This window comes from Psychroserpens damuponensis, assembly GCF_000826655.1.
GTDB classification, from domain to species: Bacteria; Bacteroidota; Bacteroidia; order Flavobacteriales; family Flavobacteriaceae; genus Psychroserpens; species Psychroserpens damuponensis.
The window spans coordinates 1-57671 of record NZ_JXJO01000021.1 but is presented as its reverse complement, the minus strand read 5'-3'; the positions used below and the strand labels follow the sequence as shown (position 1 = coordinate 57671).

The following is a 57671-nucleotide window of genomic DNA, read 5'->3' as shown; positions in this document are numbered from 1 at the left end:
AGGTTTGGCGGTAACGTATTCTAGCTTTAACCTTCATAGTATCGTTCACTTTGAGTGTTAAATCTTCACGAATCCAATGAAGTTCTTCATTTGTTACAAAGAGTGCGCTTTTAAAAAGTCCAGGATGTTTTTTACCTTGACCTGTGTAAATAACGTTGTCTTCAACATCTGTATCAATAACAAAAAGGGGTTCTACCGTTCCACCAACAGCGAGACCTTTTCGCTGTCCCTTTGTAAAATAATGCGCACCTTGATGTTGCCCTACTATGTTTCCGTCGGAAACTTTATAGTCTATTTTTCTTGTTAAGTGATTTAATTCTTCGGCTTTAGTTTCAAATTTTAAACTTTCGGCTTTATAAAGATCACTATCATTAGGAATTTCTACAATCACACCTTCTTTAGGTTTCAATTTTTGTTGTAAAAACTCAGGCAATCTAACTTTACCAATAAAACAAAGTCCTTGAGAATCCTTTTTATCTGCAGTCACCAAATCTAACTTGGTTGCAATTTCTCTAACTTCTGGTTTGGTTAATTCTCCTATTGGGAACAGTGCTTTAGCCAATTGTGCTTGAGATAACTGACATAAAAAATAAGATTGATCTTTATTAGTATCAACACCTGCTTGCAAATGATAGGTTTCTTGAGAAGAGCCATCAATGACATTGACCACAGAAGATACTCCTTTTCTACAATAATGACCAGTTGCAACATAATCTGCTCCAAGGTCTAAGGCTATTTTCATAAAGACATCAAACTTAATTTCTCTATTGCAAAGCACATCTGGATTTGGTGTTCTTCCCTTTTGGTATTCGTCAAACATATAATCTACAATACGTTCTTTGTATTGCTCGCTTAAATCTACAGTTTGGAACGGAATTCCTAATTTATCTGCGACTAACATCGCATCATTACTATCGTCTAACCAAGGACACTCATCTGAAATAGTCACAGAGTCATCATGCCAATTTTTCATAAATAAGCCAATCACTTCATAGCCTTGCTCTTTTAACAAATAAGCGGCAACGCTAGAATCTACTCCACCTGACAGTCCTACAATTACTCTTTTCATTTAACAACCCTTATATTATGGTATTTTGAAACATTAAAAGTGATGTTTCATCCTGCAAAATTAAGAAATAAAAATAGCAACATGAGTTATGTTGCTATTATAATTTACTATCTATAAAATAGGTTTTAACTATTGTTTATTAGGATTCTTACTTCGTTTGGTATGATCTTTAGTCTCTACAATTTTACCATTTTTGTAATAGTTCCAAATACCGTGTTTTAGATCATTTTTGTAAGCGCCTTCGGCTTGTAAGTTTCCATCAGAGTCATAATATTTACTAACACCATGAAGCTCATCGTTTTGGTACATAAACGCTTTTAAAACATTTCCGTTTTTAGCATACCAAGTTGATTTACCATGAAGTTTGCCTTCTTTGTAATTGGAAGATTCTGCAGTTGTTCCGTCAGGATAAAATACTAATTTTTCACCTTCTAGCTGCCCATTTTCATTATAGAACTCTGTAGACATAATACCTTTAGATTTATTATGATAATAAACCCATTTACCAGTATAAAGCTTTCCATTCATGGTACCTTCACTTATCAATTTACCTTTAGAAGATAGAAACTTTACTTCAGCTTTATTCGTCTCTTCTTTAAATACTTTTGTAGCACTTAAAACGCTTGAACCTTGATTAAGCGTGTAAAATTTAAAGGTGCCAACTTCTTTTCCATGGTTAAATTGACCTTCATATCTCAACTGTTTAGTCTTAGCAAAGTACTTTCTCCAAACACCATGCCTATTGCCTTGACTATCAAACTGATTTACCGACTCTTGCGCATAAGAAGTCAAACCACTAACTGTTAAAATAAATATAAAAATATAATGTCTCATGATGTTTTGTTTAATCTTTTTCTAAATTTGTTGAACAAAATTAATTTTAGATCAATAATGATAAATAACAAAAACTCAAAAAAATGAAAATTATTTCAAAAACATTCAAATTCTTGCCGTTATTTTTATTAGCTATCCTTATTACCTCTTGTAATAACGATGATGATAATACAATAACTGCACCAACATCATTAAACATAGTTGAAACAGCAATCGCGACTCCTGATCTTTCTAGTTTGGTTGCCGCTTTACAAGCTGCCGATGGTGATTTAGTCAACGTATTAAATGGTAATGGTCCTTTTACAGTATTAGCACCTACCAATGAAGCATTCGCAACATTTTTAAGCGACAACGGTTTTGCTAGTCTAGATGCTGTACCTACAGATGTATTATCTCAAGTTTTATTAAATCATGTGATATCTACTGAATTATCGTCTACAGACTTAATAGGATCAGGAGCAGGATACACAAACACAAATGCTACAGGAGCAGGAGGAAATGCCATGAGTATTTATTTTAATACGAGCAATGGTGTACAATTCAACAATGTTTCTACGGTAACTACTGCAGATATTGAAGCTTCTAATGGTACTGTACACATAGTGGATGCTGTTATTGCGTTACCTAGCATTGTAGATCATGCCATTGCAAATCCAGGTTTTGGAAGTTTAGTAGCTGCATTAGGAGCAGCAGATGGTGACTTAGTGAATGTATTAAGTGGAACTGGACCATTCACCGTATTAGCGCCAGATGATGCAGCCTTTACAACATTTTTAGATGGAACACCTTTAGGTGATGTGCCTTCAGATGCATTATCTAATATCTTATTAAATCATGTTCTTGCAGGTACAGTAACCTCAACAGATTTAGTTGGCTTAGGAAACACGTACACAAGTACCTCTGCAACAGGACCAGGAGGTAATGCTATTAGTTTATACTCAAACGTTGATGATGGTGTACGTTTTAATGGTGTATCATCTGTAGCAACGGCAGATGTTGTAGGTACAAATGGAATCATACATGCAGTAGACGCTGTGATTGATGTGCCATCTGTTGTAACATTTGCAACTGCAGATCCTAACTTTTCTACTTTGGTAACCGCTTTAACTAGCTTAACACCTGCTACAGACTTTGTAGCGACATTATCAACATCAAACGGAACAAGTCCAGCACCTTTTACTGTATTTGCTCCAACAAACGATGCCTTTGATGCTTTGGATGCTATTCCTGCTGAAGATGTTTTAACTCAAGTATTATTGCACCACGTTTTAGGAGATGCCAATGTCACTTCTGGAGATTTAACAGATGGTGTGTCACCAACAATGTTAAACGGTCAAGCTATTACAATCAATTTACCTGGTACAGGAAGTAACATTGCAAATGTCACTGATGCTGCAGGAAATACAGATATTGGTATAATTGCGGTAGATGTTCAAGCAGGAAATGGCGTTATACATGTTTTAAACAAAGTAATGCTACCAGCAGCAGATTAAATTATTATAAGTTCATTAAAAATGTAATGAATAGCACATTATAGTTAGTGATAAACGTAAATTAAAAGCCTTTAAATGATAACATTTAAAGGCTTTTTTTATATTGTACGAAACATCAACTTTCCATTATTTTCTTCGGAAATGTATCCTTATAACAGCTATTGTGACTTTAAACAAACACCTATGTAATATTAAGGCATCTTATCTAGACGAGTTTTAAACATCAGCTACAGTATTAAATGTGTTACATTTCTGAAGTCATAAAAACCTAAAAAGCCTTTAGAATTCACTAAAGGCTTTTTTTAATATTGACGATTTAAATCTATTTCTTTTTCTTTTGCTGCGCTTGCTTTTGCTGTTCCGCTTGCTCCATCATATCAGCCATTTTCTTTTGAAACTTATTTTGTTTCTTAGGCTTTGTTTTATTCACTTGAATCTGAGCATGAATCTTATCTTCATCTAGAATAAAATTCTTGATCACCAACATAATTCCAATACTAATTAGGTTTGAAATAAAGTAATATAAACTCAATCCAGATGCATATTGGTTAAAGAAAACAAGCATTAAAATTGGTGAGAAGTAAATCATGTACTTCATCATTTTAGCCATATCTGGCATTCCTTCTTGTGTAGGTTGTGAAGCCATTTGTTGACCTGTTGTCATTTTCATATAGAAGAAAATAGCAATAGCCGCCAAAATAGGAAACAAACTAATGTGATCACCATACATTGGAATACTAAACCCATTTGGAAAATCATAAATAGAATCAAATGATGATAAATCGTCAGCCCAAAGGAAACTCTTTTGACGTAAAGCAAATGCTGTTGGGAAAAACATAAACAAGGCGTAAAATACAGGAAGCTGTATTAATCCTGGTAAACAACCAGCCAACGGACTAGCTCCTGCTTTATTTTGAAGTGCCATGGTTTCTTGTTGCGCCTTCATTTTATTGTCTTTATACTTTTCTCTAATCGCATCTAGTTCTGGTTTTAAAACCTTCATTTTTGCTTGAGATAAAAACTGCTTGTATTGTACAAATGACATCACTAATTTTATTAAGACAGTCATCACAATAATTGCAATACCATAAGGCAAGAAACCACTTAAGAAACCAAACAATGGAATAAATAAGTGCTTGTTAATCCATCCAAAAATTCCCCAACCAAATGGAATACTCTCTTCTAAACTGTGATCATATTGTTTTAAAACCTTACTATCTGTAGGTCCAAAATAAAGTTTGAAGTTATTTGTTGCTTCGCCATTTGTAAAATTTAAAGGCAACTTAGATGCAAACTGTTTGGTGTAAATGGTGTCTACATCTTCATCTTCTACCAAATCTACAGTAGAAATTCTTGCATTTTTTATTGGGTTCTCTGCGACTAATATTGTACTAAAAAAGTGTTGTCTGTATGATAACCAACGTGCATCTTCTAAAGTTTCTTCATCTTCTCCTCCTTGCGCTAACTTGTCTATTTTTTCACCATCATACATGTAAGTTAATCGTGTGTAACGATTTTCATAAGAAACACTTTCATCATGACGATACGTTTTTAATTGCCAATCTAAGTCAATAGCTTGAGAACTATTTACAACCGAATTTAAACCTTTAGAACTAATAGAAAAATCCATCATATAGTTATCTGGCTTCAACTCATAACGGTATTCTAAATATTGATTTTCAGACGCTTTAAATTTCATTGACACCACAGTATTGTCTCCATTTTTGGTTACTGTAGGTTGAAAATACTTGTCTTGAGTATTTAAAATTCTATTATCTGTTGTTGGTAATGTGATATTAAAAAACTCATTTCCATCTTCAATTAATGCGATAGGTACTGAATCATAATCCACAAATTTTTTCAAAATTACTTCAGAAAGAAACCCACCTTTATTACTAAATTTTAAATCTAGCACATCTGTAGATACTGTTGTAAAATCATCGGTTGCAGATGGTAATGTTGATGAATACGCAAAAGCGCCTAGTTTATTTTTTAACTCAGCTAATTTTAATGAATCTCCAGGATTTGGTGCTGTAAAGTCTTCGGTCGTAGTGACTTTGGCATCTTTAACCTGCTTAGTTTCAGCTTTTTTATTAGCTTCAATTTGTTCTTGCTTTTCTTGTTCTGCTAATTCTTCAGGAGAGGGTTGATTTTTCCACATCATGAAGATTAATATTCCGAAGATAAGAATGAATCCTATAATCGATTTTACGTCGAATTTTTTTTCTTCCATTGTTTAGTTTATGAGTTTCTCAGATTGGTTAGTGAGAATAATATGCTTTTAATCAAAAAGCTATCCAATATTATTTCTGTGCCATACTGACACTTTTGTTATTTATTTTATAGTCTAAGGCTGCCTTTACAAAGGATACAAATAATGGATGCGGATTAGAGACCGTACTCTTATATTCTGGATGATACTGCACACCAACAAACCAATTGTGAGCTGGGATTTCTACAATTTCAACCAAGCCTGTTTCTGGATTTAATCCTGTGGCTTTCATTCCAGCCTCTTCTATTTGTTGCTTATAAGCGTTATTAAATTCATAACGATGCCTATGTCGTTCTTTAATATCTACCGTGTTGTAAATATGTTGCGCTAAACTCCCCTCAATTAATTTACAATCCCAAGCTCCTAAACGCATAGTACCACCTTTATCAATAATGGTTTTTTGAGATTCCATAAGGTTTATTACTGGTTCTGGAGTTTGCTCATCCATTTCGGTAGAATTTGCATTTGCCAATCCTAATACGTTTCTAGAATATTCAATTACTGCCATTTGCATGCCTAAACAAATCCCTAAAAACGGAATATTTTGCTCACGAACATAACGTACTGCTTCAATTTTACCTTCAATACCTCGTTCACCAAAACCTGGAGCCACTAGAACACCGTGCAAATGTTTTAACTTTTCGGCAGCATTAGTTTCTGTCAAATATTCAGAATGAATAGACTCAATATTAACTTTTACCTCATTCTCTGCACCTGCATGAATAAACGCTTCTAAAATAGATTTATACGAATCTTGAAGCTCAACATATTTTCCAATTAAACCAATTGTTACCTCACCTTTTGGATTTTTATGACGTGATAAAAACTGATTCCAAATGCTTAAATCTGGCTGAGCACTTTTTAAGGCCAACTTTTTTAATACAACGGTATCTAAACCTTGTTCTAACATTAAATTAGGTACGTCATAAATCGTTGAAGCATCAATAGATTGAATCACAGCTTCTGGACGCACGTTACAAAACTTAGCGAGTTTATCTCTTAAATCTATTGGTAATTCATGCTCTGTACGACAAACTAAAATATCTGCCATGACACCACTTTCCATGAGTGTTTTAACACTATGTTGGGTTGGTTTCGTTTTTAATTCTCCTGCGGCAGATAAAAAAGGCACCAACGTTAAATGAATAACGATAGCATTATCTTCTCCTAAATCCCATTTTAATTGTCTTACCGCTTCAATATATGGCAAGGATTCTATATCTCCTACAGTTCCTCCAATTTCAGTAATAACAATATCATAATCACCAGAGTTTCCTAAAATTTGAACACGATGTTTGATTTCGTCAGTAATATGAGGAATCACTTGTACCGTTTTCCCTAAAAACTCACCACGACGCTCTTTCTCTATCACACTTTGATAAATACGACCTGTGGTTACGTTATTAGACTGACTTGTTGGCACATTTAAAAAACGTTCATAATGGCCAAGATCAAGATCTGTTTCGGCTCCATCATCTGTCACATAACATTCGCCATGTTCGTACGGATTTAAAGTTCCAGGATCTACGTTTATGTAAGGATCTAATTTTTGAATTGTGGTTCTGTAACCTTGTGCTTGTAAAAGCTTAGCTAAAGAGGCTGCGATGATACCTTTTCCTAAAGAAGAAGTAACACCTCCAGTTACAAAGATGTATTTTGTGGTAGTTGTCATGATGCGCTGTTAAACGCAGGCAAATTTACAAAATTTAAATAGTTATTATAGTAAACTTTTTAGGTTTGTTTTTAATACGGAAATGTGCCTGGTTTTAAATTAGTGATTTTCATTTTATCATATCAAAAACCAAAACAAAACCATGATAATGAGCGCTTTAAAAACAATAACTATGATCACAACTATAAATTAAACAGACTTAAATTCACGAAAACTCATAAATCGTAATTTATTAATCTTACAAAATTATCTATGGTTTAGGATACCGTTTTTTAATATCACGAATTAAATACTCTAAACCATTTAATTTTAACTCATATACTTGCGTCAACATATCTCCTAATTTTCCCGTCGGAAATCCTTTATTATGATACCAAACTATATAATATTCTGGTAAATCTATGAGAAAACGACCTTCATATTTACCGTAAGGCATTTTTGTATGTGCGAGTTTGATTAAGAAATTTTTATCTGGACCTACCATATTATCTAGAGCGGAAGTCTTTATATTTATCGAGTTCATTTTTAACAAATTTAGACCAAGTCACTTGTTCTACCTTGTTAATAGAATTATTTGTTTGTGTATCGTAAGTATTTTGCATTATCGCCAACTCTTTATTGGCTTGCTCATGAACGGCTCTTAAATCATGCTTAATGTGTTGTGACACCTTAATTTTAGAAATATTATATCGCAGTTTTCTCACATGTAGTTCGGTAATATCGAAATGCAATTGCTCATGTGCTAAAATATGATCATCACCTTTAGTTTTATTATACCATGATTTTTCTGGATAGAAATGCGCATAAGTTTCTGCACTAAAATCTACAAATTTCCCATCAGATTCACTTACCGAAAATGAAAACGTAATCCCAGAAGCTGTGACTGCAACAGCATCTGTATTTACATCTACTGCACCTTTAAAATCTGCCCAAGTAAGTTTCTTGCTTTCACTCCAAGACATAGTAACTTCATTGGTTGTGGCAAATTTCAGAAGGCATAATAAAACAATTAATAAACGCGATAACATGTATTGACATTATTTCCAGTTAAACGTGATATCCTTTTCGATATCTGGATGTAAACTGTAATGTACAGGACAGGTATTTGCCGTATGTTCTAGAATTTTACGTGTTTTGGCATTTGCTTCAAAAGGAAAATCTAAAACCACTTCAATTTTCGAAATTCGTCTAGGATCACTTGCCATTGTCTTGGTAACATGAGCAGTTGTACCTGTCATATCAACGTCTAAACCTTTTGCTTTAATTCCCATAACAGTAATCATGCAACTTGCTAATCCTGTAGCAACAGTATCTGTAGGTGAAAACGCTTCACCTTTACCATTATTGTCTACAGGTGCATCTGTAAGAAAAGAATTATTAGATTTTAAATGAACACTTTCTGTTCTTAAATCGCCTAAGTACGTTACTTTTGAAGTCATTTATTTAGCTTCTACTATGGTTAAATTATCAAATTTCACAACATAAACGGCTTCATTATAAAAGCCACCAAACATTTTTTTAGAATATCTAAATTTATTTTCTACGTACTCGGTTTCTATATCACTAGAAGACGCAGTATACAAATCGTCATTACTTGATAAACGCAATAAAAGATCTAGAGTTAAATCAAATCCTCTTACTGCATATTTATTTGGGCTTACATTATATTCTCGTCTATAAGCTCTAATAAATGCATTTTTTGACGAACCAATATCTGCTGTTTTATTAACTGACGGATAATGAAACTTTAAGTTAGATAAATGATAGTTTGAAATTTCTCTACCTTCAAAAGCTCTATTTTTATCTGTTGTGAACAAAAATATTTCCTTACCATCCATAATCAAACCATTAATCATACTAATTACGTTTGAAGCAAAGCCTTCGTTAGCTGTTTCTAAGAACACAATATTTTTTCCGTTTTTAAATATATTTTCTACTTCAGTTTGATATATAAAATAGGCTTCTTTACCTTTTTTATCTTTTCTAGAATAGATTTGTTTTGCGTCTGGAAACTCAGTTTTTAGCTTATCACTAATACGTTTGTGTTTTGAATCTGAAATGATAACCACATGTTTTGGTAGTGAGTCTGATTTCACAAACTTAATAATTGTATCTTCTAGCAACTCACTAGACGGTACACTTTGAAACACATTTTCATGTAATGTGGTAGGCATTGAAAAAGGAGAAATCACAGGAACGTTATCACGTTTTAATTCTGAAGCCACACGATCTAGATTTTTAGGAACTAATGGCCCAATAACAGCATCATAATTTGTAAAATCATTTGCGCTTAAAATATTAGAAACTTCAGCTGCTTGATTTCTGGTATCAAATACTTTTAAGTCTGTAGAAATTCCTAAGCGTTTTGCTGAGTCGATAGCCATTAATGCTCCAGCATGAAAATCTAATGATATGGATAACAACGCATCTTTTCTAATTTTCTTTTTAGCTTCTTGTACAGAATCTACATCAACTCGATGCAATCGATAAGGTAACATTAACGCGATCTTTTTCTGACTTAAGTTTTTAAGATTCGTAGTTAAATTGGTATTTGCTAAATCCTCAACATTTGTTACAATTTTAACATCTGAAGGCACTTTCAAAACCATACCTAATTTGAGTCCGGTTTCTTTTAATCCAGGGTTTAACGTTTCTAGTTGTTCTTGAGACACACCTAGTTTTCTATCAAGAGCCATATAACCTTCACTCTTTAAAACTGTATAGTAGCTGTAGTTTTCTTCAACAGTTTTTTCTTCATTATTACTAATATTTGGCACATTTACCACTTGTCCTGGTTGAAGTACATCTGCTAAATCTGGGTTCAACGCTTCTAATTGTGGTACTGTAATCCCAAATTTATAAGCGACTCTCCACTTTCCTTCTTTTGGTAAAACCGTATATTTTTTAATAGTATTATTAAGAGAAACTTTACTTACAATAGTTTTGTATTTTGGAATTTGAATTTTGTCACCTTTACGTAAATCTTCAGAATACAATCTTCTATTATGCTTTTTAATATCATCTATCTCAACACTATATTGTTTAGAGATACTATATAAAGTCTCTTTGCGTTTTACACGATGCTTTTTATATCCAATCACCTCTTTTACAGGCTCATTTACAGGCTCATTTTTTACACGTGTGGTTGGAATGATAAGAACTGTATCTGGTTTTACTGATGTTTTTGCATCTGGATTAAGTGCTAAAATATCAAAAGGTGTCACTAAATATAGCTTAGCAATGCTCTCTATTGTCTCACCGTCTTTGACTTTATGTGTTTTAAAATCTTGTGCAAATACAGAGAAACTGCAAAACAAAATAATAATGATTAGAATGACTTTTTTCATTTATAAACGTATTTCTTTATGTCCTTTTCCTTGGCTACCAAAAGGCAGGTCTAGGAAATTTAATTATCTGTATATTATATCGTTTTAGACTTCACAAGTGTAAACACTGCAAACTGTGAACTAATATCAGGATACCAATTTATTCCCACTCAATTGTAGCAGGTGGCTTTGAACTAATATCATAAACCACTCTATTAACGCCTTTTACTTTATTTATAATCTCGTTAGACGTTTTTTGTAAAAACTCGTATGGTAGATTAACCCAATCTGCGGTCATACCATCTGTACTTTCTACAGCTCTTAACGCTACACATTTTTCGTAGGTTCTTTCATCTCCCATTACACCTACACTATTTACAGGAAGCAACATAGCTCCTGCTTGCCACACTTGATCGTATAAATTCCAAGATTTTAAGTTATCAATAAACACAGCATCAACCTCTTGTAATATACGTACTTTTTCAGGAGTGATATCTCCTAAAATACGAATTGCTAAACCAGGTCCTGGAAATGGATGACGTCCTAAAATATCTTTATCCATTCCCATAGAAGCACCTACTCTACGAACCTCATCTTTAAATAAGGCTTTTAAAGGTTCTACAATTTTAAGTTTCATAAAATCAGGCAAACCACCAACATTATGATGACTTTTAATTGTAGCGCTTGGTCCTCCTGTTGCAGATACACTTTCAATCACATCAGGATAAATAGTACCTTGCGCTAACCATTTTACATCTTTAATATCATTGGCCTCATCATCAAAAACCTCAATAAATACGCGACCTATAGCTTTCCGTTTTTTCTCAGGATCGCTTTCATCTTTCAAGGCTTCCAAAAAGCGTGCCGAAGCATCTACTCCTTTTACATTTAAGCCCATACCTTCATATTGTAGAAGTACACTTGAATATTCATTTTTCCGAAGTAACCCATTATTTACAAAAATACAATAGAGGTTTTTCCCTATGGCTTTATGTAATAATATGGCTGCAACTGATGAATCTACACCTCCAGACAATCCTAAAACGACTTTATCGTCTCCTAATTGTGCTTTGAGATCTGCTACAGTTTCGTCAACAAACGAATCTGGCGTCCAGTCTTGGTCTAATTGAGCAATGTGTACTAAGAAATTTTCTAATATTTGTTTTCCATCTGTTGAGTGATACACTTCTGGATGAAATTGAATCGCATAGGTTGTTTCACCTTCAATTTTAAATGCTGCATTCTCAACATCATGTGTACTAGCTAGTAGCACTCCGTTTGTTGGTAATTGCTTAATTGTATCACTGTGGCTCATCCAAACTTGGCTACCTTTAGAAATACCTGTAAAGAAATCGTCGTCTTGTTTTACATAACTTAAATTAGCTCTACCGTATTCTCTAGTGTTAGATTCTGCCACCTTTCCTCCAGAAAAATGAGCCAAATACTGAGCGCCATAGCAGACGGCTAGCATTGGTTTTTTTCCTCTAATTTGAGTAAGGTCTGGATGTAAAACATCTTCTCCTCTAACCGAATTTGGGCTACCAGAAAGAATGACAGCTTTATAACTCTCAGAATCTACAGGGACTTTGTTGTATGGATGAATTTCGCAATAGATATTTAATTCTCTAACGCGTCGTGCAATAAGTTGTGTGTATTGCGAACCGAAATCTAAAATTAGGACTTTGTTGTGTTGCATGCACAAAAGTAATAAGGATTTAGGAATTACAATTTACCTTTTTCACTTTTTTGAATTAACTTTTTAACAGTTTATCATTTGATGTTAATTCTTGTAGATTTTTAAATAAAAGGGCTCTTAATTAACCATCAATCAAACTCTAAACGGTTAATACTAAAAACTCACCATTTAAAGGCTCTAAGTGTTCTAATAACTTTGGAACTAATGTTTCTCCATATTCTAAATAAAATTCAGAGAAATTCATATTACGTTCTTGTAAACTTTGACGCGGAAACAAATCATCTTGCAATGTTGTTACGCGTTCTAGATAATCACTTAGTTTTCGTTTTTGTGCTTTTAACAATCTACTTTCTAGATGTTCTAGTCCGTTGATTTGTTTCATTTCTTGCGCTTTTACTGCTCCAACAAAAGATTGATCGGTTTGTTCTGCGATTTTATACAAGTCGTTAAATTGTTGTTGTAAATGTTTTTTTTGGGTAGAAAAATCAATATTTACTTCTGAAATTTGTTTAGTCACTTTAGTGCGTAGATCATTTTGCTTTAAAAATAAATCTCTAACTGACACCTCAAGTTTTTCTAGTTTCTCTTGTTGCTTATCTGTTATCAACAACACTGAATTACGCAACAACAACATAGGAAACACTACCTTTTGAGCTTCAAAATTAGACTTGAGTTGTAACCAATAAGCCAACTCTCCTCCTCCTCCAATATAACAAAGGTTTGGCAAAATAACCTCTTGAAATAGAGGTCGCATAATTACATTTGGCGAAAACCGTTCTGGCGCCTCAGCGAGGTGTTTAAGTATTTCATTTTGGCTCCATGTTATAGTAGTGTTATTGACTTTATAAATGCCGTTGGTTTCAATAATACGTTCTCTAACATTTTTTGTAATGTAGAACAAATTGATTTCTCTTGGATTGACTTGAATTTTATAATTTCCGTCGAGATTATTCAGTTTTTCGTTTGCTTGAGTTACTTTTTCAAAAGAGGTTTGATGAACCAACTCCTCTTCTATATAAGGTACAAACAATCGTTTTAAATCTAAATCATTACCATCAACAATTACCAAACCATACTCTTTAAATAGCTCGTTAACCAAATAACGCATAGCTACAGTCAAATCTCGATGTTCTAAGTACGCATTTTTAAATAACTGCTTTATGTGTTGTGCATTTGTTGTTGTATTTAATTGACTAGCAAAAGCTTCAAAAACCTGATCTAGACCATCTAATTGCAATTCTCCCACAGCTCCAGAAGCCTCACGATTCCATTGTACTTTTTGTCCGCGGAAATTAAAATAATTGATCTCTTCAAAATCATGATCTTCGGTTGCCATCCAATAAATTGGCACAAAATCTTGCTTAGGATGTGCCGCTTTTAACTGTTTACACAAGTTTATTGTGGAGATAATTTTATAGAAAAAATAAAGCGGTCCTGTAAACAAATTTAATTGGTGACCTGTCGTAACTGTAAACGTATTTTCGTTGCTTAATGCACTAATATTTTTTTGAGTTGCTTCGGAAACATCCACTGAAGCGTACTGGTTTTTCAACGATTGTACTAACGCAGTTCTCGTTTCCGAAGAAAAAGAATCTTGCTTTTCGTTAATTTGAGCTTCAAAATTCTCGAGCTTAGGGAATCGATTATAAAACGATGTTAAATTTGATTTTTCATCTAAATAATCGCAAATTAAAGAAGAGAAATAGCTGGTTTCTCTAAACGGGATACAGTCTGTTGGCATAGTTACAATTCAATTCTTTGGTAAAGATAATGTACTTAACTTTTTTTGAGTCCTAAATTTTAGTTAATTGATGTTGACTTGCTATCTTTACTCAATATCACAACTCACTTAGATTTTTATTTATGAATAAGTCATACGCTTTTATCCTTGCCCTATTTTGTTCTGTCTCCATTTTTGCTCAAAACCTACAATCGCCTTCCAAATTTTTAGGATATGAACTAGGCACCAAATTTTCTAGACATCATCAAGTTATAGATTACTTTGAGCATGTTGCTCGTACATTTCCGCAGCAAGTAACATTAGAGCAATATGGCGAAACCAATGAAAGACGTCAATTAATGCTAGCCTATATTTCTAGTGAAGACAACATGAAAAAGCTAGAGCAAATACGAGAAAACAATCTTAAAAACACTGGTATTATTAAAGGAGATTCTAATACCAATGATATAGCCATAGTTTGGTTAAGTTATAATGTACATGGCAATGAAGCCTCAAGCACAGAAGCGTCTATGTTAACCCTTTATAAATTACTAACCGATAAACAAGACTACTTAAAAAATACGGTTGTGATTATTGATCCTTGTATAAATCCAGATGGAAGAGATCGCTATGTAAATTGGTATAATGAAACCGCGAGTGTACCTTATGATATTGACCAACAAGCTAGCGAGCATCATGAGCCGTGGCCAGGAGGACGACCAAACCATTATCTTTTTGACTTAAATAGAGATTGGGCTTGGGCAACGCAAGTAGAAACTCAAGCACGTTTAAAAGTGTATAATAAATGGATGCCTCATATTCATGTTGATTTTCATGAGCAAGGTATAAATGAACCATACTATTTTGCACCTGCTGCCGAACCTTTTCATGAAATTATTAGCGATTGGCAACGTAATTTTCAAACTCAAATAGGTAAAAACCACGCCAAATATTTTGATGCAGAAGGTTGGTTATATTTTACGCGTGAGCGTTTTGATTTATTGTATCCAAGCTATGGTGACACGTACCCAACATACATGGGAGCCATTGGCATGACTTACGAGCAAGGTGGTCATGGTCGTGCTGGATTGGGAATTTTAAATGACGAAGGTGATGAATTAACATTGATTGATAGATTAACTCATCATACTGTTTCTGGATTATCAACCATAGAAATTTCGTCTAAAAATGCTAAAAAATTAAATTCAGAGTTTACCAATTATTTTGATAATTCTAAACTCACTTATAAAAGCTATGTGTTACAAGGAAATCCAGATAAAATTGAGAGTTTAATACAGCTTCTAGACCAACATGAGATTACTTATGGTTTCGCTCAAGGCGGAAAAGTAACTGGCTACAACTATTCAACTTCTAAAGAAGGTCAACTCAATGCTACAAGTAAGGATTTGGTAGTGAGTACAAATCAGCCTAAAGGAAAAATGGTTAAGGTTTTATTTGAACCTCAAACTACATTAAGCGATTCTCTCACTTATGATATCACAGCTTGGTCTTTGCCTTATGCTTATGGATTAGATGCTATTGCTAGTAAAAAACAAGTATCAACTTCTGTTGTTGGCATAACACCTCAATTAAATAATAAAAACACCTCTGCTACTGGCTATGCTCTAGCCTGGAATTCATTACAAGATGCTCAATTTTTAAGTGATATTTTAAAACAAGACATCAAAGTACGCTTTACCGAAAAACCATTTACTACTCAAGGTAAATCTTACAATCGCGGATCGTTAATTATTGTTCGTGGTGATAATAAACATATTACAGATTTAGATGACAAAATAATAGCAACAGGCAACAAACACAAACGCGCTTTAAGTGCTATCACCACTGGTTTCTCAACCTCTGGACCTGATTTTGGATCTCCAGATATTAAATTAGTAAATCCGCCAAAAATTGCAATGCTCTCTGGAGATTATACATCGTCCCTAAGTTATGGAGAGTTATGGCACTTTTTTGAGCAGCAGCTTCACTATCCTGTAACGTCTATAAATACAGATGATGTATCACGTAGTAACCTTTCAAAATTTAATATATTGATTTTGCCAAATGGGTATTATGGAGGTTTACTAAATGATGATTTAACCAAGAAAATTAAAACTTGGGTTCAGGCTGGCGGAAAACTCATCGCCATAGATGGTGCTTTACATAGTTTTGTTGGCAAGGATGGTTTTGGATTGCAACGTCTTTCAACTAAAGATGTTTCCGAAGAAAAAAACCTAACCATTTCATATGCAGATAGAGAACGTGATAACACGAAAAATCTAATTACAGGAGCCATTTTTAAAACCGATGTAGATAACACGCATCCTATGGCATTTGGGTATGACAATACTTATTTTACTTTAAAACTAGGAAGTTCATCTTATAGTTTGTTAGAAAACGGATACAATGTGGCTTATTTTGGTGATAATCCTAAAAACGTATCTGGTTTTGCTGGGCAACACGCACTAAAAAAATTGAACAACTCTTTAATTTTTGGCGAGCAACGTTTAGGTAGCGGAAGCATTATTTATATGGTAGACAATGTCATGTTTAGAAGTTTTTGGGAGAATGGAAAACTGTTTTTTGTGAATTCTATATTTTTTGTAAATAACAATTTAGTGGAATTATAGTTTTTAATTTATTGTAATCTGTTTTAAGCGCTATCACAGCATGGATAATTTTATGCTTTATGACTAAGATAGCGATAATGTGATTATTAGAATTTCCGAAGAAAACCTGTATAAAAATATCCAGAATCACTTAAATAATCATGTCTTTTTTTTATAATTAGCTTCAACTAGCATCGTCTTAAAACCGCGACTATAAAGGTTTTGACAAAAAATTGACACTTTTTTTACAATTTAAATTACCCTACAATTCTTAATCAATTCTATATTTGATGTACGTCAATCGCAAATATATACTGATTATGAAAACAAATGCTAAAATGTGCTTCGGAAAATTAACTGTACTAACCCTGTTTGTCATTTGTTATACAAGTTGTAACAACACCAATAATGATACAGCACCTCAATCAAACATTGATACGGTTGCTTTATTAAATGCTAATTTAGAATGGCCTGCAATGAATGCTATTCCAGACTTATATTTTGGAGTCGATTCTCGAGGTGCTGCCATAAAAAAAGCAGACATTGATAAAGCGACGTCAATTTATGACTTTCTTAATGAAGGTGAGAAACAACAAATTGTACAGTTAAATTATACTGAAATAATCATTATAAAAAACGGACAACAAACAGATATTAGAGCGCATAGTAATAATGATCAACTTACTCCTGCACAAATTAATTTACTGAGAACTTCAGATCTTTTTACGCAATTCTCTATTAAAACACATTTTAAATCAAAAAATAAAGAGAATGGTAAATTAGAAGACCGATTTTTTAATCCGCATTTAACAATCGTTCCAGAAAAACAAGCGACTTATGTAAACGGCAAAGAAGCATTAATACGCTACTTTAAAGATCATAGTAAAACTCATTTGAATGTTATAAAAGGTGACACTTTTAATCCTGTGATGATATATTTTACAGTCACAAAAGCAGGATTAATCTCTAACGTGTACTTAGAACAAATGAAAACAGGATATCCTTCAATTGATGCAAAATTTACAGATCTTGTTAAGACTATTCCAGGACAATGGTCTCCAGCCGAAAATGCCAAAGGCGAACTCATTGATCAAGAATTGGTATTTACCTTTGGACCATTAGATGGATGTTAGGATACTATAATTTTTGATGCTAAAGTATTGTCTACTATGCTTCAGGAACAATTACCTCACCATAAAGATCAAAATCTTCGGCTTCGATGACTTTAATTGTAGCAAACTCACCCGTTTTTAAATACGTTGTAGAGGCATCAATTAACACTTCATTATCTACGTCTGGCGAATCAAATTCTGTACGACCAATAAAATAGTTACCTTCTTTACGATCTATAACGACCTTAAATTCTTGACCGATTTTTTGCTGATTCAATTCCCATGAAATTTGAGATTGAATTTCCATAATTTGGTTAGCACGATCCATTTTCACCTCTTCTGGCACATCATCTTCTAAATTAAATGCATGTGTGTTTTCTTCATGAGAATAAGTAAAGCAACCCATACGCTCAAAACGCATGTCTTTTACCCATTGCTTAAGGGTTTGAAAATCTTCTTCGGTTTCTCCAGGATAACCAACAATTAAGGTTGTTCGTATGGTCATTTCAGGCACTTTTTCTCTAAAGTCTTTCAGGAGTTTTGTGGTTTTTGCTTGGGTTGTACCACGACGCATACTTTTTAAAATAGAATCGCTTATATGTTGTAATGGGATATCTAAGTAATTACAAATTTTAGGCTCTTTTTTCATGAGGTCTAACACATCCATTGGGAAACCCGTTGGAAATGCATAATGCAATCTAATCCATTCTATACCCTCTACTTTTACGAGATGCTCTAATAATTCGGCAAGATTACGTTTTTTGTATAAATCTAAGCCGTAATAGGTTAAATCTTGAGCAATTAATATTAATTCTTTAACACCATTAGCGGCTAATTTTTCAGCTTCGGTCACTAAATTTTCAATGGGAGTACTTTTGTGTTTTCCTCGCATAATTGGGATTGCACAAAAACTACAAGGCCTATCACAACCTTCAGCAATTTTTAAATAAGCATAATTTTTTGGAGTTGTTGTTAAGCGTTCTCCAATAAGTTCGTGTTTATAATCTGCGCCTAATGCTTTTAATAATTGCGGCAACTCTGTGGTGCCAAAATATTGATCTACATCAGGAATTTCTTTTTGCAAATCTGGCTTATAACGCTCACTTAAGCAACCTGTTACAAACACTTTATCTACTTGTCCTGCTTCCTTTTTTTGCATAAAATCAAGAATCGTATTGACACTTTCTTCCTTTGCATTATTTATAAAACCACAGGTATTAATCACTACAACATTTCCTTCTTCTTCATGTACAACGTCTTTTCCGCTGGCTTTTAATTGTCCCATCAACACTTCACTGTCATATACATTCTTGCTACATCCTAGTGTTACAACGTTGATTCTGTTTTTTTTAAGTGATTTTGTTCTCATAGTATTTCCCGCAACAACGGAAATCTCATTTAATTAATATCCCATTTCAAATACATAACGGTATTGTTATAATTTGAGCATGCAAAGATACACAATGATTTGTGATAAAACGTTAAACCTTTTTTATCTTTAACGGTCTAATTATAAATTGAATACCATGAAGCCTACACGTTTAGCACTATTTATTTTTAGTTTGCTTTTACTTTTTAATTGTTCTTCAGACGATACGGAACCAGACTTAAGCCAAGAGTCTATATATTTTCCGCCTTTAACTTCGGAAACGTGGGACACCAAATCTCTGTCTGAAACCGGATGGAATGCCACCAAATTACAACCACTCTTAGACTATCTTGAAGTTAAGAACTCCAAAGGTTTTATCATGCTCCATAACGGAAAAATTGTAGTCGAGCACTATATGAATGGTCATACTGCATCTTCATCATGGTATTGGGCAAGTGCTGGAAAAACATTAACAACAGCGGCTGTTGGTATTGCTCAAGACCAAGGTATTTTAGATATTAACGTTAAAGTTTCTGATGATATTGGTACAGGTTGGACGAGTCTTCCATTAGAAAAAGAAAACCTCATCACAAATAAACACTTACTATCAATGTCATCTGGATTAGACGATACTTTAGGTGAAGATATTTCGGCAGAAAACCTACACTATATTACAGATGCAGGTGAGCGCTGGGCTTATCATGGTGTGTTTTTAAAATTGCAAGATGTGATATCTAGTGCAAGTAATCAAACTTGGAATACCTATTTTGATTCGAATTTAAAAAATAGAATTGGGATGTCTGGTGCTTGGGTACCCATTGGGAACTTAAATGTGTATTGGAGTACAACACGAAGCATGGCTCGTTTTGGATTATTAAACCTTGCAAATGGTACGTGGGAAGACACTCAAATTGTATCTCAAAGTTTTATGAATGAAGCTACAAATACATCACAGTCTATAAATCAATCTTATGGTTATTTATGGTGGTTAAATGGAAAATCGAGTTACCATTTACCACAAAGTCAATTAGAATTTTCTGGAAAACTAATTCCTAATGCGCCTAACGACATGTATTGTGCTTTGGGTAAAAATGATCAAAAAATGTACATCGTACCAAGTGAGAATTTAGTGATTATAAGAATGGGAGAAGCTGCAGACAATTCTAATTTTGCGTTGTCGAATTTTGATGATGAATTATGGGAGAAAATTAATGCTGTCATCAATTAAATTATCCTACCTCATAAGGATTAAAACTATTTATAAAACTGTAAATATCTGCAGAACATATTGTGAATACAATTGTAGCTATAAAAAGCACTATTGCAGCTATTAGATTAAGATGTTTTTTTTTGAAAGCAGCATAAATAAACGCAGCAATTATGACATACAATATCGACATAAAGGTAAGCGGAAAAGTTACAATTTTCCAAATACCCTTAGGAATTAAAGGATTTTCAAATGAGTTAAAGATTGAAGTTCCAATTTGAACCACATAATTTAAAAACTGAACGGTTGACATCCCTAATGAAAGGATTAATAAAATTCTAATAATCTTTTCAGTTTTCAATATCAACAATGCTATTTAAAAAAACTATCTACAAATTCATGTTTATTAAATACTTGTAAATCTTCAATACCTTCACCAACACCAATATATTTTACTGGTATTTTAAATTGATCACTTATACCAATTACAACACCACCTTTGGCAGTACCATCAAGTTTAGTAACTGCGAGTGTTGTAACTTCGGTTGCGGCTGTAAACTGTTTGGCTTGTTCAAAAGCATTTTGACCCGTAGAACCATCTAAAACTAGCAATACGTCATGAGGTGCATCGGCCACTACTTTTTGCATGACACGTTTCACTTTTGTCAGCTCATTCATGAGGTTGATTTTATTATGTAAACGTCCTGCTGTATCAATAATAATAACATCGGCATCTTGGTTTACTCCAGATTGTAAGGCATCAAAAGCGACACTTGCCGGATCACTTCCCATTTCTTGCCTAATCATAGGTACATCAACACGATCTGCCCAAACTTGAAGTTGATCAATGGCAGCTGCTCTAAATGTATCTGCAGCACCAAGTACAACTTTGAGTCCTTTCTTTTTAAATTGATAAGCCAGTTTACCAATAGTTGTAGTTTTACCAACACCATTAACACCTACAACCATTAACACATAAGGTGTTTTAGAACCATCGGCTTGTTTAGGTAACTCAGGTATAACATAATCTGTATCTTCACCCGAATTAGTTTCAGATAACAAGCCAGCTATTTCTTCGCGTAAAATTTGGTTTAATTCTGAAGTACCAAGATACTTATCTTTAGAAACACGCTCTTCAATACGAGTGATAACTTTAAGAGTTGTATCTACTCCAACATCACTAGAGACTAGAACTTCTTCTAGATTATCTAAAACATCATCATCAACTTTAGATTTTCCTGCTACTGCTTTATTTAACTTAGAGAAAAATGAAGTTTTCGATTTCTCTAAACCTTTGTCTAAGGTTTCTTTTTTTTCCGAAGAAAATATTTTTTTAAAAAAACTCATACGTTATTCATATTTACAAGTAGTTGTCAAATGTCGAGCCGAAAATTTTTCCTGCTATTTTGTCACTTAAAGCTCAAATATAGACATAAAAAAACTGCTTTCAAATATGAAAGCAGTTCATCATTAAACACTAAATGTTTAATTTATTTTTTGTTTAAAAAATCATTAACAAACTCTGGTGCCATCACTGACTCCACAAACATATAAGCTCCAGTTTTTGGTGATTTTACCATTTTGATTGCTTTTGTAAGTCTCTTAGATCCTGTTTGTAATGATGCTACTGATTTCTTTGCCATGACTTTATGGGTATTGTTTTAATATTTCTTTCGAAAATCTTAAATTATTATTTAATCTCTTTGTGAACTGTCATACGCTTTAAAACAGAATTAAATTTCTTAATTTCCATTCTCTCTGGCGTATTCTTCTTGTTTTTTGTAGTAATGTAACGAGATGTTCCTGGTTGCCCAGACTCTTTATGCTCTGTACATTCTAATATAACCTGTATTCTATTTCCTTTTTTTGCCATTGTACGTGTATTTAACGCGTGATGCTATTATTTTATAAATCCTTTAGATTTCGCTTCTTTTAATGCAGCAGAAATACCAATCTTGTTGATTGTTTTTAACGTTGAAGCCGCTACTTTTAAAGTAACCCACTTATCTTCTTCAGGAATATAAAAACGCTTCTTTAATAAATTAGCGTTGAATTTACGCTTTGTTTTATTCATTGCGTGAGATACGTTGTTTCCAACCATCGCTTTCTTTCCAGTAAGTTCACAAACTCTTGACATTTCTTTCTAACTTTATATGATGTTATACTGTGTCTATTTTTAAATACCTCTCTTAGATATTTTTAAACAGGGTGCAAATTTAATAAAACTTTGTAATACAGGCAAACTAAAAGTGTTACTTTTTTAAAATTTCTTTTTGTAACAATTCAAAGGCTTTATTTGCTGCTTTATTGATGACTTTAACACGATGGTTTCCAAAGCTAAATTTTTCAGAATAAACTTCTGTTTTTGTTGCGATTGCAATATATACTATCCCTAAATCTTCAGCCGTGTCATCTTTTGTAGGTCCTGCATTACCTGTGGTTGCAATGGCATAATCTGTATTAAATAGTTGTAACACATTTTTCGCCATGGCTTCTGCAACATTCCCACTAACAACAGAATAGGTATCTATAATTTCTTCGGAAACTTTAAGCACATTCACCTTTGCTTCTTTGGTATAACTCACAATACTTCCTTTAAAGTATTTGGATGCACCTGGATTAGTTGTCATACGCTCTGCGAGTAATCCTCCTGTACAACTTTCTGCGGTTGCTATGGTTTTTTGAAGTGATGTAAGTTGTTTCCCTATAACCGCTTCAATAGATAAGTCGTCTTCAAAGCCCACAAAAATATCTGCTATTTGAGGTAGCAGTAATTGGGTTTGCTTTTCCATTTCCGAAGTTATACTAGTTTTATCATCACCTTTGGCAGATAAACGTAATCGTACACGACCCAAACTTGGCAAGTATGCTAATTTGATAAATTTTGGTAATTCGTTTTCAAATGTCTCTATGCGTTCTGCAACACTACTTTCGCCTAAACCGTAGGTTAAAAACGTTTTATGCTGTATATACGGAAACTTAAAACGCGATCGTAATTTTGGTATGACTTCGTCATCAATGAGCGCTTTCATTTCGTAAGGCACACCTGGTAATGAAATAAAAATGGTATTATTTTTTTCTAACCACATACCTGGAGCACTACCAAATTTATTCATAAGCACTGTTGCTTTTGATGGCACTAAGGCTTGATCTAGATTAACTTGGGTTATAGGTTTTTTGATGAAGACTTCCCATAGATGTTCTATATTTTTTCTAACGGAAATATCTTCCTTTAACGTATCGTTAAAATAATTTGTGATTGTAGTTTTGGTAATATCGTCTTTTGTTGGCCCTAAGCCACCTGTAACAATAACGATATCTGCATTAGCTTCGGCTTCTGCAAAAGCTTTTAAAATATGGGTTCGATCATCTTGAACGGATGTTATTTGATATATCGAAACACCAATTTTATTGAGTTGTTTAGCAATAAATGCTGAATTTGTATCGACAATTTGACCAATGAGAATCTCATCACCAATGGTAATAATTTCTGCTTGCATTATAGGTTGAAGTCTTCTTTTAATTCTGACGTTGCATTATCTACAGCTGTAAGTACTAATTGTAGCTCTTTTGTACAATCTTCTCCTACTTTTTCAAATTTCCCCCAATCTTGCACTACAATAAGATCTTTTAAAACCCCTAGTTCAAAGAGATCTATGGTTGGTTTCATTTTATGAGCTGCTTGGTAAGCTTCGCGATAATCGGTTGCTGCTACGGCATTTTTGAGTCTTTCTGCATCTTCTGGAACCTCTTCTAAAAACGCTTCGGCTAACGCTTTTATAAAATCCATATCATTATCTGCCAATTCTTTAACTCTATTTAATTTGTAATGTTGTTCCATTATTTAACTGTAATTGAAAATAATTGCTTATCTTCTATAAATCCTTTTAATTTATCATTGGTAATAACTTTGCCAACTCCTGCAGGTGTACCCGTAAAGATAATGTCTCCAATCTTTAAAGTGAAATATTTTGAGACATATTCTATAATTTCATCTATTTTCCAAAGCATTAGACTTGTATTTCCTGATTGCACAAGCTCCTCATTTTTCTTTAAACTAAAATTAATGTTATTGACATCCTCAAAGTTTGTCTTACTAAGCCACTCACCTATAACCGCTGCTCCATCAAATGCTTTAGCTTTTTCCCAAGGTAATCCTTTTGCTTTGAGTTGAGCTTGCAAGTCGCGCGCTGTAAAATCGATTCCTAGCCCTAGTTGATCATAATACTTGTGTGCAAATTTTTTTGCAATGTGCTTTCCTACTTTATTAATTTTTACAAGTATTTCAACTTCATGATGCACATCATCAGAAAAATCAGGAATAAAGAACGGTTGTTTCTTTAGTAATATAGAGGTATCTGGTTTTAAAAATACAACTGGATCGGTTGGTTTATCGTTTTCTAGTTCTTTAATATGATCCGTATAGTTTCGACCTATGCAAATTAGTTTCATTTGTTAGCTTTTAGATGTTGGCTTTTAGCTATTAGCTTAACTTATTATTAAAAGCTCTTAACTTAATAGCAGTAAGCACCTTTTTTGTGTATAGCGGAAAATCGGCATTAAGTAGCCATCCAAAATATCCTGGCTCTTTATCTAAAACTTCTGTAACGAGTTTACCTTTATGCTTTCCGAAGGAAAAACACTCAACACCTTCTTTATTATAGATGATAAAACCAGCAAAGTCTGCGAATTTTTTACGAGAACTAAACTCTGCCAAAAATTTAGCATCATTTTCTAGGTCATCATATGTATCTAATTGTGCTTTTAAAACTTCATATGTTGCCAAAGTATCGGCTTCTGCACTGTGTGCATTATCCAAATCTTTATCACAATAAAATTTATAGGCTGCACTTAATGTGCGTTGTTCCATTTTATGAAAAATCGTTTGCACATCAATAGATTTTGTAGTTTTCATATCAAAATCTATATCTGCGCGTAACATTTCTTCGGCTAACACAGGGATATCAAATCGGTTAGAATTAAAACCGCCTAAATCACAATCTTTGATTAATTGATACACTTCTTTAGAAATGTCTTTAAATGTTGGTGCATCTGCAATATCAGCGTCTGAAATTCCATGAACCAAAGTCACCTCTGGAGGAATTGGAATTGTTGGGTTCACACGTTTTGTATAGGTTTCTTCTTTTCCGTCTGGAAAAACTTTTAATATAGAAATTTCTACAATTCTGTCGTTAGTGATATTTATACCTGTTGTTTCTAAATCAAAAAAACAGATAGGTTTTGTGAGGTTGAGTTGCATGCGTTTATATTGATATTTTTACAAATATACCTTTAAATTTTATTAATTTTAGCCTAGAATTAATTGAGATTATGCGTTTTATTATAGTGTCTATTTTTTGTTTCATGCTTCCTCTTGCTTCATTTTCACAAATGAGTAGTAATAAGCATGTGAAATTAGTAGAGAAAAAAACGGGTAAACGTCTCCAACTTTTTGCAGAGAACACAGATTCTATTCCTTATATGGTGTTTTTAAGAGTCACTACAACAGATTTTAGAAGAACAAGTAAACGTCCAGTATTAAAAGAAATACCTGGTCATACAAAATTACTTCTCAAAACGCTTATTTTATTAGATGGTAAAGAAGGTATTTATGATGCTTCCTTTATTGTTAATGAAGTGACAACTAATTTAGCGATAAGAAAGAGTAAGGAGTTTGACACTAGTATTAGTGATGCCAAATTAAATAAAAATGTAACTATCTATACTCATACGGATTGTAATTTATGTAATGAAGGGCTCGTTATTCTTGAGGAAAATGCTTTTAATTATAAAAGTTATGATGTAATAACTCATCCTGAAGTCTTAGACCTTTTAACATATGAAGTTGGCGGTTCAAAATCAATTGAAGCTCTTAAATTCCCTGTTTTAAAAATCGAGGGTTCTATTTACACTAGCATTAAAACGCGACAAGAATTTATTGATATTTTAAAAACACATTTTGAGTAGTTCCATTTCCGAAGCAAAAATGATAAACATAAAAAAGCACAGTCTTAACACTGTGCTTTTGCTTTTTATATGATGATGAGACCCCTTTCTTTTTAAAGAAATTTGTTAGATTTCTCTATTAGAATCCCAAGCTTCTAGATAATCTTTTACTGCTTTTACAAATTGACCACCAAGTGCGCCATTAACAACACGATGATCATAAGAATGTGATAAAAACATTCTATATCTAATACCTATAAAATCACCATCAGGAGTTTCTACAACTGCAGGTACTTTTCTAATAGCACCTAGGGCTAGAATCCCTACTTGTGGTTGATTAATAATTGGTGTCCCCATAATACTCCCAAAGGTACCTACATTAGTAACTGTATAGGTTCCTCCAGCAATATCATCTGGTTTTAATTTATTATTTCTTGCACGAGTTGCCAAATCATTTACTTTTTTGGTCATCCCAACTAAGTTTAATTGATCTGCATCTTTAATGACTGGTACAATTAAATTACCATCGCCTAAAGCTGCTGCCATACCTAAATTGATATGTTTTTTCTTAATTACGGTATCACCTTGTAATGAAATATTCATCATTGGAAAATCACGTAATGCTTTTGCAACGGCTTCCATGAAAATTGGTGTGAAGGTTAAATTTTCACCTTCTCGCTTAAAGAAATCGTCTTTAACCTTTTTTCTCCAATTCCATATTTTTGTGACATCAGCTTCAATAAAACTTTGTACGTGAGCAGCAGTTTGCACAGACTCGACCATATGATGTGCAATTAATTTGCCCATTCTAGACATTTCTATGAGCTCATCTTCTCCAGATGCTACTACAGGTGCAGCTGCTTGTTTTTTCTCTACAGTTTTAGTTGATGCTGGCTGAGACTTTGGAGTCTCTTTAGCGACGTCTTTTGCTGGAGTTGGTTGAGACCCACGATTATCAATAAATGCAAGTATGTCATTTTTAGTTACACGACCATCTTTTCCTGAACCTGAAATACCATCTAACTCAGCTTGAGAAATCCCTTCTTGCTTTGCGATATTTCTTACTAATGGTGAGTAGAAACGATCACCAGAGCTAACCACAGGCGCAGTAGTCTCTTTAGCTGCAACCACAGTTTTAGCCACCTCAGCAACCTCAACAGGCGCTACCTCTTCTTGTGCAGGCTCTGCTTTTGGCGCCTCTGTTGAAGCTGTAGCTTCGCCTTCGGTTTCTATAACAGCAATAGTTTGACCTACTTGAACGAGATCATCAACCTCAAACAGTTTTTCTATTAAAACACCATCTACTTCACTTGGTACTTCACTATCTACTTTATCGGTAGCAATTTCAAAAACTGCTTCATCTGCTTCGATAGTATCACCAACATTTTTCAACCAAGATGTTATTGTTGCTTCTGCAACACTCTCTCCCATTTTAGGAAGCTTTAGTTCAAACTTTGCCATATCTGTAATCTAGGGTATGTATTTTGTTACTTGATTGCAAAATTAATTAAAAAACAACACATTCGTTGCGATTATTTCAATTAATTATCATCAAAATTTATAATTGATCCTCTACTTTTGGAGCTATTACTTCCGATGATAAAGTTAGAGTTTTTTGGTAGAATCTTAAAGGTAGCACTAGAATTTTTAGGTGTTTTAGATATGATTTCTATGATTGACTTAAAACTGAGGTGATTATTATCTAAAATATACTCTGTATCATCATCGTATTGCGCTATGTTTGATTGCAAGACTAATGGTTGATTTATAGCGTTTTCTAGGTGTGTGTTCATTTCCGAAGAAATCAATACTAATTTTCGATTTGAAGAAGACGTATTAGGTATCGATTTTTGAAATAAAGGCGCACATCTAATTCCTAACCAAACCATGGCATCAAACACTATATTAGATTTAAAATGTTTATTGTAAAAAATTTGCATGGCTCCATAAAATCGTTTGGCATAGGTTTTATCTTTTAACGTACTTTCACCTTTATAATGTATCGCTGTTGTTGCACCAACATACATATTATTGTAACCGGCTTGCCTCACTTTATAAGACAAATCTATATCTTCTCCATACATAAAATAGTCTTCATCAAAACCTTTAACTTGCTTATAAACCGATGTTTTAAGCAGCATAAATGCACCTACAAAAACTGGAGCTAAACCTGTAGAAGTTTCATTAATGTCGTTTGCGTAATACGAACTTGTTAGCCCGATAATTTTTTTAATAGCCACACTTGGTGTTGGGATTTTTCGTTTACTTTCGGGTAAAAACTGACCTTTACCGTCTATTAATCTACAGCCTATAATACCTGGATTTTTGTTTGCTTCGGAAATTTTAAGGAGCAACTCAAATGTGTCTTCTGCAACAACCGTATCTGGATTTAGAATACATAAATAATCACCTTTTGCTTCTTTTACTGCAATGTTGTTTCCTTTTGAAAAGCCGTAATTTTTAGAGTTCTCAATTAATTTCACCTTCGGAAATTGGCGTTTTACCATCTCACAACTATCATCTTTAGACAGATTGTCTACAACGATGATTTCAGCATCTATAGATGTTAAGGCTGCTTCAACACTTTTAATACAGAGCTCCAAAAAGTGGCGCACATTGTAGTTGAGTATGATTACAGATAATTTCAATAGTTGGTTATGATTTTAGAGATGTTTCAAACGGAATTCTATTAATGATACTTCTACCTAAGGTCACCTCATCTGTGTATTCTAGCTCATTTCCGACAGAAATACCTCTAGCAATAGTAGATGTTTTAATATCGTAATCTTGAATTTGTTTATAAATATAGAAATTGGTTGTATCACCTTCCATGGTAGATCCAAGTGCAAAAATAAGTTCGGTAATTGAGCCTTGCTTAACTTTTTCTACCAATGTATTTATGTTTAATTCATTAGGACCTATACCATCCATTGGTGATATTTTTCCGCCTAAAACATGGTATAAGCCTTTAAAGGAACTTGTGTTTTCAATAGCCATAACATCTCTTATATCTTCAACAACACATACTACATTTTCAATGCGGTTTGGGTTGGCGCAAATTTCGCAAACATCAGTATCACTAATATTATGACAGCTTTTACAAAATTTTATCTCGGTACGCATGGCATTTAGAGCTTTTGTAAAATCAAGGGTTTGCTCTTTTGGCTGCCTAAGCATATGTAGCACTAATCGTAAGGCTGTACGTTTACCAATACCTGGTAAATGCGACATTTCATTGACTGCGTTTTCTAGTAATTTAGAAGAAAATTCCATACTTGCGAATTTACAATATGTAAAACAATTTTAAATGCGTTTATATAAAAAAACCATCATTATAAAACTAATGATGGTTTTTCACTTATTTAAAAATTAAGTTTTATTTGATCAATAATTTTTTAGTAACAGATCCTTGAAGATTATTAATTTTCACAAAATAAAGACCTGTTGCATATGATGACACATCAATAGTTGTAGGTTGAGAAATATTAATATTTTTAGAATAGAACATCAATTTACCGAGAGCATCAAAGATTCTCACAGAAACTAAATCACTTTGATTCCAATTGATAGTTACATTATTTTTTGCCGGATTAGGATATATTTCAAAAGACTCTAAGGCAAATTCATCTACGCTTAATGTTGCATCATACACATTTGAACTCCAAAGTCCGCGACCATAAGTACCTGCATAAATTTTATTATCTGCTGTATTGATTTCTAACTCACTAATGATAACATTAGGTAAGCCGTTACTAAATGGTTGCCACTCTGTAAGTGTATCATCGATATAATAAATACCGTAATTCATACCTAAGTACAATCCGTTTTCGCCATTGTCATGCCATGCTAATGCTTGAGCACTAAAATTAGGTAGATTTAATTTATATGACGTCCATGAGTTCCCGCTGTTTGTTGACACGTATACTCTTTGGCTCCCTGTAGTTGCAATGGCTACTCTACTTGGATCTGTTGGATGAATAGCAATAGAGTTTATAGATCCAGAAAAACCTCCTAACGACGACCAATTTGGAAGTGTACCAACAAACGTATTCATATATAAATTTGAACCTCTTGCTGCATACTGAAAATTACTACTTGAAGGTGCTATTTTTAAATGGTTAAGATTTCCTCCAAAATTTTGAGATACACTCTCCCAAGTATTACCTCCATTTGTTGATTTATACACTTCATCATACCCTGAGTAAATAGTATTTGCTAAAATTGGATCCTGCTCAAAAGGTGTAACCCAATTACCAGATTTATTTTCAGGACTAGGAATACTACCAATACTGGCACCTCCATTGAAAGACCTGTAAAGCGATCCATTTTGTGATGTACCATAGATTACATTTGGATTATTTTTATCAATAAAACTTTCCATACCATCAGCGCCTATCCAATCTGTCCAATCACCATTGACATCCATAATAGATGTTCCATTATCTTGTGAGCCGCCTGTCACCATTACCGGATTAGTTTGACTAATACCAATTTTGTAAAATTGACGTATTCCCATTCCGTTCGTTAAATCTTTATAATAAGTCGTATTAACGACTGTAGGATTTTCTGCTACAAATAATCCGCCGTCTGTACCAACATATAATTTATCATTAATAAACTCTAAAATATCAACATCGGCATGGCAATAGCCAATACCTTGCCCATTAGCACTACCTGGTGTCCATTGTGATGTTGGTGTAAATGTTACACCTCCATTTGTAGATCTCCAAGTATTAACTCCAGCTATATGCACATCATTAATATCATTTGGATTCACAGCAATATCCATATCTCTCGGAGCTTGACCTACTCCTACGTCATCTGGATCTGTTGGATCAGAACTATAACCAAAGTAGTTTTTACCAGAGTGATTTAACGCAGTAAAAGGCGCAAGGTTAACCGATTTATATAATCCTCCAAAAGCGCCACCTGAAGCTTCTAACACATAAACAACATCTGGATCATTTGGAGATACTCCAATCATTTTTGGGCCAAAAGAAAACGCATTTGATGGTGCAAAAGTAGCACCACCATCTGTAGACGTATAAAATACAGATCCTGACGCAAAAACAACATTTGTATCACCTGGTTTAAATTCAAAATCATAACCTGTAGAAGCACTAGAATGAATTGAAGACCAATTAACACCTGCATTTGTAGATTTAAACAGTCCGCCACTTTGCGCAGAACAATACATTTTATTAGTGTTTGTTGGATCTATAAGAATTTTATTTACTGCACCATCTCCAATATCTGCTAAAACATTCCAAGTGATACCGCTATCTAAAGACGTAAAGATAATCCCACTTCCTGAACCCCAAAAATAAGTTGTATTTACAGTAGGGTGAATAGCTAAAGCAGACACATTTAAATTTGACAAATTATCTGTTAATACGGTCCAGTTTAAACCACCATCTATAGATCTCCAAACTCCTCCTGTATCTGCACCTGCAATAATATGATTAGGGTTTGCTGGTTCAACCGCAACTGAAGTGATACGGCCAACACCAGGATTCCATCCACTGGTAGCATTCCATGATGTTGGGCCTAATTGCTCCCAAGTACCAACTGTCGTTCTTGCTGATGCTCCATTTGCATTTAGGTAACTATTATAGTTTTCTAACTCATTGAAATAAAACTCTGGTGATGGCAACATTCCGTTTTCATCCATATTTCTTAACGCTTGGTATTCCCATCGTTTATAAGGTTTATATCCTTTTCCTCGCTCTGTACCAACTTGAGCGAAATGCATTTCGGCTGCAGTTTGAATATCTTGTACTGTGTAAGTACCTTGAGAAATCATTTGTTTATAATCTTGCGAAAACGTTGTAGTAACTGACAAGAGAAATGCCAGAAGTAAGAAGTAATTTTTCATTTTAATAGGGATTTTTTTCAGTTTAAACGCTAGTAAGAGTTTTCTAATAATAATCTGATATTCAGAAATACATAATATCAATTAGAATTTACTTAATATTGTTTGCAATTTTTTACGAAAATAATATATTTCATTTAAATCTCTGTTAAAACCTTCTTTATGTCGACGAACGTCATCATTTTTCTTATTCTAGCTTACTTTGGTGTTTTAATACTTATCTCTTATTTTACAGGTAAATCATCTGGTAATACTGCTTTTTTTAAGGCAGACAAGCAATCACCTTGGTATATTGTCGCTTTTGGGATGATTGGCGCCTCGTTATCTGGTGTTACATTTATTTCGGTTCCTGGTTGGATAGAAGCCTCACAGTTTAGCTACATGCAAGTTGTTTTGGGTTATATTCTAGGCTATTTAGTTATAGGAACTATTCTTTTGCCTTTATATTACAAATTAAACCTTACCTCTATATATACCTATTTAGAAACACGATTTGGTAATTATGCTTATAAAACAGGAGCCTCTTTTTTTTTAATTTCGAGAATTGTTGGCGCTAGTTTTAGATTATTTTTAGTTGCAAACGTTTTGCAAATAATACTATTTGACGAATTAGGTGTTAGCTTTTGGCAAACGGTAACAATTACGGTTTTACTTATATGGTTGTACACCTTCAAATCTGGTATAAAAACTATTGTATGGACGGATACGCTACAAACTTTATTTATGCTCATAGCTGTTGGAGTAGCAATATATTTTGTTAGTGACTCTTTAGCAATCCAAGATGGAAATATTTTAAGCTACGTACTAGACAGTGATCTTTCTCAAGTTTTCTTTTTTGACGATTACAAATCGGCAAATTATTTCTGGAAACAGTTTATTTCTGGTGCATTTATAGCCATTGTAATGACAGGTTTAGATCAAGATATGATGCAAAAAAACCTAACTTGCCGCTCGTTGAAGGATGCTCAAAAAAACATGTTTTGGTTTACCATAGTGCTCACTGTTGTTAACTTTATATTTTTGAGTTTAGGACTGTTACTTACAGTCTATGCTCAGCAAAATGGTATTGATGCTCACAAAGATGATTTATTTCCTATTCTTGCTAAAAATCATTTAGGCACAACTGTATTTGTATTTTTCTTGTTAGGATTAATTGCAGCCGCTTATAGTAGTGCAGATAGTGCATTGACATCATTAACAACATCGTTTAGTATTGACATTTTGGATATTGAAAAAAAGTATTCCGAAGCAAAACAAGTTACTATTAGAAAACAAATTCATGTTGCTATATCTGTGATTCTTATCTTAGTAATAGTTGCTTTTAAGTATATCATACAAGATGAAAGTGTTATAAAAAAACTCTTTGTATTTGCAGGATATACTTACGGACCTTTATTAGGCCTCTATGCTTTTGGGCTCTTTACAAAATGGAATGTCAAAGATAAAATTGTACCTATAATTGCAATTCTTTCTCCTATCCTATCTTACATAATAAGTGTAAATAGTTTAAAATGGTTTGGGTTTGAATTTGGTTTTTTTATCTTAATTTTAAATGGATTTTTGACCTTTCTAGGTTTAATATTGATTCGTAGACAATAATACCAAAGTGCAAGCTTCTTCAAAATAAATACCTTGTTGTTTTAAAAGGTTTTGAAATTCTGAGTTTTCGGTTCCTGGATTAAATATAATGCGTTTAGGTTGTAGTCCTATTAAATACTCATAATAGGCTTTTTGGCGCTCGGGATTAAGATACAGTGTTATGGTATCGATATCCTTATATGGCATTAAACTCGTATCAATATCTATGCCTGCGACTTGGCCTTCTCTTAACCCAAAAGCAACAACATCGTGATTGTAGCTTGTTAATCTTTTCATGGCAATATTAGAGTATCTCTCTGGCTTTAACGAGGCTCCAATTACTAAAGTTTTCTTATTCATAGGTTTTACTTTTTTATTGATCATTTTATAATATACTACAAAATTTGATGTTCCATTTGTTAAAACCGTGTTAAGTAATGTTAAAAAAAGTAACGTATTAAAAAATAGATCGTCTATATCATAACAACTATTAATTTCATCTAATCAATCCTTACTGAATCTATTCAGTATAAAAATCAATCAAAAAAAAATGAAAACACTTACACAAGTGTGTATTTGCCTATTTACAATCTTTGCATTTGCACAACCCAAAAATTTAGACTTAAGAGACGGACAAATTTCAGGCAGAGTCATAGACGCAACCTTAAATGAACCGCTACCTTACGTCAATATCGTGATTAAAAATTCCGAAGAAAAAACAATTACTGGCGGAATTACTAGAGACGATGGTACCTTTGAAATCGATAAAATACCAGAAGGTAAGGTTACAGTATCGATACAATACATTGGCTTTGCCACAGTATCAAAAACTGTAACTATTGGAAAAGACAGTTACAAAATTGATTTAGGTGATATTCGCCTTGAAGAAGATTTGGCAAGCTTAGACGAAGTTACTGTAGTTGCCGAAATCACCACCATTCAACAAAAAGTTGACCGAAAAGTGATTAACGTAGGTAAAGATCTAACTACTGCAGGAGCTTCTGCCAGTGATATTATGAATAACATTCCGTCTGTAAATGTAGATCAACAAACGGGTAACATTAGTCTTCGTGGCAATGAAAATGTAAGAGTTATGGTAGACGGAAAATTATCTAATGTGCCTATTGCTCAACTTTTAAAGCAAATCCCTTCAACATCTATAAAACAAATTGAATTGATCACAAATCCTTCAGCAAAATACAATCCAGAAGGTATGAGTGGGATTATTAATATCATACTGCATAAAAATACTTCTATAGGTTTCAACGGAAATATCAACTTCGGGTTAACCAAAGAAATAAATGCAAAATTTAATAGTTCAATAGATATGAATTACCGTAACGGAAAATTTAATCTCTACGGAAATTACGGTAACAACATTGGTAATAATGCCAATTACGGACGTATAGAACGCTTGGATGATGGCTCTCTTCAAACATTTGATTTTTTAAACAATAACAAATCACATCTCTATAAAGTTGGTGTTGATTTTTATATGAATGATCACAATACAGTATCATTTTTCACTAACCAAAACTTATTTAATGGTTTAGGAACAGGAGAGACTGGCATTCAATACATTGACCAACCGTTTCAATCACAAGTATTTAATAATGATATTGAAAACACTGTAGCGCAATACAATGGTGTTTATAATCACAAATTAAAAAAGGAAGACGAAACATTAGATTTAGAAGTAGATTACAGTGTTTTTGCTCAAGATGAAGTGGCCAATTTTATGTTTAATAATATTGTATTTCCTCCTAATTATACAGATATTGTAGATACAGATAGAGATCAAACCACGATTAATTTAGACTATGTCAATCCATTATCTGAGAAAGCAAAATTAGAAATTGGTGCAGAAGCACGTTTATTTGACACACAAATAGATTATAACTCCTCAGGATTATCTGTTAATGAAAATCAAGATGCAACACCAAATAATGGTGATGAATTTATCCCAACACCTGCAACCGATTTTAATTACAAACGAGATATCTATTCGGTATATGTAACGTATGGCAAAACATTTGAAAAATTTAGCTATCAAATTGGAGCACGTGCCGAAAGCGTAACTGAAGATGCCTCTGCCATTCGTCAATTAGAAAACTCTAGTGAGACAACACCGTTTGAGAATGATTATTTTCAAATCTATCCATCGGCTTTTGTAACCTATACACCTAGCGATAAAAATTCTTATCAAATGAGTTTTAGTCGTCGTGTAGATCGTCCAGGATTACAACAAGTTAATCCAATTAGAGAATGGAGTACGCCTTTAATTTCTTCCTTCGGAAATACGAACCTACAACCTCAGTTCACAAATTCAATAGAGGTTAATTATACTAGAAAATTTGAAAAAGGAACGGTTACAGGAGGCGTTTTTTACAGATTAGTTGAAGACGAAATCAACAGAGCCGTATTTATAGACCGATTAGATCTTAACAAAAACATTTTAACCTATGACAACTTTGAAAACACTACAGCTTTTGGTATTGAGATTAGTAGCAATTTTAGACCCACAAAATGGTGGAGTTTAAACGGAAGTTTCGATTTATTTTCTCGTCAACAAAAGGGAATTGCCGAAACGCTAACAGCGCCTACAAATGTTGCTACAGTAGATGATATCGAACGATCAACGATTGAAGTTAATAATGTGGTGTACAACTTTAGATTGTTCAACAATTTTAAAGTGACTAAAAAATTAAGCTTATCGTTATTCTCAATGTATAGAGGCGAAGAAAAGAGCTTACAATTTGAACGCCAACCTATGTTTATGGTAAATACAGGATTACGTTATAGCTTTTTAGAAGACAATCGTGCTACATTTAGTTTTAACTACAGTGATATTTTAAACACCATGAAATTTGAATTTGAAGGCGATAGACCTCAACCTAATAAAGGACAATTTAATTGGGAATCTAACACTTGGAATATTGGATTGTCATACCGTTTTGGTGGTGGAAAATACAGAGCCTTACAACGTAAAAATAGAGATAACAACGAAAAATCTGGAAGCGGAGGATTTATATAACCACCTAATCATAGATCAAAGAAACATTTGGTAACCTACATATAATAGTTGATGGTTAGTGTTAATTGTACGGTTATTGAATAAGAAAACCCAAAACGCAAGTTTTGGGTTTTTGTTTGTATTAGACGTATTATAAATAAATGTTAAACACATTAAAATATGTTATCTACCAATAGTTATTACGACAAAATGCTCATCATAATATTTGGTGTATTTAAGTTAACCCTTAAATAAAGTTAATTAATTAATAACGAGGAAAGTCTGTGGTGAGAACTACAGGCTTTTTTTTAGCTAAAATTTGAACACTTCAAATCTCAGGCTAAGAATTACACAAACAGCAACTGTTAATTGATAGTTAAAACCGAACATCTATGAAATAAAATGAAAATTTAAGCGTCTTAAGAGTGTGATAAGTTTTATAGCTAATCAATTTAATACATCATGATTTAATGGTTATAGTTTTAGTGTATAATTAAATTGATTAATAGCAGAAAAATCCCGAAGTTTAGACTTTGGGATTTTTTGTTTTTGAGCGTCTCAATGTTTTATAAAGTTGCATCACAATAAAAGATTGTATGGCTATATTGAGAATAGTTAACACAATCCCAAGCCAAGCTTCTCTTGCATAAAATGGTAAGTCTCGTCCAAAAATACTCATTGGAAAACTTAAAAAGCGAAGAAGCAAATTAGTTAACGTACTTAATTTAATATTAAAAATAGATGTGCCTTCTGCAAATAAGTAGGCGTTTCCGATACCTAGTGCAATTTCAAATACTACAAGAAAAATGAAAATTTTTAAAAATAATTTGACTGATGCCTTCATTTTTAAATGCATATGACAATGCTGGTGTTTTTACCAACAATTTTTAAAAGGTTTTAGATAATTTAAATAAAATTATATAATGAGATCCCTTTCTGCAAAGGGATTGGTTACCACTTCATAATCACACTTCCCCAAGTAAAGCCACTACCAAAAGCAGCCAATACAACCGTATCACCTTCTTTTATTTTACCTTCTTCCCAAGCTTCGGTTAACGCAATTGGTATAGATGCAGCCGTCGTGTTTCCATATTTTTGGATGTTATTAAACACTTGGTCATCTTCTAATTTAAACTTACGTTGTATAAATTGAGCGATACGCAAATTGGCTTGATGCGGTATTAACATATCTATATCATCAACTTGTAAGTTGTTTTTCATTAAGCCTTCCATAATCACTTCACTAAAACGAACTACTGCGTTTTTAAATACAAATTGTCCGTTCATGTACGGGAAATAACTTTCGTCATTAGGATCATTATCTGCTATAATATCATTTACCCAACGCTTACCCATACCAGGAGCAATCAATACCAATTCTTCGGCATGTTCACCTTGCGAATGTAAGTGCGTAGATAAAATTCCTTTGCTTGTATCTTCCTCTCTTGTTAATACAGCAGCTCCTGCTCCATCTCCAAAAATTACGGAGACTCCTCGTCCGCGAGTGGTTTTATCTAATCCGTGAGAATGTAACTCACTACCAATCACCAAAATGTTTTTATACATCCCAGTTTTGATAAAATTATCTGCTACAGAAAGAGCATACACAAAACCAGAACATTGGTTACGCACATCTAAAGCACCAACCGTTTTAATATCTAGTGCGTGTTGTACTTGCACACCAGGACCAGGAAAATACATATCTGGACTTAAGGTTGCAAACACAATAAAATCGATATCATCTTTATCTAAACCAGAGCGTTCAATGGCAATTTTGGCAGCTTTCACTCCCATTCCTGAAGTAGTATCGTCAGTTCCTGGAATGGCCCAACGACGTTCTTTAATTCCTGTACGTTCCTGGATCCACGCATCATTTGTATCCATCATTTTGGATAAATCATCATTTGTCACTACGTTATCAGGAACGTAATGTCCCAAACCAATAATCTTAGAATTGTACATAAAAACTTGTTTTTGTTCCCAAAAAATGGGACGCTCTTTTAATTAAATCAGTCATGCAATTTAAGGATTTGCACCTTACTATGATTTAAACACAAACGCATTCGTTATGCACGCATAGTATTAAGTTGTGCTTCGGAAATTGGATTACACTCTAACCCTTTGACATTTAAAGGCAAATCGTGAAGGTTTTACATTTCCGCAGAAAAAATGATGTCAGTTTGTCACATTATCAGCCTTGGTACTTTTTTTGACTTAATACATTTAGAAATTAAAAACAATAAATAACCTTATCTCTAAGTCATATGGAGTTCGCTCAATATGACAGAGGTAAAAAAAACGAATAAAAATGACAAAAGGAAACATTAATGTATCGGTAGAAAACATCTTCCCACTCATTAAAAAATTCTTGTACAGTGATCACGAAATATTTTTACGTGAGTTGATTAGTAATGCTACAGATGCAACGCTTAAACTAAAGCATTTAGCAAGTATTGGAGATTCTAAAAGTGAATATGGAAACCCTGTAATTGAAGTAAAAATTGATAAAGAAGGTAAAAAACTTCATATTATTGATCAAGGTTTAGGAATGAGTGCTGAAGAGGTTGAAAAATACATTAACCAAGTGGCATTTTCTGGAGCTGAAGAGTTTTTAGATAAGTACAAAGACTCAGCAAAAGACTCTGGGATTATTGGACATTTCGGACTAGGATTTTACTCAGCTTTTATGGTTGCAGAAAAAGTAGAGATTATTACAAAATCTCATACAGATGCTCCTGCTGCTCATTGGACCTGTGATGGATCACCTGAGTTTACACTAGAAGCCTCAGATAAAACCTCAAGAGGAACTGAAATCATTTTACATATTGCAGAAGACTCTACAGAGTTTTTAGAAGAAGGTAAAATTAGTGAACTGTTATCTAAGTATAATAAATTTATGCCTGTGCCAATTAAGTTTGGTACTAAAGAGATTAACGATCCTGAATTTACACCACAAACTACAACAGATAAAGATGGTAAAGAAACTACTGAGCCACACAAACAAATTACTGTAGATAATATTATTAATAACCCAAATCCTGCTTGGACCAAACAGCCAACAGAATTAGAAGGTGATGATTATAAAAATTTCTATAGAGAATTATATCCTGCTCAATTTGAAGAGCCTTTATTTAATATTCATTTAAATGTAGATTATCCGTTTAATTTAACTGGGATTTTATATTTCCCAAAAATGACGAACGATTTAAATGTACAAAAGGATAAAATTCAATTGTACCAAAACCAAGTGTTTGTTACTGATAATGTTGAAGGCATCGTACCAGAATTCTTAACCATGTTAAGAGGTGTGATTGATTCTCCAGATATTCCATTAAACGTATCTCGTAGTTACTTACAAGCCGATGGTGCTGTTAAAAAAATCTCATCTTACATTACACGTAAGGTTGGTGATAAATTAAAATCGTTATTTAATGCCAATCGTGAAGATTTTGAGGCTAAATGGGACGATATTAAGATTGTGATTGAATATGGTATGCTTAGTGAAGATAAATTCTTTGAAAAAGCAGATGCTTTTGCATTATACCCAACTGTAGATGGTACGTTTTATACTTATGACGAATTATTTAATAAAATAAAAGCGAAGCAAACCGATAAGGATGATAAGCTTGTGATTTTATATGCTTCTAATACAGATGCGCAACACTCATATATTGAGTCGGCAAAAGCTAAAGGTTATGAAGTGTTGTTATTAGATTCTCCAATTGTATCTCACTTAATTCAAAAATTAGAGACTACCAAAGAGAACATTACGTTTGCTCGTGTTGATGGAGATCATATCAATAATTTAATTAAAAAGGACGAGACTGCGATTTCTAAACTTTCCGAAGAAGAAAACACAGCACTAGACACCTTATTAAAAGAGGTGATTCCGCAGGAAAAATTCACGGTACAATTAGAAGCTAGTGATAGTGATGCAAGCCCATTTATTATTACGCAGCCAGAATTTATGCGTCGTATGAAAGAGATGCAGCAAACTGGTGGTGGCGGAATGAACATGTTTGGTAATATGCCAGAAATGTACAACCTCATTGTTAATACAAACTCTGAGCTAGTGAGCGAAATTTTAAACACAAAAACCAAGAAAAAGCAAGAACGTTTAATTACGCAAAGTTTAGACTTGGCACGTTTATCTCAAGGTTTATTAAAAGGTGAAGAGCTCACTAATTTTATTAAACGTAGTTACGAGATGATAAAATAATTTTTATTTCTTCGGAAATTTTAAATGAAAACCACTTTGTGAATTCAAAGTGGTTTTTTCTTGTTAAAAACAACCGATTAACTAATTTATAAAGAGAATACCGAATCTCACATACTCATTTTAAAGGTTTTACGTATATTATTGACACACGTCACACCTAATACGTTGTAAGCCATTTATGTTTAACGAGATTTTTACAAATATTTCATTTTCTGAAGCAGAGATAAAAATCATAGATTCTGTGGTACAAAAACGTAATTACAAAAAAGGAGACACTATTATAAAGGTTGGCGATGTTGTAAACGATATTTATTTTATTACAGAAGGTTGCCTGAGAACATTTTATACTGATGACCAAGGCAAAGACCACACGATACAGTTTGGCATTAAAGATTGGTGGATCTCAGATTTTACCGCTTTTTTTTCATTAACCAAAGCCATCATGACACTAGAAGTATTACAAGATGCGACATTATTTAAAATTTCTAGAAGCGATAGAGCCTATTTATTTCAAACGCTACCAAGCACAGAAACTCATATTAGAAAAAAATTAGAAAGTGCCTTTGCAGCATTTCAAAAACGAACGATTTCTAATTTATCGGAAACTGTAAAAGAACGTTACATTAGGTTTAATGATGAATTTCCTCATATTGAAAAACGCATTAAAAATTACCATATAGCTTCATATTTAGGTATAACTACAGAAAGTTTAAGCAGGATAAGAAAAGAGTTATCAAAAAATTAAATTTATTAACATACATCAATTTTAATCTCTTTTAATGGGCTTAATTTTGCAACCTGTGCCTAATCAAAATCCCTTTGATTAATTAATAGCTATTAAAGCGCGAGTGATATAACACTTGCGCTTTTTTTTTCGTATCGTTTATTTAAATTATTCTTTATTAAATGCGCTCTTACAACCAGCACATTGCCTTAAAAATTATTATAAAGAATCTAAAGGACTTTTAAGATTTGATCTTGTTCTGTTAGACACATGTGTATAGATTTGAGTGGTTTTAATACTATGATGCCCTAATAGCTGTTGGATAAAACGTAGGTCTGCTCCACTTTCTAAAAGATGTGTAGCGTAGCTATGGCGCAAACCATGAATACCTATTTGTTTCTTTATACCTGCTTTTCCCATAGCACGTTTAAAAACAGCTTGTACACTACGTGAGCTATAGGCACCTTTGTATTGACCTTCAAAAAGCCATTCTTTTGGTTTATAATTTTTATAATATGTTCTTAAGGCGTCTAAAATGCTTTCTGGTAAGTTTACATATCTATCTTTTTTACCCTTAGATCCAGCAATAAGAACTTGCATTCTATCACTATCGATATGATGAATTTTTATAGTCACTATTTCACTTACTCGTAAACCCATACCATAGCACAGTTTTAAAATGAGTAAATGTTTTTCATTGTTCACCTGATTAAAAAGTCGTTTAATTTCGGCTTTACTCAACATTTTAGGCAAAGTAGCAGGTGTTTTTGGCCTTGGTATATCAAAAAACATTTTGGGTTCGTGCATGACTTTTTCGAAGTAAAACTTAACAGCATTAATTTTGCCATTCATTTTTCTTTCTTTCATTTTTAAAGTCTTTACACAGTATAAGAAATAATCTTTTAGTCGTTTATGAGACAGGCTATCAACAGAAATATGATTTAATATGATGAGTAGATGCGCAAATTCGGACAAATACATTCTGCAGGTATTTGGGCTGTATGCTTTTAATTCTAATTGTTGGTTAAATTTTTGAAATGCTATTTTATTATTAGGATGGATTTGCTTCTTTAGTTTTGAGTAAGCGCTATCTACTTTAATATTTAATACAGATCTCACTGCTGGAAAATCTAGAAGATACCATTGTTTGGTTGTTTGGCTCCATTTGGCAGATGGAAAACGTTTTCTAAATTCATTTTTAAGTTTTATACTAAAGGTAAAATGCACCCAAATTACGTTTTTGTTTCTATGAGTTCCCAATAAGAAGGTATAAGACTTTAGATTCATTTAGATATGCGTATTATAAATATCAAACATTGTTAAATTTAGTCAAAAAAAATGAATGATACATAAAATGCGCACATGTAATTTTTTATTATAGCAAGCTATACTTGAATTTCTGCTATGATTAAAATTTTGTTATCTTTGAGTACACGTTTCGTATATATACGTGTTAGCAAACATTACCCAACAGAATGCAAAAAGTAGAAAAGTTTTCACCAGAAATTAATAAAGTATACTTCATAGAAAGCTATACTTTAATTCATATTCTTTCTGGGAAAGGAAGTATTCAGGTCGATTTTAAAAACTATTTTGATTGGCAAGAAAAAGCAATCTTTTTAGAAAAAGGGCAATACATTAAATTTTTATCAGACGATTTTATAGTTAGAAGAATTGAATTCTCTAATGAAAATAAATTTTATGACAATGATGTGAGAGTCTTGTTTAAACACATAATTTCTCTAGGTTATATAGATTTATTAGAATGTGAAGATTGCAACACTTTCCTATCAGAAACCACTTTGACTCATAATTCAGCTGATATTATTGATATTTCCTCTAAGCAATGGTTTTGGCAAAATCCATTTAAAGCTAACAAAGAAGAATATCAAGTTATTTTTGACACCAAAGAAATTATTGATGATGAATATTCCAATAATTTAACTAGCAACGATTTAGTAAACCTCATTAATGACAGAGGTTACAATGCACAAGCATTAATCAAGAACAAAGTCGGATTAACCGTAAAAAACTTGATAAAATCAAAAAGACTGCAAGAAAGCCTTAAAGAAGTTGCGTTTACAAATAAAAACATTCAAGAAATCTCTTATGATTTAGGATATAAAGATGATGCTTATTTCAATAGAGTTTTCAAGAATTCAATAGGTCAAACACCTAAACAATTCAGAGAAAACTTCGATTTTGAAAACAGAGATTTATTTTCACAGGATATTTTAGAACTTCTGCAAAAATATCACACAAAAGAAAGGTCTCTTGAATTTTATGCTAACGAAATGAATCTTTCTATAAAAGCATTATCCAATAAAGTCAGAGCGAAAATGAATACTTCACTAGGTCAGCTTATACGTTTAGAATTAATCAACTCTGCTAAATTGATGATCCTCGAAGGACAATCGATTACATCAATTTCTAGACAATTAGGATTTGAAGAACCAAATCACTTTTCAAGATTCTTTAAACATTATTCTAAAATTACACCTACCGAATTCAAATTAAAAAAGTACAATTCTTAGTCTTTTTTTTGTAGCAACTAAACTTTAATACCATCTCATCTTTGCAGTGTAATTTAAAAACACAAATAAGATGAATATTAAAGAACAAGTACAAAAAATGGATGCAATAGTTTCTCAAGGAGCTATTGTAGATGCTGTAAAAGAATTCTTTGCAGACAATGCAAATACTTCTGATTACGGAAATGGTGGAACTACCGGAAAGACAGAAATGATTGCTAAAATGGAAGGATTTGCTGGAGCAATAGCAAAGGTAAATAGCATAACTCATCATCACTCTATTGTAGATGGGAATGTATCAGCATCTGAATTTACATTCGATTTCGATATGAAAGATGGCAGTAAGATTTACTGGCACGAAATCATTCGCAGAATATGGAATGCTGATGGAAAAGTAATTCAAGAAGAATATTTCAACGCAGAATAATAAAGTTTAAACAATCATAAAAATTAATAAAATGAAAAATTTAATAAAAACAACAATTTTAGGATTAGCATTAGTAATGAGTTCAGTAGTATTTGCACAAGATAAAAAGGCAAACAATATTGACAATAGTAATATCGCATTACAAGGATATAGCCCTGTTTCTTACTTAGATCTAGGACTTGCACAAAAAGGGAATAAAAATTTCAAGTCTGATTACAAAAAGGTCGTATACTACTTTACATCAGCAGAACAAAAAGCAACGTTTGATAAAAACCCAGACAAATACCTTCCTCAATATGGTGGTTTTTGTGCATTTGGTTGTTATGCAGGAGCAAAATTTAGAGTTGACCCAAACAAATTTATTGTAGAAAACGGAAAATACTATCTGTACTTAAACAATGTTGAACTAGATGCAAAACAACTCTGGTTAGCAGAAAATAATCACAATAAGTTAAAAAGTGCTGCTGACAAGAATTGGCAAAAACTTAGTAAAACTCACAATTAAAAATTAAAAATATGAAATTTGTAACCAAAAGAATACACGCTTTTTTAGATTATCCTGTTGCCATTGCATTAATAGCACTTCCGTTTATACTTGGATTAGGAGATTCAAATCCTTTAGCTTTACAACTTTCAGTTGCTACTGGAGTTGCAGCCTTTGTTTTGACATTGCTAACAGACCATCATTTGGGAGCGTTTAAAGTAATTTCATATAGAGTACATTTAATAGTAGATTTTATTGTAGCAATAGTATTCATAATTGCACCTTTTATTTTTTCTTTCGAGGGAATAGATGCCTATTATTATTGGATAAATGGAATTGCAGTTCTAACTGTAGTTAGTTTACATAAATCAGAAGCAATAGTTTAAACGCAATTGAAAATAACGTTTGCTAACAACGTGTATAAGTAATAGCGATTTGAGTAATAATTCAAATCGCTATTACTTTTTATTTTGTACATTACTTTCTGAAAAAGTAGTGATTTTAATTCGCTACTACTCATACACAAAACCGTTACCTGCAAGCGAAAACCAGCCGCACAGTCAAGCACATTTTATTTTGCTCGTGCCTCACAAAATAAAAAGAGCTTGCCTTTTTCCAACGCATAATCCGAACAAAAAGTAGAATTAAATTAGAAATTACAAAAAATGTCCGTAAATTTGTCCGTGTACGTAAAAACGTCCGCGAATAATTATGGCAACAATTAATTTTTATTTAGACAAACCTGACAAAAAAGGGTTTGCACCAATACATCTGCGAATAAACTGTAACGGAAGTCAAGTTAAGGTTTCGACAGGTCAAAAAATAGAACCTAAAAAATTTGACAAATCCAAACAAAAAGCGATTGGTTTAACTACAGAATCTCACGAAATAAATCATTATTTGGATTTTTTAAGAGAAAGAGCTGACGAACTTCTTCACCATTCCAACAAAAAGACTTTTATCCAAGACGAAGTTAAAAGCCTTTTAAATGAACACATAGAAAACTACAAAGAAAACAGTAATGTAAACATTGTAAAAGAACAAGTTTCACTTTACGGAAAACCGTTCACTTTTGTTGATTTATTTGCTGGAGCTGGTGGTTTTAGCGAAGGGTTTTTACAAGCTGAACATAACAATAAATTCTTTGATTTTATTGTGGCTAATGATATAAACGAAAACTGTGAGTTAACTCACGTTGTTCGCTACAATCATCAATTAGGTTTAGATGCTGAATTTTTAAAACAAGATATTACTGAACCAGACTTTTTAGACAATTTATTAGAAAAAATTGACGGTCGTCAAATAGATGTTGTCTGTGGTGGACCACCTTGTCAAAGTTTTAGTCTTGCAGGAAAGAGAAAAAAATTCGACAAAAAAGACGACCTATTTTCTCATTATTTAGAAGTCATTAAGGTTTTACAACCTAAATACTTTGTGATGGAAAATGTAAAAGGCATTTTGACTAAAGAAGGTGGTAAAATAAAAGAGTTAATTCTTCAAGAAATCAACTCTATTGTGGATACTAAAGAAATTCCTCAATTAATTTCATTTATAAAAAAAGTCAGTAAAGTATCAAATTCATTTCTTTTCGATACAATAATTAAAAGAGTTGAAATCGAAAAGCTACTGGAGAATGACAAAGAAAATGGAAAAGCTGATTTCATCAACTTTGTAGAAAACAGATTTAAAAAGATAACACCAAAAATTGCAGACTACAAAACCAGTAAAACAGACGAAAACATAAACACAATCCGTCACGGTTTTAATCTTTTAGCACGAACCAAAGAATGGGATAAATTAAAGCGTGATATTATTAAAGAGAAAGACTTTTGTAATATTGATAGTGATAATTTCACAACTGCTTTTACTGACTTCCTTACAGAAATTGGCTCTGAAAATATTATTTCAAAAATCGAGAATTCATTTAAAAATTTAAAAGTTCCTGCCAACTATAAAAAAGATTGTGAAGATATTATTACTGCATTAAAAATTTACACCACTTCTTTTGACGAGTCAATTGAGATATTAAAAACTCATTGTAATAAAACACAAAAACAGGAATTAGAAACAATTCTTGAAAGTATTAGACTTTATAAAATAGAACAACCTTTTGTTGCTAACGCTTCCAATTATGGTGTTCCACAAAACAGAGAAAGAGTGCTTTTCATTGGTTGTCGTAAAGACCAGAAATATATTTCTGAAATACCAGCAACAGTTACTGAAGCAGAAAAAGTAACCATTTTTGAAGCTTTGTATGATTTAGATTTTATAGGTAATAATCAAGAAGCTCACAGATACGAATTAGTTGACATTTCAACTCAATACAATGGAACTGCAAAGAAAATGGCTAAACTTTTAAAGAAAAGAAAAATTGATGGGAAACCAATTTCAAAAGGAGGAAAGTCCTTTGCAGAATGGTCAAAAAAAGGTAGATTAATTGACCGTTTTAAACCTCAAACAAAACCCTTTTACGTAAAGAACACTGAAGGTTTAGAAAACGGAGAAAAATATTTCGACATACTTAACAATCACAAAACAAGTAATCAAAACGAAACCGTTATTGAAAGACTTGGTGTGATTTTAAAAAATGGTAATTATAAAAAAGCACAACCAGAACTTGAGAAATTAAATCTTTCTACGAATAAGAGAAACTATAATGTTTTAAAACCAGATGAACAAAGTTCCACAATAATGACTATTGCAGACGATTATATTCATTATAATTCGCCAAGGTCTTTAACAGTAAGAGAAATGGCACGATTACAGTCCTTTGACGACTCTTTTGTATTTCAAGGAAAACGCTCAACTGGAGGAAATAATAGAAAAACAGAAGTACCGCAATACACTTTAGTTGGAAATGCTGTACCACCTTTATTAGCACGAGCAGTAGCAAGTGAAATTTTAAAATATATCAAGTGAGAAAACTTACAAACGCAGAACAAGAAAAGATAAAATTACTGACCAAAAACCAAGTTTCTCTTACTTTAATTGAGCCAACCGAAACCGGATTAAAAAAATCCATTATGGATGCGACTGGTTCTGTTCGTAGTTATTTAAAAAGTGAGAATATTCACGATTATGAGTTGCAGAATCAAGGTACAGAGAGCAAAGTAATGATTCCAGCAATTATTCATACTGGTTTTAATATTTTAAAATCAAAAGCATCTCTATATCGTCCTTCAACTAAAAAAGGAGACCCAAGAATTTGGTTTTATGGTTTAACAAAAGTTGCTGACCCAAATGATATTATTGGAATCACTTTTTACAACGATAGTTTTCAAGTTTTTAACTTGACAAAATTAGATATCAAGGAATTAATTTATTCTTCAATTCTAAATCCATTTCAGGAACTAATTAATGCAATCAGTACGACAGAAAATGAAGTTGCTTTTGAGCTTTTAGCAATGTTGAGAAAAATTGCAAATGCTGGTCCAATTCCTTCAATGGTTGATGCTGATACTTCTGTAGGTCGAACACTTGAAACTGCACTCGGAATAGATATTAATTCTTCCAAACAACCAGATTATAAAGGAATTGAGCTTAAATCGTTCAGAAATAGTAGAACGAACCGAAAAAATTTGTTTGCACAAGTTCCAGATTGGAAATTGAGCAAGTTTAAAAGTTCAGCGGAAATTCTCGATAACTTTGGCTACGAACGTGATGAAGATTTTAAGCTTTATTGCACAGTTTCAGCCATTACAAGAAATTCACAAGGCTTGAATTTAAGAATTGATAGCGACATAAAGCAATTAATTGAAAACTCTGACAAACCAGAAGTTGGCGATTTTGTGGTTTGGACATTAGACAAACTTCACAACCGACTAAAATCTAAACATAAAGAAACGTTTTGGGTAGAAGCTGAAAGTACAAGAATAAATGACCGAGAACATTTTCAATATAAGTTGGTAGAGCATACAAAAAAGCCCATTACCTCTCAATTTGATTTACTAATTGAACAAGGAATTATAACGCTTGACCATTTAATTAAGCGAAACTCGAAAGGAAAAGTTGTCGAAAAAGGTCCGCTTTTTAAAATCAAACCAAAAGGAATTGAATTGCTATTTCCACCAAGTGAAAGTTATGATTTAATGGTATAGTGGAATTGCCAACGCTCAAAGCCATACACATTTCCAGTCGCACCATCCACGCTACACCAAAACTGTAAAAGAGTATGTCTTTGCCAACGCTAGCAAGTTTGCGGAAAAACGCCAGCCAGGTAACACCGTGTATAATTAATTGCTGTTAAGTGCTTAATTCATTGGTTTTTTTATATATTTAGAGTCAGTTTAAATCCGAAAGGTTCGTGCTTATTTACACGCAACTAATCATACACAATCACGTTGTGGTGCATTTTGACGAACCGATGAAACATATGAGAGAATTTTTAGAAAAACATGAACTTTATGAGGAGTATTTACTCTTGGAAGACTACACTCTAAATAATGAGAAATTTACTCATATCACAGAGTTTATGGGAGAGAATTTCGAGTATTACTGTCCAATAGAAAATTCGATGCGACCATTTAAACTGGATTTTCCCGACAGAATAAAAAAAACAATAACAAGCAGCAGTCCTTCATTTGACCAATCGGAATATGAAATTAAACAAATTCCAGAGGAAAACTTCATAAATCATAAACTTAATTATACATTTTGGATTTTAGGAAAATGCAAATCTTGTAATGAACATAATATACATTTTTTACTTAATGTTTATAGTAACAATCCAATTTCAAATATTCGAGATAATCACAATAATATAAGACTGGCAGAAAGACATTCTTATGATTTTCCGAATACAAATATTTACATCAGAAAAGTTGGTTGTTCAGACGAAAGAAAGATTGAAATTGATAAAGCGGTTTCTAAACATTTTGACAGGGAAAGCAATAATTGGCTTTATAAAGCAAAAAAACTCTTAACATTAAGAATAGGAATAGGCTCTTTTGCATATTTCAGAAGAATTATCGAAAAGGAATTGATTAAAATAATAGAAGAAATCAAACAACTTCCTGAATCTGATACTAACGAAATCCAAAAACTGCTGGATGAATATTCTGCCAACCCAAAAACATATACGATTTACGAAAATATATTTAAGTATTTACCCAATTCTCTTTTAGAACTTGGAGATAATCCGATTGCATTATTATACAAGCAAACTTCAGATGGACTCCATTCGCTTTCCGAAGATGAATGTTTAAAACGAGCAATTAGCATTGAAACTATTTTGGAATTTACACTTCGAAAAATAAATGAGGAAAAATCAGATATTAAATCCGTAAAAGATGCTATTAAAAATTTGAAATAAAAAAACGACACCACAACAACGTGTATAGAAAATTGCTACATTAGTGCTTAAACAAAGGTTGTTGCATTTTTGTTACGTCTGATTTTCCTTCGGAAAATCCTCGCACACAAAAACGCAACTTTCCATACACAAGACCGTTGGCAACAATATTCTAAAAATGATTAACTCTGCTTCATATTTTATTAACTATTTAGAAAAATCAATTACTCTTTCAAAACAAGAAGAAGCAATTGTTTTATCTAAAGTCAGTACGAGAAAGTATTTAAAAGGTCAATACATATTACAACAAGGGGATTCGTGCAATTTTATAAATTTCATTATTTCAGGAACAACTAAAACTTTCCATATTGATGACGAAGGAAATGAGCACATATTTAGATTTGCTATAGAAAACTGGTGGGCTGTAGATTTGCCTAGTTTTATGAATAAAGAGGTTTCAAATACTAACATTCAATGTTTAAAGGATACTATGGTTATTCAAATTTCTCGTGAAAATTTAGAAAAACTATACCTAGAGATTTCTGAATTAGAACATTTTTTCCGTGTTCTTTTTCAAAATGTTTCAATAACTTTAGAGAAACGTATAATTACTAATTTGAGCTTTTCTGCTAAAGAAAAATATCTATTATTCACAGAGGAATATCCAGAATTTGAACAAAGAATTCCACAATATATGGTTGCCTCATATTTGGGTGTTTCTAAGCAATATTTAAGTGAAATACGTAATCAATTAACTAAATAATTAAATGTTCAGCTATACGAACATTATTTCTTCAGATATCTGAATTCATAATAATCTTTATGTTCTAATCTTTGTGTCATAAATAAAAACACAAAGAATTATGAATACAAATTCTAAAATCAAATTTGAAGTTCCTATACGGGAACAAATGTCTAAAACCAATGCACCTGTTTACGATGCTATTGTAAAATCTGTAGGCTTTATGCCCAATTTGTTTGCAACTCTTGGCTTATCTGATAATGGCTTGAATAGATATATTTCATTCCAAAATGCCATTTCATCTTTAACCAATAAGGAAAAAGAAGTTATCAATCTTATTGTAAGCGAAGTAAATGATTGTAACTATTGTAGAGCAGCTCATACAGTAATTGGGAAAATGAATGGTTTTACAGATTCTGAAGCTATAGAAATTAGAAGCGGGCAAGCTTCTTTTGATAGGAAACTAAACGCTCTGATAAAATTAAGTCAAGACATTGTAAACACGCGTGGAAAAATAAACCAAAAATATTTGGAGCTATTTTTTAATGAAGGCTATAATCAAGGTCACTTAATTGATGTTATCCTACAAATAGGTGAAAAAACAATCACAAATTATCTTCACAATATCACTCAAATTAAAATCGACTTCCCTGAAGTCCCAAAAATTTAAAAAAAATGAAAGCAAATAAAATAACATCGATTTTTGACTTTACAAAATCATCTAGCGCTACAAAAACCATACTTTGGTCTGGTTTAGTAGCTGGAATATTAGATGCAATAGCAGGCGTAATTGTCTATTATATATTCTTTGGTTTAAATCCGTTGCAAGTATTACAATTTATAGCATCAGGAATACACGGTCCAGAAGCAATCAATAGTGGTTTTCTAATGATATTAGCAGGTACTATTTATCATTTTATAATAGCATACGTATGTGCTATTGTCTATTTTTTCTTATTTCCTAAACTTTCATTTTTAAGAAAAAACGTAGCATTAATGGGGTTGCTATTTGGCTTAGCTATTTGGCTAGTGATGAATTTGATTGTATTACCTCAATCAAATATACCTAAAAGTCCTTTTGATATAAATTTAGCAATTGTTGGAATAATTTGGCATATGGTTTTAGTTGGGCTTCCAATTGCCATTATTACTTCAAAATATTATACTAAAAAAGAAAATTAAATTTACAAATTAGGTAAAGAGAATATATAGACTTCATTCAAAAAATAATAAAAACTATGGAACGAATTAAATTTAATCAAATTCCCAAAGAAATGGTAGAGAAATTAATGGGAATAGAAAAATATCTTAAAGAATCAACATTAGATTTTCAACTTTTAGAGTTAATGCGTTTAAGGGTGGCACAAATTAACAAGTGTACTTACTGCATTGATATGCATTATAAAGAGTTAAGGCATAAAGGGGAGACGGAATTACGTTTGTCAACTATTAGTGTTTGGAATAATACCTCTTTCTTTACTGAAAAAGAAAGAGTAGTCCTTAAATTTACAGAAGCCTTAACAGAGTTAAGTGAAAAAGATATATCGGATGATATTTTCAATGCTTTAACCAAATATTTTAACACAGAAGAAATTTGTAACATAACGTTTGCTGTGTCTCAAATAAATACTTGGACAAGGTTAGTTAGAACGTTCAAATTGCCTGCAGGAAATTATAAAGTACAAAAATAATACTGTTGCCAACAACGTATATAAAAAATAGCAGTTAAGAGCTAAATTTAAAGTTTAGTTCATTTCTGCTATCTTTGTTTTTAAACTGAAAAATGGCACATATAAATCTGCTACTTTCCATATACAAACACGTTGTGCATAATGCGAAAATCGTGCTAAAATTGAACATTTGAACTAAAAACGCCAACGCACAAACAGCACATTTATTTTTTGCCAACGCTCTAAAAAGCCAACGCTAAAAAAATAAAAGAGCTGTTTTTTGCCAACGCTCGAATTGACTCTATATATTCAACTGAAAAAAATGAGCTGATATATAACAAAAAAATAATACATTCGTTTATAGGTATTGGTCTAATTGTTGACTATCCATTTATGAAAAATAAATAATATTAAAATGAAAAAAATAATTGTGGTATTAGTAGTAATGTTTGTAAGCGTAAGCACAACAATGGCTCAAGATTGGAATACAGATATTAACGTTGCAAAAGAACTCGCATCCAAAGAAAGTAAACCTATAATATTAGTATTTCAAGGTTCAGATTGGTGTGCGCCTTGTATTAAACTTGATAGAGAAATTTGGAGTACAGAGGCTTTTAAAAAGTATGCTAACGAAAATTATGTAATGCTAAAAGCAGATTTTCCGAGAAAAAAGAATAATGCACTATCCGAGACACAAACAAAAGCGAACGCACTACTTGCCGAAAAATACAATAAACAAGGATATTTCCCTTTTGTTGTAGTTCTAGATTCTAAAGGCAAAGTATTAGGAGAAAGTAGTTATAAAAAAACTACACCAGAAAATTATATTAAGGAATTAAACGCTTTTATTAAATAATTTGAAAAAGTTAATCACTCTATTACTATTTATCTCATTAATCAGCTGTAACGCTCAAGAATCTTACAAAAGAACTCTAAAATTAATGGGTAGTCGATTTGACATTACTGTTGTGGCAAACGATTCTATACAAGCAAATAAATATATTGATACTGCTGTCGCAGAAATATCAAGAATTGAAAAATTAATTTCATCTTGGGATGATAATTCTCAAACATCAGAAATTAATCGTAATGCAGGCATTAAACCTGTTAAAGTTGACAAAGAACTGTTTGATTTAATTGAAAGAGCAATAGGCATTTCAAAATTGACTGATGGTGCTTTTGACATTAGCTATGCTTCAATGGACAGGATTTGGAAGTTTGACGGCAGTATGACCAAAATGCCTTCAAAAGAGGAAACAACTATTTCTGTAGAGAAGGTTGGCTATCAAAACATTGTTTTAGACAAAAAAAATAGTACTGTATTTCTTAAATTAGAAGGAATGAAAATAGGTTTTGGTGCTATTGGAAAAGGGTATGCAGCAGACAAAGCTAAAGATTTATTGATTTTAAAAGGTGTAACTTCTGGAATTATTAATGCTTCTGGAGATATGAATACTTGGGGAAAACAACCCAATGGAAATGAATGGAAAGTCGCTATTACTAATCCAATGGATAAAAATAAAGTCTTTGCATTACTTCCAATTACAAATGGAGCAGTAGTAACTTCTGGAAATTATGAAAAGTATGTAATTTTTAATGGCAAAGGATACACACATATTATTGACCCAAGAACTGGATATCCTTCAACTGGAATTATAAGTGTAACAGTTTTTGCACCTAAAGCAGAATTAGCGGATGCACTTGCAACTTCAATTTTTGTTATGGGAAAAGAAGCTGGTTTAGACCGCATTAATCAATTACCAAAAATAGAATGTATTATCATAGATGATAATGGAAATATTACAAAATCAAAGAATATAGAAATAAATAAATTATGATTAAAAAATTTATATGTGTCACATTGATAACAATTTGTTTTAGTAGCTGTGTTGTGGTTAAAGAATACGAAAAAGTAAATATAAATGACCCAGATATGGCATTGGCAGATAAGAAATGTGACAGAAATGTTTCCACAATGCATTCATATCGTGAGGCTGCTGTTGGCGCAAATGGAGGAAAAACTGGAGGAGGCTGTGGCTGTAACTAATAAAACAAGAAAGTTGAAAAAATTTATTTTGATATTATGCGTATTTGCTTTTGCTAAATCATATTCGCAAACAGGACAAGACTCAACCAAAGTTTATAAAAAACGGGTATTAGAAACTACAGAAGTAGATTTTCTAACAAGTTACTACTCGCAAGATGGAGATAATGCTGCGGTAAGTGGCGGAATAGGTACTGAAGAATTAACAGATGTTACAGGAACTTTTGTGGTTTCAATACCTTTAAATGATGATGACGTATTGACCATTGACGCAGGAGTTTCCGCATACACATCAGCATCTTCAAGCAACGTTGGCCCTTTTGATGATGAACCAGCAGACCCATTTCAAGCATCATCTGGTGCATCAAGTAGCGACCTATGGGCAAATTTGACTGGAAGTTATAGTCATAGCTCTGACGATAGAAATGATATTTGGTCTGCAAAAATATCTATTTCATCAGAATATGATTATTTTTCTGCTGGCGTTGGTGGTAGTTACACAAAATTATTTAACGAAAAGAACACAGAATTAAGTGTAAATGCAAATGTTTACATAGATACTTGGAATGCTATTTACCCAACCGAATTAAGACCATTTGGAGAAAACGGGAATGGTTTAAGTAATTCTTTATTTACACAAAACACAATTACAGGAAACACAAATTACAATCCTAGATTTAGTGAATTTAAAGATGAAGGTCGTAATTCTTATTCTTTAGGTTTTGGATTCTCTCAAATTCTTCATAAAAACGTACAAGGTTCATTAGCATTAGATTTTGTACAACAGCAAGGTTTATTATCTACACCATTTCAAAGAGTTTATTTTAGCGATGTTGCAGATTCATTCATAGATAATTTTCAACTTGCAGACGCTGTTGAGCGTTTGCCAGATTCAAGATTTAAAGTAGCAGTTGGTGGTCGTTTAAATTGGTATCTTAATGAAACATTTACATTAAGAACATTCTATCGCTATTATTTTGATGATTGGGGAATTACTTCACATACTGCAAGTATTGAAGTACCAATTAAAATAACTGATAAATTTACATTGTATCCATCGTATAGGTTTTATAATCAAACAGCTGCCGACTATTTCAGACCATATGAAAGTGCTTTGTCAACAGATGAGTTTTACACATCTGATTATGACCTTTCCGAATATTCTGCAAATCAAATTGGTTTTGGAGTATCGTACACGGATATTTTCGCAAAAGCTCATATTTGGAAATTTGGATTAAAAAGTATTGACTTAAAATTTTATCAGTACGATAGAGACACATCATTTACTTCTAGCATTATTACCGCAGGATTTAAGTTTATAATGGATTAATAAAATGTTGAAAATTTATTTGTTATAAGCCAAAGCTAAAAGCCATACACATTTACAATTCGCACCAGCCAACGCTACGCCAAAAATTGCAAAAGAGTATGTCTTGCCAACGCTCACATTTGAACTAAATAACAAACATCGGAAAACCAAGCTGAACGTGAAAAGCACTATGCACAACAAAGTGTATAAAACATAGCTATTACAGGCTTTCCGAGAGGTTTTTACTTATTTATTAAGTCCACCAAATTTTTATTTTTGTATATTTAGAAATTAAAAGATAAATAGAAAAAATAAAAATTCGGCTCGTGTTTAATCCGAAAAGTTAGTGTCTTTTTTCACGCTACGTTTCATACACAAGACCGTTGTGCGTCATTTAAACCAACAAAGAATGTTAGAGAAATATTTAGGAAATATACCTATAAAAGATTTATATAAAGACCTATTTAAACCTGGAATGAAAAAAGCTGGAGAAGCTTTAGAAACAGTTTTAGATGGTGCAAATTTAATTCTATTACCTCTTAAACTAATAAATTCAAAATCAAAAATCTACTTTGAAAAAAATCTAGAAAAATACTCTGACAAATTAAACAAGAATACAGAATTAACACCAACTCAAGTACCACAATATGTTGGCTTACCCATAATTGATAAACTAACTTATTTAGACCAAAATGAATTAGCCGAGACTTTTATAAATCTATTAACAAAAGCTTCGTTCGATGAAACATTAAAATTGGTACATCCTTCATATATCTCAATTTTAAATAATCTTTCTGCTGATGAAGCAAAAATACTTTTCCATTTTAAAAATAGTAAGAGAATTCCTTTTATAGATTTTTATATTCATCGCTATGTGGAAAAATTTGAAAAACCTAATTTTCATGATAATAAGGGAACGAAAACTAAAGAGCAATTAAAACAAATGATTGATTACAGTACACAGAACAAAGAGGATGTTTATCTCAAAGCTGCTTGGAATTTAACTGGAATTGAAAATAGTGTAAGTTTAATTTTTCCTGAAAATATTGATATTTATATAGAGAATTTGGAACAAAATGGACTAATCTCTTATGAAAGAGAAACTCTAAATAAATATGACCTAGAAGTTTATGATAAGCTAGAGAATGTTGATTATAAAAATCAAAAGGGAAAAATTGAGAAAGAAATTTCCGATTACAAAGGTGATGAATTTAAACTAGAGTTGAATACTAGAAAAGCGTACATTGAGTTTACGACATTAGGAAAAGGGTTCATTGATGCTTGTATTAAAGAAATTGAATAAAAAACGAACGCACAACACCGTGTATAATTAATTGCTTGGTTTTAGCCTACTTGCGAAAATTCCTGCGGAATTTTCACGGGTTCGTAAAAGTTTGGTAACTTAGTTGCCTAACCACGCAACTAATCATACACAAACACGTT

General features: G+C 32.5%; 53 protein-coding genes (1 of these 53 running past the window's edge). 25 read left to right on the top strand and 28 right to left on the bottom strand.

Features of this window, described 5'->3' with window-relative positions; translation table 11 throughout:
* Both mnmA and TD29_RS12695 read right to left on the bottom strand, forming a co-directional pair.
* Positions 1-1069, bottom strand: the 5' portion of a protein-coding gene (gene mnmA, locus TD29_RS12700) for a tRNA 2-thiouridine(34) synthase MnmA (RefSeq protein WP_040281121.1). The gene continues 137 nt to the left of window position 1, outside the view; the window shows 1069 of its 1206 coding nt (coding positions 1-1069); the start codon lies at positions 1067-1069; the stop codon falls past the left edge of the window.
* 129 nt (positions 1070-1198) lie between these two features.
* Entirely contained in the window at positions 1199-1903 is a 705-nt protein-coding gene (locus TD29_RS12695; protein WP_040281120.1) for a toxin-antitoxin system YwqK family antitoxin, read from the bottom strand.
* 83 nt (positions 1904-1986) lie between these two features.
* Here TD29_RS12695 and TD29_RS12690 point away from each other — a divergent pair, with 83 nt between their 5' ends.
* A complete protein-coding gene (locus tag TD29_RS12690) occupies positions 1987-3396 on the top strand; it encodes a fasciclin domain-containing protein (protein WP_040281119.1) in 1410 nt (469 codons plus the stop codon).
* Between the two features lie 322 nt (positions 3397-3718).
* Here the strand turns inward: TD29_RS12690 and yidC are convergent, their stop codons facing one another.
* From yidC to bshC, 8 genes are all read right to left on the bottom strand, one after another.
* Positions 3719-5629 carry a membrane protein insertase YidC gene (gene yidC / locus TD29_RS12685; RefSeq protein ID WP_040281118.1) on the bottom strand — a complete coding sequence of 637 codons (1911 nt, stop codon included), beginning with the start codon at positions 5627-5629 and terminating at the stop codon, positions 3719-3721.
* A gap of 70 nt (positions 5630-5699) precedes the next feature.
* Positions 5700-7340, bottom strand: a complete 1641-nt coding sequence (locus TD29_RS12680; RefSeq protein WP_040281117.1) for a CTP synthase — start codon at positions 7338-7340, stop codon at positions 5700-5702.
* 250 nt (positions 7341-7590) lie between these two features.
* Positions 7591-7824 (bottom strand): DUF3820 family protein, encoded by a 234-nt coding sequence (locus tag TD29_RS12675; RefSeq protein ID WP_040281116.1) that lies wholly within the window; start codon positions 7822-7824, stop codon positions 7591-7593.
* A gap of 1 nt (position 7825) precedes the next feature.
* A complete protein-coding gene (locus TD29_RS12670; RefSeq protein ID WP_040281115.1) occupies positions 7826-8368 on the bottom strand; it encodes a DUF922 domain-containing protein in 543 nt (180 codons plus the stop codon).
* Between the two features lie 9 nt (positions 8369-8377).
* Positions 8378-8779 carry an OsmC family protein gene (locus tag TD29_RS12665; RefSeq protein WP_040281114.1) on the bottom strand — a complete coding sequence of 134 codons (402 nt, stop codon included), beginning with the start codon at positions 8777-8779 and terminating at the stop codon, positions 8378-8380.
* Entirely contained in the window at positions 8780-10687 is a 1908-nt protein-coding gene (locus TD29_RS12660) for a LysM peptidoglycan-binding domain-containing protein (RefSeq protein WP_040281113.1), read from the bottom strand. It abuts the gene before it with no gap.
* Between the two features lie 139 nt (positions 10688-10826).
* Positions 10827-12362, bottom strand: a complete 1536-nt coding sequence (gene guaA, locus TD29_RS12655) for a glutamine-hydrolyzing GMP synthase (protein ID WP_040281112.1) — start codon at positions 12360-12362, stop codon at positions 10827-10829.
* Between the two features lie 139 nt (positions 12363-12501).
* Positions 12502-14103, bottom strand: a complete 1602-nt coding sequence (gene bshC, locus TD29_RS12650; RefSeq protein ID WP_040281111.1) for a bacillithiol biosynthesis cysteine-adding enzyme BshC — start codon at positions 14101-14103, stop codon at positions 12502-12504.
* A gap of 122 nt (positions 14104-14225) precedes the next feature.
* Between bshC and TD29_RS12645 the strand changes: the two genes are divergently transcribed.
* Both TD29_RS12645 and TD29_RS12640 read left to right on the top strand, forming a co-directional pair.
* The gene (locus TD29_RS12645; RefSeq protein WP_052467107.1) at positions 14226-16712 is read left to right on the top strand and encodes a M14 family metallopeptidase; all 2487 of its coding nucleotides are present in this window, start codon (positions 14226-14228) and stop codon (positions 16710-16712) included.
* A 299-nt stretch (positions 16713-17011) separates the two neighbouring features.
* Positions 17012-17824 (top strand): hypothetical protein, encoded by an 813-nt coding sequence (locus TD29_RS12640; protein ID WP_040281110.1) that lies wholly within the window; start codon positions 17012-17014, stop codon positions 17822-17824.
* 34 nt (positions 17825-17858) lie between these two features.
* Here the strand turns inward: TD29_RS12640 and rimO are convergent, their stop codons facing one another.
* Positions 17859-19172 carry a 30S ribosomal protein S12 methylthiotransferase RimO gene (gene rimO, locus TD29_RS12635; RefSeq protein ID WP_040281109.1) on the bottom strand — a complete coding sequence of 438 codons (1314 nt, stop codon included), beginning with the start codon at positions 19170-19172 and terminating at the stop codon, positions 17859-17861.
* 157 nt (positions 19173-19329) lie between these two features.
* Between rimO and TD29_RS12630 the strand changes: the two genes are divergently transcribed.
* On the top strand, positions 19330-20400 hold the full coding sequence (locus TD29_RS12630) for a serine hydrolase domain-containing protein (RefSeq protein WP_040281108.1): 1071 nt from the start codon (positions 19330-19332) through the stop codon (positions 20398-20400).
* A gap of 1 nt (position 20401) precedes the next feature.
* Here TD29_RS12630 and TD29_RS12625 read toward each other — a convergent pair whose 3' ends face one another.
* The 9 genes from TD29_RS12625 to TD29_RS12590 all read right to left on the bottom strand — a co-directional run bounded on the left by TD29_RS12625 (position 20402) and on the right by TD29_RS12590 (position 25639).
* Positions 20402-20740, bottom strand: coding sequence for a hypothetical protein (locus TD29_RS12625; protein ID WP_152611515.1), 339 nt, complete (start codon positions 20738-20740; stop codon positions 20402-20404).
* Between the two features lie 11 nt (positions 20741-20751).
* The gene (ftsY, locus tag TD29_RS12620; RefSeq protein WP_040281106.1) at positions 20752-21726 is read right to left on the bottom strand and encodes a signal recognition particle-docking protein FtsY; all 975 of its coding nucleotides are present in this window, start codon (positions 21724-21726) and stop codon (positions 20752-20754) included.
* 143 nt (positions 21727-21869) lie between these two features.
* The gene (locus tag TD29_RS18255) at positions 21870-22022 is read right to left on the bottom strand and encodes a DUF4295 domain-containing protein (protein ID WP_008271041.1); all 153 of its coding nucleotides are present in this window, start codon (positions 22020-22022) and stop codon (positions 21870-21872) included.
* 47 nt (positions 22023-22069) lie between these two features.
* Positions 22070-22252, bottom strand: a complete 183-nt coding sequence (gene rpmG, locus TD29_RS12615) for a 50S ribosomal protein L33 (RefSeq protein ID WP_040281105.1) — start codon at positions 22250-22252, stop codon at positions 22070-22072.
* 27 nt (positions 22253-22279) lie between these two features.
* Positions 22280-22516 carry a 50S ribosomal protein L28 gene (gene rpmB / locus TD29_RS12610; RefSeq protein ID WP_040281104.1) on the bottom strand — a complete coding sequence of 79 codons (237 nt, stop codon included), beginning with the start codon at positions 22514-22516 and terminating at the stop codon, positions 22280-22282.
* Between the two features lie 115 nt (positions 22517-22631).
* Positions 22632-23879, bottom strand: coding sequence for a competence/damage-inducible protein A (locus TD29_RS12605; protein ID WP_040281103.1), 1248 nt, complete (start codon positions 23877-23879; stop codon positions 22632-22634).
* Positions 23879-24220: an Hpt domain-containing protein gene (locus TD29_RS12600; RefSeq protein WP_040281102.1), complete on the bottom strand. Its 342-nt coding sequence runs from the start codon at positions 24218-24220 to the stop codon at positions 23879-23881. Before TD29_RS12600 ends, TD29_RS12605 begins: the two co-directional genes overlap by 1 nt.
* Complete coding sequence (locus TD29_RS12595) at positions 24220-24831, bottom strand: fumarylacetoacetate hydrolase family protein (RefSeq protein ID WP_040281101.1); 612 nt, start codon at positions 24829-24831, stop codon at positions 24220-24222. Before TD29_RS12595 ends, TD29_RS12600 begins: the two co-directional genes overlap by 1 nt.
* A 31-nt stretch (positions 24832-24862) precedes the next feature.
* Positions 24863-25639 carry a 3'-5' exonuclease gene (locus tag TD29_RS12590; protein ID WP_040281100.1) on the bottom strand — a complete coding sequence of 259 codons (777 nt, stop codon included), beginning with the start codon at positions 25637-25639 and terminating at the stop codon, positions 24863-24865.
* 131 nt (positions 25640-25770) lie between these two features.
* Between TD29_RS12590 and TD29_RS12585 the strand changes: the two genes are divergently transcribed.
* A complete protein-coding gene (locus TD29_RS12585; RefSeq protein ID WP_152611514.1) occupies positions 25771-26346 on the top strand; it encodes a thioredoxin domain-containing protein in 576 nt (191 codons plus the stop codon).
* A gap of 105 nt (positions 26347-26451) precedes the next feature.
* Here TD29_RS12585 and TD29_RS12580 read toward each other — a convergent pair whose 3' ends face one another.
* The 4 genes from TD29_RS12580 to TD29_RS12565 all read right to left on the bottom strand — a co-directional run bounded on the left by TD29_RS12580 (position 26452) and on the right by TD29_RS12565 (position 32200).
* Positions 26452-27786 (bottom strand): dihydrolipoamide acetyltransferase family protein, encoded by a 1335-nt coding sequence (locus tag TD29_RS12580; RefSeq protein ID WP_040281098.1) that lies wholly within the window; start codon positions 27784-27786, stop codon positions 26452-26454.
* A gap of 80 nt (positions 27787-27866) precedes the next feature.
* The gene (locus TD29_RS12575) at positions 27867-28973 is read right to left on the bottom strand and encodes a glycosyltransferase family 2 protein (RefSeq protein ID WP_040281097.1); all 1107 of its coding nucleotides are present in this window, start codon (positions 28971-28973) and stop codon (positions 27867-27869) included.
* A gap of 7 nt (positions 28974-28980) precedes the next feature.
* Positions 28981-29598 carry a recombination mediator RecR gene (gene recR / locus TD29_RS12570; protein ID WP_040281096.1) on the bottom strand — a complete coding sequence of 206 codons (618 nt, stop codon included), beginning with the start codon at positions 29596-29598 and terminating at the stop codon, positions 28981-28983.
* Positions 29599-29701: 103 nt separating this feature from the next.
* The gene (locus TD29_RS12565) at positions 29702-32200 is read right to left on the bottom strand and encodes a T9SS type A sorting domain-containing protein (RefSeq protein ID WP_084203474.1); all 2499 of its coding nucleotides are present in this window, start codon (positions 32198-32200) and stop codon (positions 29702-29704) included.
* 159 nt (positions 32201-32359) lie between these two features.
* Here TD29_RS12565 and TD29_RS12560 point away from each other — a divergent pair, with 159 nt between their 5' ends.
* Positions 32360-33796, top strand: coding sequence for a sodium:solute symporter (locus TD29_RS12560; protein ID WP_040281094.1), 1437 nt, complete (start codon positions 32360-32362; stop codon positions 33794-33796).
* Here the strand turns inward: TD29_RS12560 and TD29_RS12555 are convergent.
* Positions 33773-34135, bottom strand: a complete 363-nt coding sequence (locus TD29_RS12555; protein WP_040281137.1) for a CoA-binding protein — start codon at positions 34133-34135, stop codon at positions 33773-33775. The genes TD29_RS12560 and TD29_RS12555 overlap by 24 nt on opposite strands.
* 190 nt (positions 34136-34325) lie before the next feature.
* Between TD29_RS12555 and TD29_RS12550 the strand changes: the two genes are divergently transcribed.
* Positions 34326-36809, top strand: a complete 2484-nt coding sequence (locus TD29_RS12550; protein ID WP_040281093.1) for an outer membrane beta-barrel family protein — start codon at positions 34326-34328, stop codon at positions 36807-36809.
* Between the two features lie 505 nt (positions 36810-37314).
* Here the strand turns inward: TD29_RS12550 and TD29_RS12545 are convergent.
* Both TD29_RS12545 and TD29_RS12540 read right to left on the bottom strand, forming a co-directional pair.
* Positions 37315-37632, bottom strand: coding sequence for a hypothetical protein (locus tag TD29_RS12545; protein ID WP_152611513.1), 318 nt, complete (start codon positions 37630-37632; stop codon positions 37315-37317).
* Positions 37633-37739: 107 nt separating this feature from the next.
* Positions 37740-38750, bottom strand: coding sequence for a 3-oxoacyl-ACP synthase III family protein (locus TD29_RS12540; RefSeq protein WP_040281091.1), 1011 nt, complete (start codon positions 38748-38750; stop codon positions 37740-37742).
* A 346-nt stretch (positions 38751-39096) separates the two neighbouring features.
* Between TD29_RS12540 and htpG the strand changes: the two genes are divergently transcribed.
* Together htpG and TD29_RS12530 are read left to right on the top strand one after the other, a co-directional pair.
* Positions 39097-41007, top strand: a complete 1911-nt coding sequence (gene htpG / locus TD29_RS12535; protein ID WP_040281090.1) for a molecular chaperone HtpG — start codon at positions 39097-39099, stop codon at positions 41005-41007.
* Between the two features lie 178 nt (positions 41008-41185).
* Entirely contained in the window at positions 41186-41752 is a 567-nt protein-coding gene (locus tag TD29_RS12530) for a Crp/Fnr family transcriptional regulator (RefSeq protein ID WP_040281089.1), read from the top strand.
* Between the two features lie 198 nt (positions 41753-41950).
* Here TD29_RS12530 and TD29_RS12525 read toward each other — a convergent pair whose 3' ends face one another.
* Positions 41951-43018 carry a tyrosine-type recombinase/integrase gene (locus TD29_RS12525; protein WP_040281088.1) on the bottom strand — a complete coding sequence of 356 codons (1068 nt, stop codon included), beginning with the start codon at positions 43016-43018 and terminating at the stop codon, positions 41951-41953.
* A 188-nt stretch (positions 43019-43206) separates the two neighbouring features.
* On the opposite strand from TD29_RS12525, the gene TD29_RS12520 reads away from it, so the two are divergent.
* From TD29_RS12520 to TD29_RS18000, 16 genes are all read left to right on the top strand, one after another.
* Complete coding sequence (locus TD29_RS12520) at positions 43207-44265, top strand: helix-turn-helix domain-containing protein (protein WP_040281087.1); 1059 nt, start codon at positions 43207-43209, stop codon at positions 44263-44265.
* A gap of 97 nt (positions 44266-44362) precedes the next feature.
* Complete coding sequence (locus TD29_RS12515; protein WP_241485275.1) at positions 44363-44689, top strand: hypothetical protein; 327 nt, start codon at positions 44363-44365, stop codon at positions 44687-44689.
* Between the two features lie 31 nt (positions 44690-44720).
* The gene (locus TD29_RS12510; protein ID WP_040281085.1) at positions 44721-45194 is read left to right on the top strand and encodes a YHS domain-containing (seleno)protein; all 474 of its coding nucleotides are present in this window, start codon (positions 44721-44723) and stop codon (positions 45192-45194) included.
* A gap of 11 nt (positions 45195-45205) precedes the next feature.
* A complete protein-coding gene (locus TD29_RS12505; RefSeq protein WP_040281084.1) occupies positions 45206-45559 on the top strand; it encodes an SPW repeat domain-containing protein in 354 nt (117 codons plus the stop codon).
* Between the two features lie 325 nt (positions 45560-45884).
* A complete protein-coding gene (locus tag TD29_RS12500) occupies positions 45885-48092 on the top strand; it encodes a DNA cytosine methyltransferase (RefSeq protein ID WP_040281083.1) in 2208 nt (735 codons plus the stop codon).
* Positions 48089-49270, top strand: a complete 1182-nt coding sequence (locus tag TD29_RS12495; protein ID WP_040281082.1) for an MvaI/BcnI restriction endonuclease family protein — start codon at positions 48089-48091, stop codon at positions 49268-49270. The genes TD29_RS12500 and TD29_RS12495 overlap by 4 nt, the downstream gene beginning before the upstream one ends.
* Before the next feature lie 275 nt (positions 49271-49545).
* Positions 49546-50484 carry a hypothetical protein gene (locus TD29_RS12490; protein ID WP_152611512.1) on the top strand — a complete coding sequence of 313 codons (939 nt, stop codon included), beginning with the start codon at positions 49546-49548 and terminating at the stop codon, positions 50482-50484.
* A 157-nt stretch (positions 50485-50641) separates the two neighbouring features.
* A complete protein-coding gene (locus TD29_RS12485; protein WP_040281080.1) occupies positions 50642-51226 on the top strand; it encodes a Crp/Fnr family transcriptional regulator in 585 nt (194 codons plus the stop codon).
* 100 nt (positions 51227-51326) lie between these two features.
* Complete coding sequence (locus TD29_RS12480) at positions 51327-51875, top strand: carboxymuconolactone decarboxylase family protein (protein WP_040281079.1); 549 nt, start codon at positions 51327-51329, stop codon at positions 51873-51875.
* Between the two features lie 5 nt (positions 51876-51880).
* Complete coding sequence (locus TD29_RS12475; RefSeq protein WP_052467106.1) at positions 51881-52387, top strand: hypothetical protein; 507 nt, start codon at positions 51881-51883, stop codon at positions 52385-52387.
* A gap of 56 nt (positions 52388-52443) precedes the next feature.
* Entirely contained in the window at positions 52444-52896 is a 453-nt protein-coding gene (locus TD29_RS12470; RefSeq protein WP_052467105.1) for a carboxymuconolactone decarboxylase family protein, read from the top strand.
* A gap of 394 nt (positions 52897-53290) precedes the next feature.
* Positions 53291-53731: a thioredoxin family protein gene (locus TD29_RS12465; protein WP_040281078.1), complete on the top strand. Its 441-nt coding sequence runs from the start codon at positions 53291-53293 to the stop codon at positions 53729-53731.
* Positions 53732-53816: 85 nt separating this feature from the next.
* Complete coding sequence (locus tag TD29_RS12460; RefSeq protein ID WP_394331537.1) at positions 53817-54713, top strand: FAD:protein FMN transferase; 897 nt, start codon at positions 53817-53819, stop codon at positions 54711-54713.
* Positions 54710-54922, top strand: a complete 213-nt coding sequence (locus tag TD29_RS12455) for a DUF4266 domain-containing protein (protein WP_040281076.1) — start codon at positions 54710-54712, stop codon at positions 54920-54922. Before TD29_RS12460 ends, TD29_RS12455 begins: the two co-directional genes overlap by 4 nt.
* Before the next feature lie 13 nt (positions 54923-54935).
* Positions 54936-56249, top strand: a complete 1314-nt coding sequence (locus TD29_RS12450; protein ID WP_241485274.1) for a DUF3570 domain-containing protein — start codon at positions 54936-54938, stop codon at positions 56247-56249.
* Positions 56250-56637: 388 nt separating this feature from the next.
* A complete protein-coding gene (locus tag TD29_RS18000) occupies positions 56638-57531 on the top strand; it encodes an Abi-alpha family protein (RefSeq protein WP_052467103.1) in 894 nt (297 codons plus the stop codon).
* The last annotated feature ends 140 nt before the right edge of the window (positions 57532-57671 follow it).

Coding starts and splice junctions, on each gene's coding strand:
- TD29_RS12525 (WP_040281088.1), bottom strand. CDS start 43,018: ATGAATCTAAAGTCTTATACCTTCTTATTGGGAACTCATAGAAACAAA.
- TD29_RS12585 (WP_152611514.1), top strand. CDS start 25,771: ATGAGTAGTAATAAGCATGTGAAATTAGTAGAGAAAAAAACGGGTAAA.
- TD29_RS12630 (WP_040281108.1), top strand. CDS start 19,330: ATGAAGCCTACACGTTTAGCACTATTTATTTTTAGTTTGCTTTTACTT.
- TD29_RS18000 (WP_052467103.1), top strand. CDS start 56,638: ATGTTAGAGAAATATTTAGGAAATATACCTATAAAAGATTTATATAAA.
- yidC (WP_040281118.1), bottom strand. CDS start 5,629: ATGGAAGAAAAAAAATTCGACGTAAAATCGATTATAGGATTCATTCTT.
- TD29_RS12695 (WP_040281120.1), bottom strand. CDS start 1,903: ATGAGACATTATATTTTTATATTTATTTTAACAGTTAGTGGTTTGACT.
- TD29_RS12645 (WP_052467107.1), top strand. CDS start 14,226: ATGAATAAGTCATACGCTTTTATCCTTGCCCTATTTTGTTCTGTCTCC.
- TD29_RS12660 (WP_040281113.1), bottom strand. CDS start 10,687: ATGAAAAAAGTCATTCTAATCATTATTATTTTGTTTTGCAGTTTCTCT.
- TD29_RS12545 (WP_152611513.1), bottom strand. CDS start 37,632: ATGAAGGCATCAGTCAAATTATTTTTAAAAATTTTCATTTTTCTTGTA.
- bshC (WP_040281111.1), bottom strand. CDS start 14,103: ATGCCAACAGACTGTATCCCGTTTAGAGAAACCAGCTATTTCTCTTCT.
- ftsY (WP_040281106.1), bottom strand. CDS start 21,726: ATGAGTTTTTTTAAAAAAATATTTTCTTCGGAAAAAAAAGAAACCTTA.
- TD29_RS12690 (WP_040281119.1), top strand. CDS start 1,987: ATGAAAATTATTTCAAAAACATTCAAATTCTTGCCGTTATTTTTATTA.
- TD29_RS12590 (WP_040281100.1), bottom strand. CDS start 25,639: ATGCAACTCAACCTCACAAAACCTATCTGTTTTTTTGATTTAGAAACA.
- guaA (WP_040281112.1), bottom strand. CDS start 12,362: ATGCAACACAACAAAGTCCTAATTTTAGATTTCGGTTCGCAATACACA.
- TD29_RS12680 (WP_040281117.1), bottom strand. CDS start 7,340: ATGACAACTACCACAAAATACATCTTTGTAACTGGAGGTGTTACTTCT.
- TD29_RS12560 (WP_040281094.1), top strand. CDS start 32,360: ATGTCGACGAACGTCATCATTTTTCTTATTCTAGCTTACTTTGGTGTT.
- TD29_RS12595 (WP_040281101.1), bottom strand. CDS start 24,831: ATGAAACTAATTTGCATAGGTCGAAACTATACGGATCATATTAAAGAA.
- TD29_RS18255 (WP_008271041.1), bottom strand. CDS start 22,022: ATGGCAAAGAAATCAGTAGCATCATTACAAACAGGATCTAAGAGACTT.
- TD29_RS12460 (WP_394331537.1), top strand. CDS start 53,817: ATGGGTAGTCGATTTGACATTACTGTTGTGGCAAACGATTCTATACAA.
- TD29_RS12605 (WP_040281103.1), bottom strand. CDS start 23,879: ATGCAAGCAGAAATTATTACCATTGGTGATGAGATTCTCATTGGTCAA.
- rpmG (WP_040281105.1), bottom strand. CDS start 22,252: ATGGCAAAAAAAGGAAATAGAATACAGGTTATATTAGAATGTACAGAG.
- TD29_RS12565 (WP_084203474.1), bottom strand. CDS start 32,200: ATGAAAAATTACTTCTTACTTCTGGCATTTCTCTTGTCAGTTACTACA.
- TD29_RS12640 (WP_040281110.1), top strand. CDS start 17,012: ATGAAAACAAATGCTAAAATGTGCTTCGGAAAATTAACTGTACTAACC.
- TD29_RS12505 (WP_040281084.1), top strand. CDS start 45,206: ATGAAATTTGTAACCAAAAGAATACACGCTTTTTTAGATTATCCTGTT.
- TD29_RS12510 (WP_040281085.1), top strand. CDS start 44,721: ATGAAAAATTTAATAAAAACAACAATTTTAGGATTAGCATTAGTAATG.
- TD29_RS12600 (WP_040281102.1), bottom strand. CDS start 24,220: ATGGAACAACATTACAAATTAAATAGAGTTAAAGAATTGGCAGATAAT.
- TD29_RS12665 (WP_040281114.1), bottom strand. CDS start 8,779: ATGACTTCAAAAGTAACGTACTTAGGCGATTTAAGAACAGAAAGTGTT.
- rimO (WP_040281109.1), bottom strand. CDS start 19,172: ATGAGAACAAAATCACTTAAAAAAAACAGAATCAACGTTGTAACACTA.
- TD29_RS12455 (WP_040281076.1), top strand. CDS start 54,710: ATGATTAAAAAATTTATATGTGTCACATTGATAACAATTTGTTTTAGT.
- TD29_RS12470 (WP_052467105.1), top strand. CDS start 52,444: ATGGAACGAATTAAATTTAATCAAATTCCCAAAGAAATGGTAGAGAAA.
- TD29_RS12520 (WP_040281087.1), top strand. CDS start 43,207: ATGCAAAAAGTAGAAAAGTTTTCACCAGAAATTAATAAAGTATACTTC.
- TD29_RS12530 (WP_040281089.1), top strand. CDS start 41,186: ATGTTTAACGAGATTTTTACAAATATTTCATTTTCTGAAGCAGAGATA.
- TD29_RS12550 (WP_040281093.1), top strand. CDS start 34,326: ATGAAAACACTTACACAAGTGTGTATTTGCCTATTTACAATCTTTGCA.
- TD29_RS12515 (WP_241485275.1), top strand. CDS start 44,363: ATGGATGCAATAGTTTCTCAAGGAGCTATTGTAGATGCTGTAAAAGAA.
- TD29_RS12480 (WP_040281079.1), top strand. CDS start 51,327: ATGAATACAAATTCTAAAATCAAATTTGAAGTTCCTATACGGGAACAA.
- rpmB (WP_040281104.1), bottom strand. CDS start 22,516: ATGTCAAGAGTTTGTGAACTTACTGGAAAGAAAGCGATGGTTGGAAAC.
- htpG (WP_040281090.1), top strand. CDS start 39,097: ATGACAAAAGGAAACATTAATGTATCGGTAGAAAACATCTTCCCACTC.
- TD29_RS12540 (WP_040281091.1), bottom strand. CDS start 38,750: ATGTACAATTCTAAGATTATTGGTTTGGGACATTACGTTCCTGATAAC.
- TD29_RS12580 (WP_040281098.1), bottom strand. CDS start 27,786: ATGGCAAAGTTTGAACTAAAGCTTCCTAAAATGGGAGAGAGTGTTGCA.
- TD29_RS12500 (WP_040281083.1), top strand. CDS start 45,885: ATGGCAACAATTAATTTTTATTTAGACAAACCTGACAAAAAAGGGTTT.
- TD29_RS12465 (WP_040281078.1), top strand. CDS start 53,291: ATGAAAAAAATAATTGTGGTATTAGTAGTAATGTTTGTAAGCGTAAGC.
- TD29_RS12485 (WP_040281080.1), top strand. CDS start 50,642: ATGATTAACTCTGCTTCATATTTTATTAACTATTTAGAAAAATCAATT.
- TD29_RS12555 (WP_040281137.1), bottom strand. CDS start 34,135: ATGAATAAGAAAACTTTAGTAATTGGAGCCTCGTTAAAGCCAGAGAGA.
- TD29_RS12475 (WP_052467106.1), top strand. CDS start 51,881: ATGAAAGCAAATAAAATAACATCGATTTTTGACTTTACAAAATCATCT.
- TD29_RS12675 (WP_040281116.1), bottom strand. CDS start 7,824: ATGGTAGGTCCAGATAAAAATTTCTTAATCAAACTCGCACATACAAAA.
- recR (WP_040281096.1), bottom strand. CDS start 29,598: ATGGAATTTTCTTCTAAATTACTAGAAAACGCAGTCAATGAAATGTCG.
- TD29_RS12670 (WP_040281115.1), bottom strand. CDS start 8,368: ATGTTATCGCGTTTATTAATTGTTTTATTATGCCTTCTGAAATTTGCC.
- TD29_RS12490 (WP_152611512.1), top strand. CDS start 49,546: ATGAGAGAATTTTTAGAAAAACATGAACTTTATGAGGAGTATTTACTC.